Annotated in this window: 55 protein-coding genes (2 of these 55 running past the window's edge); 37 read left to right on the forward strand and 18 right to left on the reverse strand. The window is 70.0% G+C overall.

From position 1 onward, the window contains the following. The 3 genes from E5N76_RS13470 to E5N76_RS13480 form a co-directional block, all read left to right on the forward strand. On the forward strand, positions 1-676 hold the 3' portion of the coding sequence (locus E5N76_RS13470; RefSeq protein WP_149537820.1) for a universal stress protein. The gene continues 167 nt to the left of window position 1, outside the view; only the last 676 of its 843 coding nucleotides appear in the window; its start codon lies beyond the left edge, outside the window; the stop codon is at positions 674-676. Positions 677-752: 76 nt separating this feature from the next. After that, the gene (locus tag E5N76_RS13475; RefSeq protein WP_149537821.1) at positions 753-1133 is read left to right on the forward strand and encodes a hypothetical protein; all 381 of its coding nucleotides are present in this window, start codon (positions 753-755) and stop codon (positions 1131-1133) included. A gap of 112 nt (positions 1134-1245) precedes the next feature. Further along, a complete protein-coding gene (locus tag E5N76_RS13480) occupies positions 1246-2406 on the forward strand; it encodes a YncE family protein (RefSeq protein WP_149537822.1) in 1161 nt (386 codons plus the stop codon). 45 nt (positions 2407-2451) lie between these two features. Here E5N76_RS13480 and E5N76_RS13485 read toward each other — a convergent pair whose 3' ends face one another. Then, positions 2452-2679, reverse strand: coding sequence for a hypothetical protein (locus E5N76_RS13485; protein ID WP_149537823.1), 228 nt, complete (start codon positions 2677-2679; stop codon positions 2452-2454). A gap of 178 nt (positions 2680-2857) precedes the next feature. Here E5N76_RS13485 and E5N76_RS13490 point away from each other — a divergent pair, with 178 nt between their 5' ends. Beyond that, positions 2858-4054: an LLM class flavin-dependent oxidoreductase gene (locus E5N76_RS13490; RefSeq protein ID WP_149537824.1), complete on the forward strand. Its 1197-nt coding sequence runs from the start codon at positions 2858-2860 to the stop codon at positions 4052-4054. Positions 4055-4138: 84 nt separating this feature from the next. Then, the gene (locus E5N76_RS13495; protein WP_149537825.1) at positions 4139-5704 is read left to right on the forward strand and encodes an ABC transporter substrate-binding protein; all 1566 of its coding nucleotides are present in this window, start codon (positions 4139-4141) and stop codon (positions 5702-5704) included. Here E5N76_RS13495 and E5N76_RS13500 read toward each other — a convergent pair. After that, positions 5696-7024, reverse strand: a complete 1329-nt coding sequence (locus E5N76_RS13500; RefSeq protein WP_149537826.1) for an LLM class flavin-dependent oxidoreductase — start codon at positions 7022-7024, stop codon at positions 5696-5698. The genes E5N76_RS13495 and E5N76_RS13500 overlap by 9 nt on opposite strands. Positions 7025-7095: 71 nt before the next feature. On the opposite strand from E5N76_RS13500, the gene E5N76_RS13505 reads away from it, so the two are divergent. The 4 genes from E5N76_RS13505 to E5N76_RS13520 all read left to right on the forward strand — a co-directional run bounded on the left by E5N76_RS13505 (position 7096) and on the right by E5N76_RS13520 (position 11972). Continuing rightward, on the forward strand, positions 7096-7899 hold the full coding sequence (locus E5N76_RS13505; protein ID WP_149537827.1) for a creatininase family protein: 804 nt from the start codon (positions 7096-7098) through the stop codon (positions 7897-7899). Between the two features lie 74 nt (positions 7900-7973). Next, positions 7974-8258 carry a hypothetical protein gene (locus tag E5N76_RS13510; protein ID WP_149537828.1) on the forward strand — a complete coding sequence of 95 codons (285 nt, stop codon included), beginning with the start codon at positions 7974-7976 and terminating at the stop codon, positions 8256-8258. 11 nt (positions 8259-8269) lie between these two features. Continuing rightward, the gene (locus E5N76_RS13515; RefSeq protein WP_149537829.1) at positions 8270-9433 is read left to right on the forward strand and encodes an NAD(P)/FAD-dependent oxidoreductase; all 1164 of its coding nucleotides are present in this window, start codon (positions 8270-8272) and stop codon (positions 9431-9433) included. Positions 9434-9584: 151 nt separating this feature from the next. Beyond that, entirely contained in the window at positions 9585-11972 is a 2388-nt protein-coding gene (locus E5N76_RS13520; RefSeq protein ID WP_149537830.1) for a glycerophosphodiester phosphodiesterase family protein, read from the forward strand. A 92-nt stretch (positions 11973-12064) separates the two neighbouring features. Here the strand turns inward: E5N76_RS13520 and E5N76_RS13525 are convergent, their stop codons facing one another. Then, entirely contained in the window at positions 12065-12766 is a 702-nt protein-coding gene (locus tag E5N76_RS13525; RefSeq protein WP_187830150.1) for a GntR family transcriptional regulator, read from the reverse strand. Positions 12767-12896: 130 nt separating this feature from the next. Here E5N76_RS13525 and E5N76_RS13530 point away from each other — a divergent pair, with 130 nt between their 5' ends. Next, complete coding sequence (locus tag E5N76_RS13530; protein WP_149537832.1) at positions 12897-14468, forward strand: ABC transporter substrate-binding protein; 1572 nt, start codon at positions 12897-12899, stop codon at positions 14466-14468. A gap of 190 nt (positions 14469-14658) precedes the next feature. Next, on the forward strand, positions 14659-15822 hold the full coding sequence (locus E5N76_RS13535) for an FAD-dependent oxidoreductase (RefSeq protein WP_149537833.1): 1164 nt from the start codon (positions 14659-14661) through the stop codon (positions 15820-15822). Here the strand turns inward: E5N76_RS13535 and E5N76_RS13540 are convergent. Beyond that, positions 15804-16277, reverse strand: a complete 474-nt coding sequence (locus tag E5N76_RS13540) for an Lrp/AsnC family transcriptional regulator (RefSeq protein WP_149537834.1) — start codon at positions 16275-16277, stop codon at positions 15804-15806. The genes E5N76_RS13535 and E5N76_RS13540 overlap by 19 nt on opposite strands. A 234-nt stretch (positions 16278-16511) precedes the next feature. Here E5N76_RS13540 and E5N76_RS13545 point away from each other — a divergent pair, with 234 nt between their 5' ends. Beyond that, a complete protein-coding gene (locus E5N76_RS13545; RefSeq protein ID WP_149537835.1) occupies positions 16512-17033 on the forward strand; it encodes a cysteine dioxygenase family protein in 522 nt (173 codons plus the stop codon). 106 nt (positions 17034-17139) lie between these two features. Here the strand turns inward: E5N76_RS13545 and E5N76_RS13550 are convergent, their stop codons facing one another. The 3 genes from E5N76_RS13550 to serB all read right to left on the reverse strand — a co-directional run bounded on the left by E5N76_RS13550 (position 17140) and on the right by serB (position 20894). Further along, positions 17140-18912, reverse strand: a complete 1773-nt coding sequence (locus tag E5N76_RS13550) for an adenylate/guanylate cyclase domain-containing protein (protein ID WP_149537836.1) — start codon at positions 18910-18912, stop codon at positions 17140-17142. 118 nt (positions 18913-19030) lie between these two features. Continuing rightward, positions 19031-19813 carry an enoyl-CoA hydratase/isomerase family protein gene (locus E5N76_RS13555; protein WP_149537837.1) on the reverse strand — a complete coding sequence of 261 codons (783 nt, stop codon included), beginning with the start codon at positions 19811-19813 and terminating at the stop codon, positions 19031-19033. A gap of 187 nt (positions 19814-20000) precedes the next feature. After that, on the reverse strand, positions 20001-20894 hold the full coding sequence (serB, locus tag E5N76_RS13560; RefSeq protein WP_149537838.1) for a phosphoserine phosphatase SerB: 894 nt from the start codon (positions 20892-20894) through the stop codon (positions 20001-20003). A 29-nt stretch (positions 20895-20923) separates the two neighbouring features. Here serB and miaA point away from each other — a divergent pair, with 29 nt between their 5' ends. From miaA to E5N76_RS13600, 8 genes are all read left to right on the forward strand, one after another. Then, entirely contained in the window at positions 20924-21865 is a 942-nt protein-coding gene (gene miaA, locus E5N76_RS13565; protein ID WP_149537839.1) for a tRNA (adenosine(37)-N6)-dimethylallyltransferase MiaA, read from the forward strand. Positions 21866-21950: 85 nt separating this feature from the next. Next, positions 21951-23744 carry an acetolactate synthase 3 large subunit gene (locus tag E5N76_RS13570; RefSeq protein WP_149537840.1) on the forward strand — a complete coding sequence of 598 codons (1794 nt, stop codon included), beginning with the start codon at positions 21951-21953 and terminating at the stop codon, positions 23742-23744. 141 nt (positions 23745-23885) lie between these two features. Next, the gene (gene ilvN, locus E5N76_RS13575) at positions 23886-24404 is read left to right on the forward strand and encodes an acetolactate synthase small subunit (RefSeq protein WP_149537841.1); all 519 of its coding nucleotides are present in this window, start codon (positions 23886-23888) and stop codon (positions 24402-24404) included. A 594-nt stretch (positions 24405-24998) separates the two neighbouring features. Next, entirely contained in the window at positions 24999-26015 is a 1017-nt protein-coding gene (ilvC, locus tag E5N76_RS13580; protein WP_149537842.1) for a ketol-acid reductoisomerase, read from the forward strand. A gap of 173 nt (positions 26016-26188) precedes the next feature. After that, a complete protein-coding gene (locus tag E5N76_RS13585) occupies positions 26189-26524 on the forward strand; it encodes a GNAT family N-acetyltransferase (protein ID WP_187830151.1) in 336 nt (111 codons plus the stop codon). 35 nt (positions 26525-26559) lie between these two features. Continuing rightward, entirely contained in the window at positions 26560-27489 is a 930-nt protein-coding gene (puuE, locus tag E5N76_RS13590; RefSeq protein ID WP_149537844.1) for an allantoinase PuuE, read from the forward strand. Positions 27490-27610: 121 nt separating this feature from the next. Beyond that, positions 27611-28600: a tripartite tricarboxylate transporter substrate binding protein gene (locus E5N76_RS13595; protein ID WP_187830152.1), complete on the forward strand. Its 990-nt coding sequence runs from the start codon at positions 27611-27613 to the stop codon at positions 28598-28600. A 275-nt stretch (positions 28601-28875) separates the two neighbouring features. Next, complete coding sequence (locus tag E5N76_RS13600; protein ID WP_149537846.1) at positions 28876-30468, forward strand: 2-isopropylmalate synthase; 1593 nt, start codon at positions 28876-28878, stop codon at positions 30466-30468. A 30-nt stretch (positions 30469-30498) separates the two neighbouring features. Here the strand turns inward: E5N76_RS13600 and E5N76_RS13605 are convergent, their stop codons facing one another. The 3 genes from E5N76_RS13605 to E5N76_RS13615 form a co-directional block, all read right to left on the reverse strand. Then, on the reverse strand, positions 30499-30708 hold the full coding sequence (locus E5N76_RS13605; protein ID WP_149537847.1) for a NepR family anti-sigma factor: 210 nt from the start codon (positions 30706-30708) through the stop codon (positions 30499-30501). Positions 30709-30890: 182 nt separating this feature from the next. Beyond that, on the reverse strand, positions 30891-31487 hold the full coding sequence (locus E5N76_RS13610) for a sigma-70 family RNA polymerase sigma factor (protein ID WP_149537848.1): 597 nt from the start codon (positions 31485-31487) through the stop codon (positions 30891-30893). A 77-nt stretch (positions 31488-31564) separates the two neighbouring features. Next, on the reverse strand, positions 31565-32080 hold the full coding sequence (locus E5N76_RS13615) for a sigma-70 family RNA polymerase sigma factor (RefSeq protein WP_235907700.1): 516 nt from the start codon (positions 32078-32080) through the stop codon (positions 31565-31567). 158 nt (positions 32081-32238) lie between these two features. Between E5N76_RS13615 and E5N76_RS13620 the strand changes: the two genes are divergently transcribed. Then, the gene (locus tag E5N76_RS13620; RefSeq protein ID WP_149537850.1) at positions 32239-32994 is read left to right on the forward strand and encodes a PhyR family response regulator anti-anti-sigma factor; all 756 of its coding nucleotides are present in this window, start codon (positions 32239-32241) and stop codon (positions 32992-32994) included. A 62-nt stretch (positions 32995-33056) separates the two neighbouring features. Further along, positions 33057-33221, forward strand: a complete 165-nt coding sequence (locus E5N76_RS13625; protein WP_149537851.1) for a DUF1328 domain-containing protein — start codon at positions 33057-33059, stop codon at positions 33219-33221. Positions 33222-33394: 173 nt separating this feature from the next. Here E5N76_RS13625 and E5N76_RS13630 read toward each other — a convergent pair whose 3' ends face one another. From E5N76_RS13630 to E5N76_RS31040, 3 genes are read right to left on the reverse strand one after another with little or no spacing between them, the layout of a single operon-like run. Further along, positions 33395-33880 (reverse strand): CinA family protein, encoded by a 486-nt coding sequence (locus tag E5N76_RS13630; RefSeq protein WP_149537852.1) that lies wholly within the window; start codon positions 33878-33880, stop codon positions 33395-33397. Beyond that, complete coding sequence (locus E5N76_RS13635) at positions 33880-34344, reverse strand: phosphatidylglycerophosphatase A (protein WP_149537853.1); 465 nt, start codon at positions 34342-34344, stop codon at positions 33880-33882. The genes E5N76_RS13630 and E5N76_RS13635 overlap by 1 nt, the downstream gene beginning before the upstream one ends. Further along, the gene (locus E5N76_RS31040; protein WP_149537854.1) at positions 34341-36296 is read right to left on the reverse strand and encodes a lytic transglycosylase domain-containing protein; all 1956 of its coding nucleotides are present in this window, start codon (positions 36294-36296) and stop codon (positions 34341-34343) included. The genes E5N76_RS13635 and E5N76_RS31040 overlap by 4 nt, the downstream gene beginning before the upstream one ends. Before the next feature lie 221 nt (positions 36297-36517). Between E5N76_RS31040 and dapA the strand changes: the two genes are divergently transcribed. Then, positions 36518-37396, forward strand: coding sequence for a 4-hydroxy-tetrahydrodipicolinate synthase (gene dapA, locus E5N76_RS13645; RefSeq protein WP_149537855.1), 879 nt, complete (start codon positions 36518-36520; stop codon positions 37394-37396). A gap of 20 nt (positions 37397-37416) precedes the next feature. Continuing rightward, positions 37417-37902: an SsrA-binding protein SmpB gene (gene smpB, locus E5N76_RS13650; RefSeq protein ID WP_149537856.1), complete on the forward strand. Its 486-nt coding sequence runs from the start codon at positions 37417-37419 to the stop codon at positions 37900-37902. A 185-nt stretch (positions 37903-38087) separates the two neighbouring features. Here the strand turns inward: smpB and E5N76_RS13655 are convergent, their stop codons facing one another. Further along, complete coding sequence (locus tag E5N76_RS13655; protein ID WP_149537857.1) at positions 38088-38627, reverse strand: NUDIX domain-containing protein; 540 nt, start codon at positions 38625-38627, stop codon at positions 38088-38090. Positions 38628-38706: 79 nt separating this feature from the next. On the opposite strand from E5N76_RS13655, the gene E5N76_RS13660 reads away from it, so the two are divergent. The 6 genes from E5N76_RS13660 (at position 38707) to E5N76_RS13685 (ending at position 43770) form a co-directional block, all read left to right on the forward strand. Beyond that, entirely contained in the window at positions 38707-39393 is a 687-nt protein-coding gene (locus tag E5N76_RS13660; protein WP_149537858.1) for a sulfite oxidase-like oxidoreductase, read from the forward strand. Then, positions 39386-39934 (forward strand): glutathione peroxidase, encoded by a 549-nt coding sequence (locus E5N76_RS13665; RefSeq protein WP_149537859.1) that lies wholly within the window; start codon positions 39386-39388, stop codon positions 39932-39934. Before E5N76_RS13660 ends, E5N76_RS13665 begins: the two co-directional genes overlap by 8 nt. 97 nt (positions 39935-40031) lie before the next feature. Then, positions 40032-41069 carry an ABC transporter ATP-binding protein gene (locus tag E5N76_RS13670; RefSeq protein ID WP_149537860.1) on the forward strand — a complete coding sequence of 346 codons (1038 nt, stop codon included), beginning with the start codon at positions 40032-40034 and terminating at the stop codon, positions 41067-41069. Continuing rightward, positions 41066-41878, forward strand: a complete 813-nt coding sequence (locus tag E5N76_RS13675) for an ABC transporter permease (RefSeq protein ID WP_149537861.1) — start codon at positions 41066-41068, stop codon at positions 41876-41878. The genes E5N76_RS13670 and E5N76_RS13675 overlap by 4 nt, the downstream gene beginning before the upstream one ends. Further along, complete coding sequence (locus E5N76_RS13680) at positions 41878-42690, forward strand: ABC transporter permease (RefSeq protein WP_149537862.1); 813 nt, start codon at positions 41878-41880, stop codon at positions 42688-42690. Before E5N76_RS13675 ends, E5N76_RS13680 begins: the two co-directional genes overlap by 1 nt. Positions 42691-42711: 21 nt before the next feature. Further along, complete coding sequence (locus E5N76_RS13685) at positions 42712-43770, forward strand: extracellular solute-binding protein (RefSeq protein ID WP_149537863.1); 1059 nt, start codon at positions 42712-42714, stop codon at positions 43768-43770. Between the two features lie 151 nt (positions 43771-43921). On the opposite strand, the gene E5N76_RS13690 is transcribed toward E5N76_RS13685, so the two are convergent. After that, a complete protein-coding gene (locus E5N76_RS13690; RefSeq protein ID WP_207791971.1) occupies positions 43922-44512 on the reverse strand; it encodes a helix-turn-helix domain-containing protein in 591 nt (196 codons plus the stop codon). A gap of 102 nt (positions 44513-44614) precedes the next feature. On the opposite strand from E5N76_RS13690, the gene E5N76_RS13695 reads away from it, so the two are divergent. From E5N76_RS13695 to E5N76_RS13725, 7 genes are all read left to right on the forward strand, one after another. Then, complete coding sequence (locus E5N76_RS13695; protein ID WP_187830153.1) at positions 44615-45559, forward strand: alpha/beta hydrolase; 945 nt, start codon at positions 44615-44617, stop codon at positions 45557-45559. Beyond that, positions 45556-47577, forward strand: a complete 2022-nt coding sequence (locus tag E5N76_RS13700; RefSeq protein ID WP_149537865.1) for a hydantoinase/oxoprolinase family protein — start codon at positions 45556-45558, stop codon at positions 47575-47577. Before E5N76_RS13695 ends, E5N76_RS13700 begins: the two co-directional genes overlap by 4 nt. Then, the gene (locus E5N76_RS13705) at positions 47574-49220 is read left to right on the forward strand and encodes a hydantoinase B/oxoprolinase family protein (protein ID WP_149537866.1); all 1647 of its coding nucleotides are present in this window, start codon (positions 47574-47576) and stop codon (positions 49218-49220) included. The genes E5N76_RS13700 and E5N76_RS13705 overlap by 4 nt, the downstream gene beginning before the upstream one ends. Positions 49221-49657: 437 nt before the next feature. Then, positions 49658-49900, forward strand: coding sequence for a hypothetical protein (locus tag E5N76_RS13710; protein WP_149537867.1), 243 nt, complete (start codon positions 49658-49660; stop codon positions 49898-49900). Between the two features lie 71 nt (positions 49901-49971). Beyond that, positions 49972-50712, forward strand: coding sequence for an SDR family NAD(P)-dependent oxidoreductase (locus tag E5N76_RS13715; RefSeq protein ID WP_207791972.1), 741 nt, complete (start codon positions 49972-49974; stop codon positions 50710-50712). Next, the gene (locus E5N76_RS13720; RefSeq protein WP_149537869.1) at positions 50712-51578 is read left to right on the forward strand and encodes a polysaccharide deacetylase family protein; all 867 of its coding nucleotides are present in this window, start codon (positions 50712-50714) and stop codon (positions 51576-51578) included. The genes E5N76_RS13715 and E5N76_RS13720 overlap by 1 nt, the downstream gene beginning before the upstream one ends. A 12-nt stretch (positions 51579-51590) precedes the next feature. Then, positions 51591-52529, forward strand: a complete 939-nt coding sequence (locus tag E5N76_RS13725) for a polysaccharide deacetylase family protein (RefSeq protein WP_149537870.1) — start codon at positions 51591-51593, stop codon at positions 52527-52529. Between the two features lie 64 nt (positions 52530-52593). Here E5N76_RS13725 and E5N76_RS13730 read toward each other — a convergent pair whose 3' ends face one another. The 3 genes from E5N76_RS13730 to E5N76_RS13740 all read right to left on the reverse strand — a co-directional run. Beyond that, positions 52594-53556 carry an NAD-dependent epimerase/dehydratase family protein gene (locus E5N76_RS13730; protein WP_149537871.1) on the reverse strand — a complete coding sequence of 321 codons (963 nt, stop codon included), beginning with the start codon at positions 53554-53556 and terminating at the stop codon, positions 52594-52596. 7 nt (positions 53557-53563) lie between these two features. Then, positions 53564-54103: a molybdenum cofactor biosynthesis protein B gene (gene moaB / locus E5N76_RS13735; protein WP_149537872.1), complete on the reverse strand. Its 540-nt coding sequence runs from the start codon at positions 54101-54103 to the stop codon at positions 53564-53566. A 152-nt stretch (positions 54104-54255) separates the two neighbouring features. Next, positions 54256-55282: the 3' portion of a lytic transglycosylase domain-containing protein gene (locus tag E5N76_RS13740; RefSeq protein ID WP_235907701.1), read on the reverse strand. The gene runs 638 nt beyond the window's last position; the window shows 1027 of its 1665 coding nt (coding positions 639-1665); its start codon lies beyond the right edge, outside the window; its stop codon occupies positions 54256-54258.

Consider the following 55282-nt stretch of genomic DNA (forward strand, 5'->3'; position numbering starts at 1 on the left):
GGCGGCGGCGCTGATCGACACGCTGCGGAGCGAGGAGCTGGCAGCGGCGGCAAAGGCCGAAGCCGCCTTCCGCGAATGCCTGCGGCGGGAGGACCTGCCGGGCGAGTGGCGCCAGGCGGAGGGCAGCACGGCTGAGGTGGTGACCTGCCATGCCCGCTATGCCGATCTCACCATCCTCGGCCAGGAAAGCCCGGATGGCGTGCCCCCGGGCGCCGGCGTGGTGATCGAGCAGGTGCTGTTCGGCGCCGGTCGGCCGGTCCTCGTCGTGCCCTATGCCGGGCGGTTCGAAAGCTGCGGCCGGCGCATCCTGCTGGGCTGGAATGCCAGCCGGGAAGCGGCCCGGGCGGTGCAGGATGCGCTGCCCTTCCTGGCCAAGGCCGCCAGCGCCACCGTGCTGGTGGTGAACCCGGAGGACTCGCCGGGCAGCCATGGCGAGGAGCCGGGCGCCGACATCGCGCGCTACCTCTCGCGCCACGGCGTGACGGTGGAGGTGGAGCGCATCGCCGGCGCCGATATCTCGGTGGGCGACATCCTGCTGAACCGGATGGCGGAGCTGGATGTCGATCTGCTGGTCATCGGCGGCTACGGCCATTCGCGGCTGCGCGAATGGGCGCTGGGCGGGGTGACCCGCCAATTGCTGGGGGCGATGACGCTGCCCGTGCTGCTTTCCCACTGAAGCCTGCCCCCTGAAGGCCGCCGGCGCCGCCGGCCGGGCAGCCCGGTCCACCAACGAAGAGAGGAGAACCAGATCCATGAGCGCATCCGCATCCGGCACGCCTCCCACCCCGCCCCGGGCCGTGGCCGCCCCGCAGGTTGCCCCCCCGCAGGTCGTCCCCTCGCCACCCTCCTCCCCCGCAGCGAAGGCGGCGCGGCATGAGGCGGCGGAGACGGCCGCCGCCTGGCCCTTCCTGCCGCCCTTCGCCGGCGTCGGCCGCGCCACGGCGCAGCCCTTCATGGACCTCTCCGCCCTGATGGTGCGGGAGACGGAGCGGCTGGTGGAGCAGCAGCTCCAGCTCTGCCGCAGCAGCTATGATGGCTGGCTGCGCCAAATGCGGGCCATGAACGATTCCGCGCTGCACCAATGGGCCAGCGCGGCACAGCATCTGGCCTCGGCGCTGCACGGACCGCGCTGAGCCGGACGGCCGGCCAGGGCGGGGCCTGCGGGACCGCCCAGGCCGGGCCTGCGATCCCCTCGACAGGCGGCGCGCCGCGGCGGAGACTTCCCGCAGGGAGGAACCCCGCACAATGAACATGCTGCCATGCGCCGCCGCGCTTGCCTTCGCCCTGGGGCTCGCCGACCCGGCGGCGGCCCAGCTTGCGCTGTCTGCCAATGACGGCAAGTCCACGCTGGAGAACGGCGTCGCCCGCACCTTGCGGGAGGGGCCGCCGGATACGGTCGCGGTCATCGACCTCTCCGCCTCCCCGCCCGTCCTTCGCGGCGAGGTGAATGTGCCGACCAGCGTGGTCGGCCCGCCGCTTTCCGTCGCCATCACCCCAGATGAGCGCCTGGCCCTCGTCACCGCCAACCAGGTGCGGGACCCGGCGGACCCCGGCAAGCTGGTGCCCGGCAACGCGCTTTCGGTGCTGGACCTTACCGCGACGCCGCCGCGGCTCGTGGCCACGCTGCCGACCGGCCTGGCCCCCGCCGGCCTTTCCATCAACCGTGCCGGCACCATGGCGCTGGTGGCGAACCGGGCGGAAGGGACGGTCAGCATCTACCGCATCGCCAACGGCCAGGTGACGCCGGCCGGCAAGGTGGAGATCGGGCCGGTCTCCGCCGAGGTCTCCCATGTGCAGTTCACCGTGGATGGCCGCCACGCGCTGGTGACGCGCTACGGCGACCATTCGCTGAACGTGCTGCAGATCGACGGCGATCGGGTGGTGAAGCTGGACCGGGAGATCACCACCGGCGTCCGCCCCTATGGCGTGACGGTGACGGCGGATGGGCAATGGGCGGCGGTGGCGAACATCGGCCGCGGCACCGGGGATGCGGATACGGTCAGCCTGGTGGATCTGCGCCACCTGCCCTTCCGCATCGTCGATACCGTCAGCGTCGGCCAGACGCCGGAGGGCATCATGGCGAGTCCCGATGGCCGCTTCATCGCGGTGACGGTGATGAACGGGTCCAACAAGCCGGCGGATTCGCCCTTCCACGGCCCGGGGCTGGTGAAGCTGCTGCGGGTGGAGAATGGCCGGCTCGCGGTGGTCTCCGAGGCCAGGGTCGGCACCTGGGCGCAGGGCGCGGCCTTTTCCGCCGATGGCCGCACCCTGCTGGTGGGCAATATGGTGGAGCGGGACGTCTCCGTCCTCCGCATCGCCGAGGACGGGGCGCTGAGCGAGGCCGGGCCGCATCTGCGGTTGAGCGGCGGCTCCGCCGCGCTGCGGATCGCCGACCGGCCGCGCTGATGTCCCCGGCGGTTCGCGGGGTACAGCCTGCCCTGGGCGGCACCCTCAGCGTGAGAGGCGCAGTACGCCGAAGCCGGGGGCGATGATCAGCAGCCGCCTTTCCCAGCCCGGCTCCGCCGCCGGGCCCGGCCCAGGCCGCCGATGCTCGGCCGCGATCCGCCGCAGGATGGCGGCGCTCTGCCGCCGCAGCCACCACCAGCGCAGCCGGCGGAGCAGGCCGCGCTGCCGTGGGCTGCGGTGGAGGGGCAAGGCGGTGGTCTCGGGAGCGGGCATGGCGGTCTCTCCGGGCGATGGCAGCAAAATGGCGGGCGGCCCTTTGCCTCGCCGTGCCCTGCGTCACCGTCCCGTGCCGGGCGGCCGGGGGTGTGACCGGTCGTTCGTCCAAAGGTTGACCTCGGCCCCGGTGGCTTCCTAGCCTTCCGGGCTGAACATCCAGAAAGGCACGCACCCCATGGCCCATCGCGGCTTGCGCTTCGGCATCTTCCTGGCGCCGTTCCACCGGGTGGGCGACAATCCGACCCTCGCCCTCGGCCGCGATCTCGAGCTCATCCAATGGCTGGACACGCTGGGCTATGACGAGGCCTGGATCGGCGAGCATCATTCGGCCGGCTGGGAGATCATCGCCTCGCCGGAGATCTTCATCGGCGCGGCGGCGGAGCGGACGAAGCATATCATGCTCGGCTCCGGCGTCACCTCGCTGCCCTATCACCACCCGCTGCTGGTGGCGCAGCGCTTCGTCCAGCTCGACCACATGACGCGCGGCCGCGCCATGCTGGGCTGCGGCCCGGGCGCGCTGGTCTCCGACGCCTATATGATGGGCATCAAGGCGGAGGAGCAGCGGCGCATGATGGATGAGAGCCTCGGCGCCATCATGCGGCTGCTGGCCTGCGAGGAGCCGGTGACGATCAAGACCGACTGGTTCGAGCTGAACCAGGCGCGGCTGCACCTGGCGCCCTATACCTATCCGCACTTCCCCATCGCCGTCGCCAGCGCCACCACCCCCTCCGGCGCGATCACGGCTGGGAAATATGGCGTCGGGCTGCTCTCCCTCGGCGCCGGCCTGCCAGGCGGGCCGCAGAAGCTGGCGGAGTCCTGGCGCCAGGGCGAGGCGGAGGCGGAGAAGCACGGCAAGAAGATGGACCGCGCCGGCTGGCGCCTCGTCGTCAACATGCATTGCGCCGAGGAGGATGAGCGGGCCTTCCGCGACGTGGCGCATGGCGAGAAGCTGGAGACCCTGACCTATTTCAGCGAAACGCTGGGCCGCCCGCCGATGCGCAGCGAGAACCCGCTGGCCGATGGGCTGAAGGCCGGCACCACGCTGGTGGGCAGCCCGGACACGGTGGCGGCGGGCATCGCAAGGCTGCTGGAATTCACCGAGGGCGGCGCCGGCGGCGTGCTGTTCCGCGCCCATGAATGGGCGAACCGGGAGGACACGCTGCGCAGCTATGAGCTGTTCGCCCGCTGGGTGATGCCGCGCTTCCAGGGCAGCCTGGCCATGCCGCAGCAATCGCGCGACTGGTGCAGCGAGAACCGCAGCGGCATCTTCGGCCCCAGCATGAGCGCGCTGCGCAAGGCCTTCACCGATGCGGGGCAGGAGGTGCCGGACCATATGCGGCTGAAGCTGCATACCGGGAAGGTGGATCTCTAAGCAGGCGGTTTGCGGCCGGCGGGTTTCGGCTTAACCTGCCGGCCAAACGCCGGATGCACGGGCCAGACGCCGAAGGGAATTCGGATGCGCCTGCTTGCCCTGTGTCTTCTCGCTGCCCTGCTGCCCGCCGCGGCGTCGGCGCAGAACGTGCTGCGCGTCACGCCCGGCGCCGACCTCACCACCCTCGACCCGCAGGGCCCCTCCGGCACCACCGCCTATATCCACGGCATGATGGTGTATGACACGCTCTACGCCCAGGATGAGGATCTCGGCATCCATCCGCAGATGGCGGCGGGCGACGAGGTTTCGGCGGACAGCCTGACCTGGCGCATCACCCTGCGGGACGGGCTGCGCTTCCATGATGGCAGCCCGGTGACGGCGGCCGATGTCGTCGCCTCGCTGCGCCGCTGGATGGGGCTGGACACGGTCGGCCGCACCATGGCGCAGGATGTGGCGGGGCTGGAGGCGGCCGATCCCCGCACCCTCGTCATCACCCTGCGCCGCCCCTTTCCGGTGCGGCAGGCGCTGGCGAACAGCGGCAGCGGCCTGCCGGTCATCCTGCGCGAGCGGGAGGCGACCGCCGGCGCCTTCACCCGGCAGACCGAGATCATCGGCTCCGGCCCCTTCCGCTTCGCCGCCAATGAATGGCTGCCCGGTGGCCGAATCGTCTATCCGCGCTTCGAGGGCTATGTGCCGCGCCCCGAGCCGGCCAATGGCTTCGCCGGCGGCAAGGTGGTGAAGGTGGACCGCGTCGAGTTCATCGTCATGCCCGACGCCGCCACCAAGGCTGCGGCGCTGCAGGCCGGCGAGATCGACCTGATCGACCAGATGCCCTTCGACCAGGCGGAGGCGCTGATGGGCCGCCGCGGCATCACGGTGGCGTCGCTGTCCAAGATCTACAATCCGTTCTTCATGCGGCCCAACCACCTGTTCCCGCCCTTCGACAACGTCGATGCAAGGCGGGCCCTGGCGCTGGCGATCCATCAGCCGGACTACATGGCGGTGGCCTTCGTCCGGCCGGAATGGGGGCAGCCCTGCCTCTCCTACTTCGTCTGCGGCAGTCCCAACGGCATCACCACGGGCTCCGAGCCCTATGCCAGGCAGAACCTCGTCGAGGCCCGGCGCCTGCTGGCGCAAAGCGGCTATCGTGGCGAGCCGGTGGTGCTGCTGAACTCGCGGGAGACGCTGTTCGTCGGCATGGCCGGCGACCTGGCGGTGCAGAATTTGCGGGAGGCGGGCTTCAACATCGTCGCCGCGGAAAGCGACTGGGGCACGCTGATGGCTCGGCGCAACAGCCGCAACCCGCCGGAGCGTGGCGGCTGGAACCTCTTCATCACCAGCGTCTCCGGCAGCGGCATCTATTCGCCGCTGAGCAATTCCATCGCCGACACCACCTGCGGCGGGCGGAATTTCGCCGGCTGGGCCTGCGACGAGGAGGCCTCCCGCCTGCGCGACCAGTACATCCACGAAGCCGACCCGGCGAAGCAGCGGGAGATCCTGGAGCAGCTCAGCCGGAGACTGTGGGAGGTGGTGCCGACCGTCATCCTCGGCCAGCGCGCCCAGCTCTATGCCTGGCGCAACAGCATCAGCGGCTTCCTCCGCTCGCCCTCCCTCATCACCATCCTCTGGAACATCAGCAAGTCACGCTGAGTAGCGGTTGGGCGGCTCCGGCACGCCGAGGTTTTCGCGGAAGGTGCGGCCCTCATACTCGTGGCGGAAGCGGCCGCGCCGGCGCAGCTCCGGCAGCACCAGGGCGACGAAATCCTCAAGGCCGCCGGGCAGATGTGTCGGGATGATGTTGAAGCCGTCCGCGGCGCCGGCTTCCACCCAATCCTCCATGGCGTCGGCGATATCCGCCGGCGTGCCGATGATGGTGCGGTGCCCGCGGCCGGAGGCGATGGCGAGGCAGAGCTCCCGGATCGAATAGCCCTTCTCCCGCGCCAGGTTGAACATGACGGCGGCGCGGCTCTTCAGCTTCGGGTCCTTCGGCTCCGGCACGGGCCCGTCTAGCGGGTAGCCGGAGAGATCGCCGAAATTGCCCCAGATGTAGGAGAGGCCGACCAGCGGGTCGATCAGCTCCTGCAGCATCCGGTGCTTCGCCTCCGCCTCCGCCCGGGTGGTGCCGACGATGGGCACGATGCCCGGCAGCATCAGCAGGCTGCCCGGCAGGCGGCCATGCTGCGCCAGGCGGTCCTTGATGGCGCGGGCATAGGCGATGGCGGCGTCGCGATTCTGCTCGGCGGAGAACACCACATCCGCGTAGGCCGCGGCGATGTCCCGCCCCTGTTCGGAGGCGCCGGCCTGCACGATGACCGGCCGCCCCTGCGGGCTGCGCGCCACGGAAAGCGGCCCACGCACCGAGAAATGCTTGCCCCGGTGGTTCAGCGTGTGCAGCCGGGCCGGGTCGTAGAACACGCCCGATCCCTTGTCCTGCACGAAGGCATCCGCCTCCCAACTGTCCCACAGCCCGCAGGCCACCGCGGCGAATTCCGCGGCGCGCTCATAGCGGTCGGCATAGGCCATCTGGTGCTCGCGGCCGAAATTGAAGGCCTCCGCATCGGACCAGGAGGTGACGAGGTTCCACCCCGCCCGGCCGCGGCTGATATGGTCCAGCGAGGCGAATTTCCGCGCCAGATGGTAGGGCTCGTTATAGGTGGTGCTGGCGGTCGCCACCAACCCGATATGCCGGGTGCAGGCCGCCAGCGCCGAAAGCAGGGTCAGCGGCTCCAGCTCGGCATTCTGGTTGGAGCGGCAGAGCGAGCCGGGCGGCTCGTCATTCTGCCGGATGCCGATGCCGTCGGCGAGGAAGACCATGTCGAGCTTCGCTTCCTCCGCGATCCGGGCCACCTTGAGGAAGTGGTCGAACTCCATCGCGCCATTCGCCGGCACCTCCGGATGCCGCCAGCCCCCGGCATGGTAGCCGAGGCCGCGGATGGAAACGCCGAGCCGCATCTGTCCTTGCCCCGCCATGCCTGCCATCCTGCGATTTGAGACGCGTGAAGCTTAAGCCGGCCAGGCCGCCGGCGTGAAGGAGGGCGAAGATGGGCAAGCATCGGCTGGAGGAGATGACCTTCCTCGAATTCCGCGAGCGCATGGCGGAGGACCCCGTCATCCTCCTGCCGCTGGGCAGCGTGGAGGTGCAGGGCCCCTGCAACCCGATGGGCGACTACCTGCTGGCCGGCGTGCTGGCGGACCGGGTGGCGCAGCAATCCGGCGCCATCGTCGCGCCTACCCTGCCTTTCGGCTGCGCGGATTACTTCCGCGACATCCCGGGCGGCATGCAGCTCTCCGCCCCCGCCTTCCGCGCCGTGCTGCGGGACATGCTGACCGGCTTCCTGGACCACAAGCTGGAAAGGCTGGTGATCTTCAACGGCCATACCGGCAACAACGCGCTGATCGACGAGGTGACGCGCCAGCTCCGGCGGGAGCGCGGCGTCATCATCCCCTGGCTGAACATCTGGCCCATGGTGCCGATGGCGCTGAAGGAGAAGGCACATGGGGCGGCGGCGCCGCGCGTCACCGGCCATGGCTCGGACCCGATCGGCTCGGTCTATGAGTACCTGTTCCCGCAACTGACCCGGCGGGAGGAGGCGAAGCGCCCGGAGCCGAAGCTCACCTTGCTTGGCCTGCCGACCGGCGGGCTGGCCACGGTGAAATTCGGCGCGGTCGATGTCGGCGTGCCGGTCAACATGATCGATCATTGCGACGCGACGGTGGGCGGCGACCCTTCGCTGGCCAATGCCGAGGCGGGGAAGTTGTTCGCCGATTTCATCGTCGAGACCGGCGTGGGGCTGGTGAAGCATATGCAGACGGCGCCGGTGCGGGACGGGCGGGCGGCGTTCTGAGCTCCGCCGCAGGCGCTGCGCCGCTGCGCGGGCCTCGGACGCGCTCAGGGACGGACATGGCAAGGAAGCACAGGATGACGCTGATCGGGACGGCCTGCTACGCCCCCGCCGCTCAGGGCCGCCGCCTGCTGGCCGGCGCCGCCGGCTGTATCGCGGACGAATTGCCAGCATGGCCGGAGGCAGAGCGCGGTTTCAACCTGATCTGCAATGACCCCCCTGGCTCCTTGCAGGGCTTCGCCGAGATGGCGATGCCGGCATTGCCGTGGCGCGGCCTGTTCCGCCCTGCTTATCAGGGGCGGGGGTTGCGAGGGGACCCGGGCCTGCGCGTCCCGCCCAGCCGGCGCCGTATGACAGCGTGAGGGCGCAGCGCATGGCACGCATCCTCATCATCGGCGGCGGTATCATGGGCTCCGCTATCGCCTATCACCTGGCCTGCGCCGGCGCCGCGGCGGATGTGGTGGTGGTGGAACCGGACCCCACCTATGAATTCGCCGCCACGCCGCGTGCCGTGGGCGGCATCCGCCTGCAGCACGCCATCCGCGAGAACGTGCTGATGTCCCTTTACGGCGACACGGTCTATGCGGACTTCGCCGCGCATGTCACCGGCGGCAAGGTGAGCTTCGACCCGCAATTCCGTCGCCTCGGCTACCTCTTCCTCGTCGAGGGCGCGGCAGCGGTGGCCGCGCTGGAAGAGAATGCCCAAATGCAGGCCGCCTGCGGTGTCGAGGTGGAGGTGCTGGGCGCGGCGGAGCTGCGCCGGCGCTACCCGGAATTCGCCTTCCCGCATGTCGATGCCGGCGCGCTGACGCCGGCCGATGGCCAGATCGACCCCAACGCCGCGCTGATGGGCTATCGCCGCGCCGCGGAGGGTCGCGGCATCGCCTATCTCAGGGACCGCGTGGTGGGGCTGGAGCTGCGCGGCAACCGCGTCGTCTCCGCGAGCCTGGGATCGGGTGGCACGCTGCCGGTGGAGATCGTGGTGAACGCCGCCAATTGCTGGGCGGCGGAGATCTCCGCCATGATCGGCATGCGCATCCCCATCGAGCCGATGCGCCGCCAGCAATTCCACTTCACCGCGCAGCAGGAGCTGCAGCCCTTCCCCTGCATCCGGCATCTGCACGGCCTCGCCGTGCGGCGGCATGCGGGCGTCTACCTCTCCGGCTTCACCCGCTTCAACGAAGCCGGAGGCTTCAACTGGGCGCTGGAGCACGAGGTGTTCGAGAGCTTTCTTTGGCCGCAACTCGCGGAACTCAGCCCTGCCTTCGAGGCGATCAGGCCGCGCGGCGGCTGGGTGGGGCATTACGACATGAACCGGCTGGACGGGAACCCGTTGATCGACTGGTACGACCGGGTGCCGAATTTCCTGCTCTGCGCCGGCTTCTCCGGCCATGGGCTGCAGCATGCGCCGGCGGTGGGGCGGGGGGTGGCGGAGCTGATCCTGCAGGGCGGCTTCCGCAGCCTCGACCTCTCCCTTTTCTCCTGGCGCCGCGTGGTGGAGAATCGGCCGATTCCGGATGACGGGCCGACGGCCTGACAGCGCTGCTCCGCGCACGGCTCAGCGCGGCGTGATAGGCCCGCAACGTCACGGCAATGTCCGCATTGTAAGAAAGTATACGAAATCTTTCGGCCTGTAACTTCCGCGCCGCAACCGCGGGCCATTCCGGCCAGGACGCGGAGGAGGATGCATGCCGACACACGCCACCCCAGGCGCGGGCTTTCGCGTCGCGACCTTCAACGCCTCGCTCAACCGCGCAGCCTCGGGCGAGCTGCTCACCGATCTGGCGACGCCGGATGACGCCCAGGCCGCGACCGTCGCCGAGATCATCCAGCGCGCCGAGCCCGACCTGCTGCTGGTGAACGAGTTCGACTACGCGCCCTACGGCATCAATGCCGATCTGTTCCGGCTGAACTATCTGGCGCGGCCGCAGAACACGCTGGATCTGGCGGAAGGTCCCGCGGCGGCGCAGGACTATGTCGATGCCTTCGTCGCCCCCTCCAATACCGGCATCGCCTCCGGCTTCGACCTGAACAATGACGGCCAGGTGGTGACCACACCGGGCGCGGCCGGCTATGGCGATGACGCGCTGGGCTTCGGCGCCTTTCCCGGCCAGTACGGCATGGCGTTCTTTTCCAAATACCCCATCCTCCACGACCAGGTGCGGACCTTCCAGACCTTCCTGTGGAAGGACATGCCGGGCGCCCTGCTGCCGGACGATCCCAACACGGCGGCGCCGGCGGATTGGTACTCCGAGGAGGAGCTGGCGAATTTCCGCCTCGCCTCGAAGAGCTTCTGGGACATCCCGGTGCTGGTGGATGGCGAGGTGGTGCATATCATCGCCGGCCATCCGACCCCGCCCACCTTCGACGGTCCGGAAGACCGCAACGGGTTGCGCAACCATGACGAGATCCGCTTCCTGGCGGATTACGTGACCCCCGGCCATGGCGGCTACATCTATGACGATGCCGGCGTCTATGGCGGGCTCAAGGACGGCGAGCGCTTCGTCGTGCTGGGCGACATGAACGCCGATCCGCGCGACGGCGACAGCGTGGATGCGGCGATCCAGCAATTGCTGGACAGCGACGCGGTGGATGCCTCGCTGCGCCCGGCCAGCGCCGGCGGCATGGAGCAGGCCGCGGAACAGGGCGGCGCCAATGATAGCCACACCGGCGATCCGGGTTTCGACACGGCGGATTTCGCCGATACCGCGCCGGGCAACCTCCGCGCCGACTACGTCCTGCCTTCGAAGGACGGGCTGGCGCCGCGCGCCGCCGGCGTGTTCTGGCCGCAGAGCGACGACCCGCTCTTCCCGCTGGTCGGCGAATACGACCCCAGCCTGCCGGGCGGCTTCCCCAGCTCCGACCACCGGCTGGTCTGGGCCGATCTGGTGGTGACGCCGGATGCGGCGCCGGGCTTCAACACGCTGGATGGCGAGGCGCCCACCGTCTTCGGCCATCGTGGCGCCAGCGCCTACCGGCCGGAGCACACCCTGGCCTCCTACAAATTGGCCATCGAGCAGGGCGCCGATTTCATCGAGCCCGACCTGGTGGTGACCAAGGATGGCGTGCTGATCGCGCGGCATGAGCCGGAGATCGGCGGCACCACCGATGTGGCGGACCATCCGGAATTCGCCGATCGCCGTGCCACCAAGATGCTGGACGGCGTGCCGGTGACGGGCTGGTGGGCGGAGGATTTCACCCTCGCCGAGATCAAGACCCTGCATGCGCGGGAGCGCATTCCCGAGATTCGCCCTGACAATGCGGAGTATAACGACCTCTACCGCATCCCGACCTTCGCCGAGGTGATCGACCTGGTGAAGGAGGTGGAGTTCGAGACCGGCCGGAAGATCGGCATCGTCCCGGAGACCAAGCACCCCACCTATTTCGAGTATGAGGGGGAGCACCTGGACGGCACCAAGATCGCCCAGGACACCAGCAAGATGCTGGTCGATACGCTGGTGGCGAATGACTTCACCGACCCGTCCCGCGTCATCATCCAGTCCTTCGAGCTGGCGAACCTGATCGAGCTGCAGAAGGAGATCATGCCGGAGGCGGGCATCGACATCCCGCTGCTGCAGCTCATGAACGAGGGCGGCTACGACATCGCCTTCAACCTGGACCCGGCGCGCGGCGACAACCCGGAGGCCTATGCCGGCTTCGGCTTCGACCTCAGCCTGGACAGCGCGGTGAACGGCGACCTCTACACGCCGGAGGCGCTGCAGGCGATGAAGGCGCTCTTTGCCGAGGCGATCGGTCCGTACAAGGACGATATCCTGCCGACCCGCCCCGTCTCCCCGCCGGTGGATGGCGATGGCGACGGAGAGGCGCAGATCGCCACCCAGGTCACCGGCCAGGTGATCAGCCTGCTGGATGATGCGCATGCGGCGGGGCTGGAGGTGGTGATCTACACCCTGCGCGACGAGGAAGCCTTCCAGGCGCTGAACCCGGATGGCTCCGCGCGGTCGCCGGAGGATGAGTACCGGACCTTCATCGAGCTGGGCGTGGACGGCTTCTTCACCGACTCGCCCATCTCCGGCCGCGTCGCGGTGGAACGCGCGATCGACGAGCTGCTCTGAGGCAAACTCGGACCGGGGTCCGGGGGGTGGTCCACCCCCCGGCGGGGTGCAGGGGCAGAGCCCCTGCCGGGGTCCGGGGCAGCGCCCCGACCCTACCCCCCCGCATAGCCGATCGGCCGGCGCGCTATGTCCTCATGCGCCAGCAGCGCCTCCATCACCCTCTCGCGCGCGAATTCCACCTGGCGGCGGGCTTCCGCCTCCGCCGCCGCGGCGCGGTCCTCCAGGATGGCGGCACGCAGCGCCCGGTAGCCCCGGAGCATCTCCTGGCTGCGATCCCAGGTCATCAGGGTGAGGGAGATGTACCTCTCCGACTCATCCACCAGCCCGGCGACGATCTCCACCAGCCGCGCATTCCCCGCCGCGCCGGTGACCAGCAGGCGGAAGCCGCGGTTGGCGGCAAGGAAGGCGGCGACGGTCGGCGCTTCCTCCCGCCGGTAGCCGGCGTCGAAGGCGGCATCCAGCGGCGCGAAATCCACCTTCCGCAGCCTGCCGGCGGCGAGCGCCGCGGCGGGCGGCTCCAGCATCCGGCGTAGCTCGAAGACGTCGCGCGCATCCTGCAGGGTCAGCGGGCTCACCCGGTAGCCGCGGCGGGGTATCGGCTGCACCAGCTTTTCCTGCGCCAGGCGCAGCAGCGCCGCCCGCACCCCGGCGCGGTTCTGGCCGAGCATCAGGCACAGCTCCGGCTCGCTGATCTCCCGCCCCGGGGCCAGGCGGCACTCGATGATGAGGCGCCTGATGGTGGCGTAGGCCTGGTCGCTGAGCCGGGGGCCGGGGCTGGGAGTTTGCATTGACATGCCACTATCCATCGGTAACATACCACGAAGAAGCTGAGATCAGCCAGTGCGGCCGGCGCCTTGCCACTATCGGCGCCCGGCCGCGCCCAGGGAATGCCGCGGCGCAACCGAGGGATTTCGAGGAGGCAGCATGCCCCGCTGGCTGCGCATCGCCCTTCTGCTGGCCATGGCGGCCCTGGCGCCGCTGCCGGGCTGGGGCAGGGAATTCCGCTTCGCCTTCCAGTCGGATGTCGCCAGCCTCGATCCGCATTTCTTCGACCACGCCTTCACCACCGGCTTCCTCGGCAATGTGTATGAGGGGCTGACGCGCTGGGACGACCAGTTGCAGGTGGAACCGGCGCTGGCCACCGCATGGGAACAGGAAAGCCCGCTGAGCTGGCGCTTCACCCTGCGCCGCGGCGTCACCTTCCATGAGGGCCAGGAATTCACCGCGGATGACGTGGTGTTCTCCGTCCGCCGCGCCACCGGCCCGGAATCGGGCTTCGCCGGGCTGGCGGCGGCGATCGCGGAGGCGGAGGCGCTGGACCCCTACACCGTGCGCATCGCGACGAAGCAGCCCTACGTCATCCTGCCCCGGATGCTGACCAATTTGCTGATCCTCAGCCGCGGCTGGGCGGAGGCAAACGGTGCCGCCACCTCCTCCAACATGCGGACCGGGCAGCGGAATTACGCCGCGGACCATGCCAATGGCACCGGCCCCTTCCGGGTGACGCGGCATGAGCCGGACAGCATCACCCAGCTTGCCGTCTTTCCCGGCTGGTGGGACCGGCCGACGCATAACCTGACCGTCGCGACCTTCCGCCCGATCAAGAGCCCGCCGACACGCGTCGCCGCACTGCTCTCCCGCCAGGTGGACATGATCTGGCCGGTGCCGCTGGCGGATATCCCGCGGCTGCAGGGCACGCCCGGCTTCAAGGTGGCAAACCGGCCTTCCGAATGGGCCATCATGCTGCGGCTGAACCAGGGGGTGGAGCGGCTGAGCGGCGGCGATCAGGCCGGCAACCCGTTCCGCGACGTGCGGGTGCGGGAAGCGGTGCACCGCGCCATCGACACGGAGGCGATCCGCCGCACCATCATGCGCGGGTTGTCCACCACCACCGCCCTGCCGCTGGCGCCGACCACCAATGGCTATACGGAGTCGCTGCAGCGGCCTTCGGTCTTCGATCCGGAACGGGCGAAGGCGCTGCTGGTGGCGGCGGGCTACCCGAACGGCTTTGCCTTCACGCTGGATTGCCCCAATGACCGCTTCATCAATGACGAGGCGATCTGCCGCGCCATCGTGCCGATGCTGGCGCGGATCGGGCTGAATGCCTCGCTGGCGGTGCGCAGCACGACGCCGCATTTCACCCATATCGGGCGGCGGGTCTCGGATGCCTTCCTGGTCGGCTGGGCCTCGGCGGGGGTGAAGGATGCGCACAACCTGCTGAGCCAGTTGTTCGCCACCACCTCCGGCAGCCTGGGCGCGGTGAATTATGCCGGCTATTCGGATGCGGAGCTGGATGGGCTGATCCAGGCGATCGGCGGCGAGAGCGACGCGGCGAAGCGGGCGGAGATGTTCGCCCGCGCGCTGGCGATCTTGCAGCGCGATTGGGCGGTGATCCCCGTGCATCTCCAGCCCAGCGTGTGGGGCTTCACCGCCGAGGTCACGACGCTGCAATTGCCGGACGACAACATGCGGCTGTGGCGGACTAGATTGCGGTAGGGGCTGTCCGAGGGGGACGCTGTCCCCCTCGGGCTCCCCCTGCCAAAGGCCGAAGGGCCTTTGGAAACCATGAGTTTCAGACCCGACGGTTAGAACAGCTAACTCAAGGGTTCAAAGGGCCTTTCGGCCCTTTGCGGGTGGAGTTTGAGGAGGGCAGAGCCCTCCTCAACACCGAGTTGGGATCGCGCAGATGGCCACAGGACATGCAGAGATAGCAGGCGCCGGCGTTGCCGGCCTGATCGCCGCCACGGCGCTCGGCCAGCGCGGCTGGAGCGTCACGGTCCATGAACGCGCCCCGGATCTGCGCAACTTCGGCGCCGGCATTTCCTGCTGGTACAATTTCGTGAAGGTGCTGCGCGCCGTCGGCGCCTTCGAGGAAGCTGCCGCCCGCTGCCGTCCCTTCTACATCCGGGAGACGCGCGACCAGCATGACCGCGTCCTCTACACCATCCGCGCCAGCGAGAAGCCGGCCGAGCGCACCTTCAGCCTGACCCGCCGCGACCTGATCGGCGCCCTGGCCAATGCCGCGCGGCGCGCCGGCGTGGAGATCCTCACCTCCTCCCGTGTCGTCGGCGCCGCCCCCGAAGGCGCGCTGCTGCTGGAGGATGGCACCCGCCGCAGCGCGGACCTGGTGATCGGCGCCGACGGGGTGAATTCCCCGGTGCGGGAGAGCCTCGGCCTGCTGCGCCGCCGCCTGCCGCTGAACAATGGCGCGGTCCGCATGCTCATCCCGCGCACCGAGGAGGAGCGGCAGTCCGAGCGCGGCAAGAAGGGCATCGAATACTGGTCCGGCCCGCGCCGGCTCTACTACACCGCCTGCAACGAGGACGACATCTACCTGGCCTTCATGCTCTCCCCGCAGGACGAGGAGGGCATCGCGGTGCCGATCCGCAAGGATACCTGGATCCGCTCCTTCCCCCTGTTGAAGCCGCTGATCGAGAGGGTGGGAAATGAGGGGCGCTGGGACCAGTTCGAGCAGATCGAGCTGCATCGCTGGTCTGCCGGCCGCGCCGCCGTGGTGGGGGATGCGGCGCATGCCATGGCGCCGAATATCGGCCAGGGCGGCGGCATGGCGGCAGTGAATGCGCTGGCGCTGGCGGTCTGGGTCAGCGAGGCGCGCACGGTGGAGGAAGGGCTGGTGACCTGGGAGGCGAAGGAGCGGCCGCTGACCGACTACACCCAGCGCGTTTCCTACTGGTATGGCCGGATCAACGACGTGCCGTCCTTCATGCGCGCGCCGCTGATGATCGCCTGCGGCAAGTCGAAATGGATCGTCGGGCTGCGGCAGAAGCCGGCAAACCATATCCCCACCGGCTATGTGCCGGAGGCGCTGCCTCAGGGCTCCTCGGCATAGTCCAGCGGCAGGGCGGTGGTGGATTTCATCCGCTCCATGGCGAACATGGAGGTGACGTCGGCCAGCTCGATGCGGGCGATCAGCCGCTGGTAGAGATCGTCATAGGCGCGGATGCTCGGCACCACGGCGCGGATCAGGTAGTCGATCTCGCCGCTCATCCGGTAGAAATCCAGCACTTCCGGCAGATCCGCCACGGCGCGGCGCAGCCGGTCCAGCCAGTCCAGATTGTGCTGGTTGGTGCGGATGGCGATGAAGACCGTGACGCCGAGATTGAGCTTCTCCGGGTCCAGCAGGGCGACGCGGCGGCGGATGATGCCGACCTGTTCCAGCTTCTGCACCCGCCGCCAGCAGGGGGTGGGGGAGAGGCCCACCTGCTCGGCCAGGGCGGCGATCGGGAGGGTCGCGTCTTCCTGCAGCAATTGCAGGATGCGGCGATCGAAGCGATCGAGCTTCATGCCGGGACAGGGGCGGTAGGCTGGAAGGGCATGGTGCGGGGCTGCGGTCCTGGCAGATAGCTGCAATGAGGATGAGATACCCGGAATGTAGCGAGAATCGGAATTCCATTCCTATTCAACTCAGGGCCTGGGGATGAAAAGCAAAAAACCTTCGCGCCCTCGCCGCTAGCATCCCATTCCGGCGGCCGGATCCGGTCGCGCGCTCTTCCGCCAGATTGGATGTGATTTCCCGACATGCTGACCACCCGCTGTCCCGGCCTGCGTGACCGCCTGATCGACCGGGTGGCGGAGGCCGCGCGGGCCCCGATGGCGGAGCGGCCGGCCGCGGTGGCCGAGGCCCTGGCCGAGGCGGCGACGGCGCCCACCCTGCTGGACGGGCTGGAATGCCCGGAGGACCCGGCGTGCTATTGCCGGCACCTGCTGCATGCCGATCCGGCGGGTGCCTATGCCATCGTCGCCCTGGTCTGGCGGCCGGGGCAGATGAGCCCGGTGCACGCCCATCGCACCTGGTGCGCGCTGGCGGTGCATCAGGGGCTGCTGACCGAGACCTTCTACCGCGCCCCGGAGGCGGGCAGCGAGCCGGAGACGCTGGCTGCGCTGCTGCGCCGCCCCGGCGAGGGCAGCCATGGCCCGGCCGACCCGGCGAAGCTGCATCGCATCGCCAATCTCGGCTGCCGCACCGCGGTGTCCATCCATGTCTATGGCGCGCGCTATGAGCGCTTCGGCCAGGATGTGAACCTGGTCTACGCCGCCTGAGGCGCTGGGGCGGGATGCGTCACAGCCGTGCACGCATCCCGCTCCGGCTCTTCGTCCGGCCGCGCGATCCACGCTTCCGGTTGATTCAGCCTCGAGCGATCGCGCGCTAATCCGGCAGGCCGGCCGCCCGCAGCAGCGTCAGGAAGCGTTCCAGGATCGGGCCGCTCAGCGCCGAATGCGCGGCGAAGACGGAAAGGCGGAAGCCCGGCTCCTGCCGCAGCAGCCGGGCCGCGCGCTCGCGTGCCTCGTCTTCCTCGCCCAGCGCCACCAGCGCCGCCATCAGCGCCCGCTGGTTCGAGACGCAGGTGGGGTTGCGGCGCTCCGTCCGGCGGCCCCACTCCACGGCCTCGGCATATTGCCCGCCGATCAGGTAGGTCAGGGTGATCGCATGCTCATAGAGGCTGGCGAGGCGGGCATGCGGGGAAAGCCGCAGCGCCTTGTGTCCCGCCTCCACCCCCATGCGCCAATCGCCGCGGCAGGCGCGGATGAAGCCGGCAATGCCCCAGGCGAGGGCGCAATTCGGCCCCGCCGCCGTGGCGCGGTCGATCAGCAGCTTCGCCGTCTCGTAATCCCGCTTGGCGAAGCAGAGCATCAGCGCCTGGATGGCCAGCGCCACCGCGTCATGCGGGTCCCGCTCCAGCGCCGAGGCGGCGAGCTGCGCCACCTCCGGGAATTCGGCATAGGGGTTGGGCGACCAGCCCTGGTTGATGCGCACCATGTGCCACAGCGCGGCGTGGGAGCGCGGCTTGGCCCAGTCCGGCGCGGCGGCGATGGCCTGTTGCAGCAGCCCGCGGGCGGCATCGAAGCTGTCGCGCTCGACGCGGTGCATCACGTCCAGCGCCTGCAGCAGGTAGTCATAGCCCGTCATGCTGTCGGGCGCCTTGCGCATGGCCTGGCGCAGCTCCCGCTCCTGCACGCTCGGCGCCAGCAGGGCGACCAGCTCGGTCGCGATGCGGTCCTGCATGTCGAACAGGTCGCGCGCCGCGCCGTCATGCCGGTCGGCACGCAGCACCGCGCCGGTGGCGGCGTCGCACAGCTCCGTGGTGATGCGCAGCTTCTCGCCGGCCCGCCAGGCGCTGCCGGTCAGCACATAGCGCACGCCGAGATCCTGGGCGACCTGACGCGGATCCACCACGCGCCCGGCATAGGCATGGGTGGCGGCGGTGGCGATGACGAACAGCGCCTCGATGCCGGAGAGCACGCTGACGATGCCCTCGATCAGGCCCTCGGCAAACCAGGCATCCTCCGGATCGGCACCGGGCGGCAGGCGGAAGGGCAGCACGGCGATGGAGGGCAGCGCCGGCAGTTCCGGCTCCTCCGCCGGCGGGGCGGGGCGGCGGCCGAGGGCGAAGGCGCGGGCGGGGCGGCGGATATGCTTCAGGCTGATCTCGCCGAGGTCGAGCAGCGGCAGCGGCGCGTTCGCGCCAAGCTGTTCCGCCACCTCGGCCGAGACGATCACGCCGCCGGGTTCCGCCAGGGCCTGCAGCCGCGCGGCGAGGTTGACCCCCTCGCCGAAGACGTCATGCGGCTCCACGATGATGTCGGCGTAGTTCAGCCCCATGCGGAAGGCGATCGCCGGGCCGCTCTCATGCGCCGCGGCGCCGGCGATGCGGTCCTGGATCTGCAGCGCGCATTCCGTCGCCTGCAGCGCGCTCTCGAAGGTGGCAAGGAAGCCGTCGCCGGTGTTCTTCACGATGCGCCCGCCGCGGGCGGCGAGCAGCGGGCGGACGATGCCGTCCATCAGCGCGGTGAAGCGCAGATGCGTCGCTTCCTCGCCATTCTCCATCAGCCGCGTATAGCCGGCGATGTCGGCCGCCAGCACCGCCAGGAACTGGCGCTTGCTGGCGAGGTTTGTGGCCAGGGGAAAGGTGGCTGACATGGGGTCCCACTGCCTTGCAGCATGGCGGGGCGGGAGGTTCGCGCGAACCCGCCCGCTTGTGCATCATCTTTTGCTAACAATCGCGTGAAGTCCAGGGCCGATGGCGGCCCGGCGCGGCTCAGCGGCCGCGGAAGACCGGTGGGCGCTTCTCCAGGAAGGCCCGCATCGCCTCCCGGCTGTCTTCGTAGGTAGAGAGCTGCGCCGTCATCTCCTGTTCGAAGCGATAGCCGTCGCGCAGGCTGGACCATTCGATGGTGTTGGCCGTGTGCTTGGCCAGGCGCGTGGCGATGGGGCTCTTCGAGGCGATGTCGCGGGCCATGGCCAGCGCCGTCGGCAGCAGCTCCGCGGGCGGCAGCACGGCCTCGACGATGCCGAGGCGGTAGAGCTCCGCGGCCGGGACGCGGTAGCCGGTGAACATCATGCGCCGCAGGGTGGAATGGCCGAAGAGCCGCATGGCATGGCGCCCGCCGCCCATCAGCCCGACATCGATTTCCGGCAGGCCGAGCACCGCGGTCTCGGAGGCGAAGAGGATGTCGCAGGAGGCGACCAGGGCCAGACCGGCGCCGAGTGCGGCGCCATTCACTGCGCCGATCACCGGCTTCCGGCACTCATAGACCGAATTATAGCATTCCCGCGCCCGGCGCAGGTGCTGCAACCCGTCCCCCGGCTGGCGGGTGGCGGCACCGGCGGCGCGGTCCTTCAGATCGGCGCCGGCGGAGAAGACGCGGCCAGCGCCGGTCAGCACGGCGCAACGTATGTCGTCCCGTTCGCCGATGCGGTCGAAGGCCAGGGCCATCTCCTCGTTGAACTGCCTCCCCTGGGCGTTCACCGGCGGGGCATCCATGGTGACGAGGGCGACGTGGTCCTCCACCGTCACCTTGATGAGCTGCAGGTCGTCCATGGCGTTTCTCCTCTTCCGGCGGTGCGGCCTGTGTCCCGCCCGCGAAGTTCGCCGCCAGCGGCGGCCAACGGAGCGGACCGGCAGGCCGCTGAAAATAGAGCTGGTGGTCCGAGCCGAAGGGCGCCGCGGAGGCGGCGAACTGCGGAAGCGGGACACTAGCGATGGGCGGCGCCACGTCGAGAGGGGATCAGCCCGGTAGGATCTCCGTCGCGCGGTAGCCCTGGAAGAACAGCAGGGTGCGCAGATCCGTATGGTCCACCCGCGCCCGGGCGGCGGCGGCAACCACCGGCTTGGCCCGGAAGGCGACGCCAAGGCCGGCGGCCTGGATCATCGCCAGGTCGTTGGCCCCATCGCCCACCGTCAGGGCGGCGGAAAGCGGCAGCCGCAGCTCCGCCGCCAGCCGCTTCAGCGTCGCCAGCTTGGCGTCGCGGTCGAGGATCGGCTCCGCCACCTTGCCGGTCAGCTTGCCATCCGCCACCAGCAGGGTGTTGGAGTAATGCGCATGGAAGCCGAGCTTTTCCGCCACGCGGCCGGTGAAGAAGGTGAAGCCGCCGGAGACGATGGCGCAATGCGCGCCATGCGCCCGCATGGTCGCGACCAGGGCGGCGGCGCCGGGGGTGATGCGGGTCTCGGCCCAGGTGCGGTCCAGCGCCTCGGTGCCGAGGCCCTGCAGCATGCCGACGCGCTCGATCAGCGCCTGGCGGAAATCCAGCTCGCCATTCATGGAGCGGCGGGTGATCTCGGCGATCTTTTCCTTCAGCCCGGCATAGGCGGCCAGCTCGTCCAGCGTCTCGCTGGCGACGATGGTGCTGTCCATATCGGCCAGCAGCAGGGATTTGCGGCGGCCCTCGGCGGGCTGGGCGTAGAGGTCGATGGCGGCGCCGGCGAGGGCGTGGCGCGCGGCCTCCATCGCCTGGTCGGCGGCGAGGCCGGTGAAGGGCAGGTCCGCCGCCTCTCCCGGCGCCAGCCAGTCCGGCGTGCCGGGCACGGCGCCCAGCGCCTCCAGCGCGCTGCGGAGGCGGGCGAGGTCCGGCGCGGCGAGGCCGCCCGGGGGGGCGGCGAGGGTGAGGATCTGGGACATGGCGCGGCGGATATGCCGGGGGGGCGGGCGTGACGCAACCGCTGGCCCTGCTGGTGGCGGGCCCGACCGCCAGCGGCAAGTCGGCCTTGGCCCTGGCGCTGGCCGAGCGCTTCGGCGGCACCATCATCAATGCGGATTCCATGCAGCTCTACCGGGAGCTGCGACTGCTGACGGCGCGGCCGACCCCGGAGGAGGAGGCGAGGGTGCCGCATCGCCTCTATGGCGTGCGGCCGGCGGCGGCGGCGGCGAGCGCCGCCTGGTGGCGGGAGCAGGCGCTGGCGGCGATGGCGGCGGCGCGCTTTCCCATCCTGTGCGGCGGCACCGGCCTCTATTTCGCCGCGCTCCGCCAGGGGCTTGCGGCCATTCCGCCGGTGCCGGGCTGGGCGCGGGAAGAGGCGCGCAGCCTGCTGGCGGCGGAAGGCCCGGCGGCGCTGCATGCCAGGCTGGACGCGGAGACCGCCGCCACGCTGCGGCCGAGCGACAGCCAGCGCATTGCCCGCGCCTATGAGGTGTGGCGTGGCACCAGGCGCGGCCTGGTGGCCTGGCAGGAGGTGGCGCCCAACGCGCCGCCGGCGCCCTATCGCTTCGCCGCCATCCTGCTGGATCCGCCGCGGGAGGCGTTGCGGGCGGCGATCATCCGCCGCTTCGATGCCATGCTGGCGGGCGGCGCGATCGAGGAAGTGCGGGCATTGGTGGCGTTGGGCCTCGACCCCGCCCTGCCGGCGATGCGCGCGCATGGGGTGCCGGAGCTGGCGGCCTACCTCACCGGGGGGATGAGCCTGGAGGCGGCGCGGGAGCGGGCGGTGCTGAACACCGGCCAGTACACCAAGCGCCAGGCCACCTGGTTCCGCCACCATCCTTTGGCCGATACGCAGGACACGCATATCATCCATGCGCGTATCGGGGGCTTGGCGCAATTTCCGGAAAGAGAAATAGAGAAAATCTTCGCATTTGTTGAGGGGCGGCGTTGACGTGCTGCGGCGCGGGGGCTAACCACCTTAACCTCGCCGCGGCCGGGCTCTCCCGGCGCGGCGAATTGTTTCAGGGAAACCGCCCATGTCCACCAACGCCCAGACGAAGACCGAGGCCCGCACCATGACCGGTGCGGAGATCGTCCTCCAGGCGCTGAAGGATAATGGCGTAGAGGTCATCTTCGGCTATCCGGGCGGCGCGGTACTTCCGCTCTACGACGCGATCTTCCAGCAGAACGCCATCCGCCACATCCTGGTGCGGCATGAGCAGGCGGCGGTGCATGCCGCGGAGGGCTATGCCCGCTCCACCGGCAAGGTGGGGGTGGTGCTGGTCACCTCCGGCCCCGGCGCGACCAATGCCGTGACCGGGCTGGTGGATGCGCTGATGGACAGCATCCCGGTGATCTGCCTGACCGGCCAGGTGCCGACGCACCTCATCGGCAACGACGCCTTCCAGGAGGCGGACACCACCGGCATCACCCGGCCCGCGACCAAGCACAACTACCTGGTGAAGGACATCACGAAGCTGGCCGGCACGGTGCACGAGGCCTTCTACGTGGCGAAATCCGGCCGGCCGGGCCCGGTGGTGATCGACCTGCCGAAGGACATCCTGATCGGCAAGGGGCCGTACACGGAGGCGCCGCAGACCGAGCACCGCAGCTACCGGCCGCAGACCGAGCCGGACCCGGCGCAGATCAAGGCCGCCGTAGCGCTGCTGAAGGGGGCGAAGCGGCCGGTGCTGTACAGCGGCGGCGGCGTCATCAACGCCGGGCCGGAGGCATCGCGGCTGCTGACGGAATTCGTCCGCGCCACCGGCATGCCCTGCACCAACACGCTGATGGGCCTCGGCGCCTTCCCGGCGAGCGACCCGCATTTTCTCGGCATGCTGGGCATGCACGGGACCTATGAGGCGAACCTCGCCATGCATGGCTGCGACGTCATGCTGAATATCGGCGCGCGCTTCGATGACCGGGTGACGGGACGGCTGAACGCCTTCTCGCCGAACTCGAAGAAGATCCACGCCGATATCGACCCCTCCTCCATCAACAAGAACGTCAAGGTGGATGTGTCGATCGTCGGCGATGCCGGCGCGGTGCTGCGGGCGCTGCTGGAATGCTGGCAGGCGGATGCGCAGCCGCAGGACCGCACGGCGCTGGCTGAGTGGTGGCGGCAGATCGATGCGTGGCGCGCCACCAACTGCCTGCAGTACCGGCAGGCGAGCAGCATCATCAAGCCGCAGCACGCGGTGAAGCGGCTGTACGAGATCACGCGGGAGATGGGGCGCGACACCTTCATCACCACGGAAGTCGGCCAGCACCAGATGTGGGCCGCGCAGTATTTCGGCTTCGAGAAGCCGAACCGCTGGATGACCAGCGGCGGGCTGGGAACGATGGGCTACGGCCTGCCGGCCGCGATGGGCGTGCAGATCGCGCATCCGGACGCGCTGGTGATCGACATCGCCGGCGAGGCCTCCATCCTGATGAACATCCAGGAGATGGGCACGCTGGCGCAGTACCGGCTGCCGGTGAAGATCTTCATCCTCAACAACGAATATATGGGCATGGTGCGGCAGTGGCAGGAGCTGCTGCATGGCAGCCGCTACTCCGAAAGCTACTCCGCCGCGCTGCCGGATTTCGTGAAGCTGGCGGAGAGCTTCCATGCGCGCGGGCTGCGGGTGACGCGGGCCGAGGACCTCGATGCCGGCATCCGCGAGATGCTGGCCATCCCGGGCCCGGTCATTGCCGACATCGCCGTGGCGAAGGACGAGAATTGCTTCCCGATGATCCCCTCCGGCGCGGCGCATAACGAGATGATCCTCGGCGCCGGGCAGAGCGGCGGCGTCGCGGGCGTGACGGATGAGGGGAAGGTATTGGTCTAGCGACGCGGCCCGACCGCCGGAGCACCCCCACCCCAACCCTCCCCCGCAAGGCGGGGGAGGGAGGGGCCCGCGCCCGGAGGGCGTGGGAGGGTGGGGGTGGACCAACGCCGACACCCACCCTCTCGCCTGAAGAACGACCCCATGTCCGACCCCAGCTACCGCAACGCCACCATCGCCGTGCTCGTCGAGAACGAGGCGGGCATCCTCGCCCGCGTCGTCGGCTTGTTCAGCGGCCGCGGCTACAACATCGAAAGCCTGACCGTCGCGCCGGTGGACGAGGCCCGCCGCCTCTCCCGCATCACCATCGTCACCTCCGGCACCGACATGGTGATCGAGCAGATCAAGGCGCAGCTCGACCGGCTGGTGCCGGTGCACAAGGTGAGCGACCTGACGCTAGAAGGCCCGCATCTCGCGCGGGAGCTCATGCTCATCAAGGTGGTGGGCAAGGGCGAGAACCGGATGGAGGCGCTGCGCCTCGCCGATGCCTTCCGCGCCCGCGTGGTGGACGCCACCACCGAAAGCCTGGTGTTCGAGATGACGGGGGCCGGCGACAAGCTGGACGCCTTCATCGAGCTGATGCGGCCGATCGGCCTCGCCGAGGTCACCCGCACCGGCGTGGTCGCCATCGCGCGCGGCCCACGCAGCCTCTCAGGAATATAGCCCATGGGCGAGGCAGAGGCTCCTGATCCCAAAATCCGAGCCGATATGCTCAAATCGCTGCACGAGGATAATAAGAATTTCGTTCGGCACTATGAGCTGGCTCGATACCAGATTACATCGGCGCATATCGCTGCACTGGCTGCCTTTTGCGCCTGGGCGTCGCCTCAGAGGTACCAAACGACGCACCCTGTTGCTGGAACTGCTCGCGAGACACTGCCGGCATGTGAGATCGCGTTCTTGGTTGGGCTTGTCATGTTGGCGCTCATCGTTTTTGTGGAGCGGGCGCGGAAAAAGCATCTCAGTGTCGCTGGTCCCATTCGATCTGAAATCGGAAGACTAATAGGTAAGATTGGAGAAGACCAAATCGAGGTAAATGCGCTCTACCAGAGAAGATTTGGAGGATCCCCAGATAGAATATCTTTAGCATTTTTCTACATCAATCTAGCTTCGACTGCCCTTGCTTGTACTTATCTTTGTTGGATAGGGCAGACTCTTTCTTGGCGGTGGTTGGGTAGAATTTTTTTGGTGAGTAATTTCCTCTGCGCTGACTTCCGTCAGTGCGGAAACGCGAGTGCAGGAAGGAGAACTAGAACGATGCGCGTGTATTACGACCGCGATGCGGATGTGAACTTGATCAAGGCGAAGAAGGTCGCGATCATCGGCTTCGGCAGCCAGGGCCACGCCCATGCCATGAACCTGCGCGATTCCGGCTGCGCCGATGTCGCGATCGGCGTGCGCCAGGGCGGCTCCTGGAAGAAGGCGGAGGCCGCCGGCTTCAAGGTGATGATTCCGGCCGAGGCGGCGAAGTGGGCCGATGTGGTGATGGTCCTCACCCCCGACGAGCTGCAGGGCGACCTGTACCGCGAGGCGCTCGGCCTGAACATGAAGGATGGCGCCGCGCTGGCTTTCGCCCATGGCCTGAACGTGCATTTCAACCTGCTCGATCCGCGCCCTGATCTCGACGTCTTCATGATCGCGCCGAAGGGGCCGGGCCACACCGTGCGCTCCGAATACCAGCGCGGCGGCGGCGTGCCCTGCCTGGTCGCGGTGGCGCAGAACCCCTCGGGCAATGCGCTGGAGATCGCGCTTTCCTACGCCTCGGCCATCGGCGGCGGCCGCGCCGGTGTCATCGAGACCACCTTCAAGGAGGAATGCGAGACCGACCTGTTCGGCGAGCAGACCGTCCTCTGCGGCGGGCTGGTCGAGCTGATCAAGGCCGGCTTCGAGACGCTGGTCGAGGCCGGCTACGCGCCGGAGATGGCGTATTTCGAGTGCCTGCACGAGGTGAAGCTGATCGTCGACCTCATCTATGAGGGCGGCATCGCCAACATGAACTACTCCATCTCCAACACCGCCGAGTTCGGCGAATACGTCACCGGCCCGCGCATCATCACCGCCGAGACCAAGGCGGAGATGAAGAAGGTGCTCGACGACATCCAGTCCGGCCGCTTCGCCCGCGACTGGATGCTGGAGAACCGGGTGAACCAGGCCAGCTTCAAGGCGACGCGCCGCCGCCTGGCGGAGCATCCGATCGAGGAAGTGGGCGAGAAGCTTCGCGCCATGATGCCCTGGATCAAGCAGAACGCCCTGGTCGACAAGGCGAAGAACTGAGGGGTACCCATGGCGGCGGGCCGCTCCATCCTGGTCCGCCCCGTGGGGCCTGAGGATCGCGCCGCGGTGCTGGAACACACCGCGGCGCTGAATGCGCTGGAACAGGGCCTCGCCGGCGACCGAACCTGGCGTCGGACGGGGCGGAGGCGGCGCTGGACCACATTCTCGGCCGCGTGGCCCTGACCGGCGGCAGGTGCTGGGTGGCGAAATGGGGTGGCCAGGTGGTCGGCCATCTCTGCCTGTTGCTGGACCGGCTGCCCGCCCATATCGCTGCGGAGCATCGTGCCGTCGGCTATGTCAGCGACGCCTATGTGCAGGAGGGAATGCGCGGCCGCGGCATCTTCCGCGCCCTGCTGGCGGAGGCTGAGCGCTTCGCCCTGACAGCGGACGCGACGCGGCTGTTGGTGGGCGTGCTGGCCGGCAATGCGCGGGCGGAGCGGGCCTGGCGCTTCGCCGGCTTCCGCCCCTATGCGCTGGATCTGGTGAAGGAGCTGAAGCGCTCCGCTTGACCCGGCGGGCGCGGGCGGGGGAGGCTGCGGGCGCCATGACCCAGCCCCCGCATATCCTCGCCGGCGAGACCGAGCATCCCCGCGATTTCCGCGGCTATGGCGCCAATCCGCCGGATCCGCGCTGGCCGGCCGGGGCGCGGCTGGCTCTCTCCTTCGTGCTGAATTACGAGGAGGGCGCGGAGAACACCGTGCTGAACGGCGATGCCGGCAGCGAGCTCTATTTGCATGAGGTCCCGGGCGGCACGCCGCGGCCGGAGCGTGACCTCTCCACCGAAAGCCAGTTCGACTACGGCGCCCGGGCCGGCGTCTGGCGGGTGCTGCGGCTGTTCGCGGAGCGGAACCTGCCGCTGACCATCTACGCCGTCGGTCGGGCGCTGGAGCTGAACCCGGACGTGGGCGCCGCCTTCGCCGCGGCGGGGCATGAGGTAGCAAGCCATGGCTGGCGCTGGATCGACTACCGGCAGGTGCCCGAGCATATCGAGCGCGCCGGGATCGCCCGCTGCGTGGAGGTGATCCGGCGCGTCACCGGCCAGGCTCCGGTCGGCTGGTACACCGGCCGCATCAGCCTGCGCACCCGCCGCCTGGTCGCCGAGCATGGCGGCTTCCTCTACGAGAGCGACAGCTACGCCGACGACCTGCCCTATTACGTGCAGGCGGCGGGCAGGCCGCTGCTGGTGGTGCCCTACACCCTCGACAACAACGACATGAAATTCGCCGTACCACCCGGCTTCACCGCCCCGGATGGTTTCGCCCAGTACCTGACCGATGCCTTCGACACGCTGTACCGCGAGGGCGGGCGGATGATGTCGGTGGGGTTGCATTGCCGGCTGGTCGGCCGCCCCGGCCGCGCCGCGGCCCTGGCCCGCTTCCTCGACCATGTGGCGCAGCACCCGGATGTCTGGGTCTGCCGCCGCGCCGAGATCGCCCGGCACTGGCTGGCGACGCATCCGCCGCCGAAATCCTGACCGGTCCTGTTTCGCCCTTCGGCGGCACGGCCGTAGAATGACCGCCGCGCGGCGAGAGAACATGCCGCGCCGCCGGGAACATGGCCTGTCCGCGTCTGATCTGCCGCGAAAGGGCCGAAGCATGAGGAATCACCGCGCCACCGCCAGGGGGTTGCGCCGCCGGGGACTGCTCGGCTTGCCACTGGCCGGCCTCGCCGCCCCGGCACGCGCCCAGCAGGGCCGCACGCTGGAGCTGATCGTCCCTTATCCGCCCGGGGGCGGCAACGACATCGGCGCCCGGGCCCTCGCGCCGCTGCTGGAGCGCGAGCTCGGGGCACCCGTGGTGGTGCTGAACCGCGCCGGTGCCGCCAGCCAGATCGGCATGACCCAGGTCGCCCGTGCCCGCCCGGACGGGTTGACCATCGGCTACGGCCTCTGGCCGCAGACCACCACGCTCTATCTCGACCCTGCGCGCCAGGCGACGTTCGACCGGTCGAGCTTCACCCCGCTTGCGCTCCATGTGATCGACCCCGGCGCCGTCGTGGTGCGTGCCGACAGCCCGCTGCAGAGCCTCGCCGACATGGTCGGGACGGCGAAGGCGCGGCCGGATGATCTCCGCATATCGGATAACGGGCTGCTGGGGCATGAGCATCTTGCTTCCATCCAGCTGCAGCGGATGGCCGGTGTCGCGTTCAACCAGGTACATTTCAACGGCGCCGGCCCGGCGCTGACCGCGCTGCTCGGCGGCCAGATCGAGGCGGGCATCTTCGCGGTCGGCACGGCAAGCGTGCAGACGCGCCAGGGCGCGGTGCGCGCGCTCGCCGTGCTGGCGCCGCAGGAGAGCCCCTTCCTGCCCGGCGTGCCGACGGCGCAGGCGCAGGGCTACGACATCATCGCCGGCTCCACCCGCGCCTTCGTCGCCCCGGCCGGGCTGCCGCCGGAGATCCGGGACCGCCTGGCCGGCGCGCTGGAACGCGCCATTGCGACGCCGGAGCACGTGGAGAAGATGCGCCAGCTCAACATCCCCATCACCTTCCAGGGCCCCGCCGGCTTCGCGGCGTATTGGGAGGAGGAGGAACGCACCCTGCGCCCGCTCATCGCCGAGCTGACGCGGGAAGGGCGGACGCAGTAGCGCCTCCGCACGGCGGCGCAGGACCGGATCCCCGCTTGCACCCGGGGCCCGGGCCGGTCTAGGGTGCCGCCTGCATGACCACGCGCGCCTTCCCTGCCGGCCTTCTCCGCGGCGTTGCCGCCGGGGCCCCCGCGCGCCTGCCGTCCGGCCTCCTTCTCCTTCGACTTAGCCGCCCCTGGGCGTGACGCCCGGCTGACCGGCCGGACTTCGCTCAGGGGAACCCTGGGGCGCCGTGCGCGCCGCCCATTCGGCACCGTCAACGAAGGAACGTCACCATGGCGATCAACCACCCCAGCTTCGGCACGCTGGACGACAACCGCATCATCTTCTTCGACACCACGCTGCGCGACGGCGAGCAATCCCCCGGCTTCTCCATGAACATCGAGGAGAAGCTGCGCATGGCGGAGGCGCTGGCCGAACTCGGCGTCGACGTCATCGAGGCGGGCTTCGCCATCGCCTCCCCCGGCGACTTCGAGAGCGTGCAGTCCATCGCCCGCAAATTTGCCAAGGACGGCCCGGTGGTGGCCAGCCTGTCGCGCGCCAACGCCGCCGACATCAACGCCTCCGGCGAGGCGCTGAAGGGCGCCGCGCGCAAGCGCGTGCACATCGTGCTGGCGACCAGCGACCTGCACATGCGGGTGAAGCTGCGGATGAGCCGGGACGAGGTGCTGGAGGCGATTGAACGCAGCGTGACGCTCGGCCGCAGCCATTCCGACGACGTCGAATGGTCCGCCGAGGATGGCAGCCGCACCGATCCGGACTTCCTCTGCCGCTGCGTCGAGACCGCGATCAAGGCCGGCGCCACCACCATCAACATCCCCGACACGGTCGGCTATTCGATGCCGGAGGACATGGCGCGGATCTTCCGCGACCTGCGCAACCGGGTGCCGGGCATCGAGAAGATCGTGCTCTCGGCGCACAACCACAACGACCTCGGCATGGCGGTGGCGAACACCGTGGCCGCCATTCAGGCCGGGGTGCGGCAGATCGAGAGCACGATCAACGGCATCGGCGAGCGGGCGGGCAATGCCAGCCTGGAGGAGGTGGCGATGGCGCTGCGCACGCGCCATGACGCGCTGCCCTTCCGCACCGGCATCACCACCCAGCGCATCCTGAAGACCAGCAAGCTGCTGGCGACCATCACCGGCTTCGACGTGCAGCCCAACAAGGCGATCGTCGGCCGCAACGCCTTCGCGCATGAAAGCGGCATCCACCAAGACGGCGTGCTGAAGGATGCCTCCACCTACGAGATCATGACGCCGGAGAGCGTCGGCTGGTCCACCAACTCCCTGGTGCTGGGCAAGCATTCCGGCCGGGCGGCGTTCCGCGACAAGCTGAAGGCGCTGGGCTATGGCGACCTCGGCGACAACGCGGTGAACGACGCCTTCCGCCGCTTCAAGGAACTCGCCGACCGCAAGAAGGTCGTCTATGACGAGGATGTCGCGGCGCTGGTGGATGACGAAGTCGTCCGCGGCAATGACCGGGTGAAGCTGGTCGGGCTGACGGTGGCGACCGGCCTCGGCGTGCGGCCGATGGCGACGCTGGCGCTGGAGGTGGATGGCGAAAGGCGGGACGGCATGGCGACCGGCGACGGCGCGGTGGACGCCACCTTCATCGCCATCCGCCAGGCCTTCCCGCACGACGTCACGCTGAAGCTCTTCGCGGTGCAGAGCGTGACCGGCGGCACGGATGCGCAGGCGCGTGTCACGGTGCGGCTGGAGGAAGGCGGCAAGCTGGTGGACGGCCAGGGCGCCGATACCGACACCATCGTCGCCTCCGCTCGCGCCTATGTGCATGCGCTGAACAAGCTGCTGGCGAAGCGGGAACGGACGGCACCGCCGGAATTCCAGAAGGCGCTTTCTGCCTGAGGTCACGGCCCCGCGGCAGGCGCCGCGGGGTTATTCCTTGGCCGCCCTCTCCCGCGCCGCACGGTCCTCCTCGATGAGCTTCAGCAGCGCATCGGGGATGGGCTCGTTCGCGACATTGTCATATAGCTGGTGCAGCCCGCGCTGCAGCCACAGGTCAAAGGCCTGTTCCACGCCCTGCTCCTGCCGGCCGCCGGGTCTTTCGCCTGGCTCGCCCGGCCGCTTCTGCTCTGCCTTGCTCATCGGCCTACCTGCCGGGCCCTTTCGCTGCGGGACGCGCTGGCGATTGCGTGCCCCATTCTTGCAACCTAGAACAAGAATTCTTCCGGCGGAATCGCCCGCTGGGAGGTCCCGTTCCGGCAAAAAAGCCAAGCACTCAAGCGGCCCGGACCCGGCCGGGCGAGGCCACCCGGCCGGGTGTGGCATTAGACATTGGCACGATCCGCGCCAATGCCCGGCGTAACAATATCGGGAAGGCGGCGGTCCCGGTCGGGCCGCGGCGCCGGCCGCTCCTCGCCCTCCAGCCAGGCCTGAAGCTGGCGGCGGGCGCGGAAGACCCGGCTCTTCGCCGTGCCCACGGCGCAGCCCGTGGCTTCCGCCACTTCCTCATAGGAAAGGCCCTGCAACACCACCATGAACAGCGCCTCCCGCTGATCCGCCGGCAGGCGGCCCAGCGCGCGGCTCAGCTCCTTCAGCACCAGCCTGTCGTCATGCGCGGCGCCCACCGCGAAGAGCGACATCGGCAGGTCCTCGATATCCGTCGTCTCCCGCTGCCGGCGCAGCGTGCTGATGAAACGGTTACGCAGGATGCGGTGCATCCAGGCGGCGAAATTGGTGCCGGGGGTAAAGCTGTCCTGCGCCGCCAGCGCATTCGCCACCGCATCCTGCACCAGATCCTCGGCGGCAGCGCGGTTCCGCGTCAGCGCCAGCGCCTGGACCCGGAGCTTCGGCAGCAGGGCGACGAGCTGGCCATGGAACTCGCCGCGCCCGGCCTTGGCCTTCTCGGGCTGGATGCTGGTCATGCCGTCCATTGTGCTGCTCCCTTGCCTCATGCCCTGAAAGATGATCGGCAGGGGCGCAGAGTTGCATCGCGGCGCGGTTACTCGATCACGGCTCCGAGAGTGGCGGCGAGGAGGCGGCGGCCGCGGGTGACGCGCGCCTTCATCGTGCCGACCGGCACGCCGCAGATTGCCGCCGCATCCGCATAGGCCATGCCCTGCGCGCCCACCAGAATTACCGCTTCCCGCAACAGCGGCGGCAATTCGGCCAGCGCCCGGGCGAGATCCCGCAACCTGCCCGGTTCCTCCTGCCGCGGCGCCGTCGCCTGTTCCGTGGCGGTGGAATCCGGCAGGGCCGATTCGCGTCGGCGGCGACGAAGCTGTTCATGGAAGGCGTTCCGGATGACGGCGAGGCACCAGGGGCGCAACTCGATTCGGCCGTCGGCGAATTCCGCCTCATGTTCCTCGAGCTTGCGCAGCGTGCGCAGCACGGCTTCCTGCACCAGATCGTCGGCTTCGGCAGGATTGCCGCAGAGGTAGCGTGCAAAGGCCCGAAGTTCCGGCAACAATGCCGCGAGGCGGTCCCGCTGCGGCAGGGGCGTCCCTTGTTCCGTCACCGGCGGACCAATATCAACGGAACGTGGCGAGGGCGAGCATGCGGGGCTGGTATAAAGGATGACATCCTGGGGAGCGAGCACGGCACGATGCCTTGGGCAGCAGTAACATTCGGGCCCGGACCCTGGCGTCCGGCCGCTACGCCGATGAGGGTGTGCGCATGAGCGCGACGGATCGCACCGCGGTGATCCGCGCCCTGCCTTATGCCCGCCGCTATGCGCGGGCGCTGCTGGGCAGCCAGCCGCGCGGCGACACGGCCGTGGCGGAGGCATTGCGCCAGGTGCTGGTCGGGGACGCCGCCGCGCTGCAGGATGATGCCGCGGCGCGCGCCGCGCTCTATGCCGCGATCGGCGATACGGTGCGCCAGGCGGAAGCGGAGAGCGGGCTGGACCTGCACGACATTTCCCTGCTGCAGCGCATGCTGCTGCTGCTGACCGCGCTGGAGGAACAGCCCCTGAGCGAGGCCGCCGCCGCCTGCCGCATCACCCCGGCGGCGGCGGAGCTGGAATTGCGCCTGGCGCGGGACGGGCTGCGCAGCGCCGCCGCCGCGCGCGTGCTGATCATCGAGGATGAGCCGATCATCGCGCTCGATATCCAGGAGCTGGTGGAGCGCAGCGGCCATAGCGTGGTCGGCATCGCGGCGACCGAGGCGGACGCGGTGGCGATCGCCATGGCGGAGCGGCCGACGCTGGTGCTGGCGGACATCAACCTCGGCTCCGGCGGCGATGGCACCGCGGCGGTGGCGCGCATCCTGCGCGATGTCGCCGTGCCGGTGATCTTCGTCACCGCCTTCCCGGAACGGCTGCTGACGGGCGAGGCAGTGGAGCCCGCCTTCGTCATCACCAAGCCCTTCGACCCCACCACCCTGGCGGTGGCCACCTACCAGGCGGTGACGCGCGGCGTGCGGCCGCTGTAGCGGCGGCGCAACCAGGGTGCTTGCCTCGCGTTCTCCCGGCGCATCCGCCTCGGGAGACCGCCATGCTTTACTGGACCCTGATCTTCCTCGTCGTCGCGCTGGTGGCCGGGCTATTCGGCTTCGGCGGCATTGCCTCCGCTTCGGCGGGAATCGCGAAGGTGCTGTTCGCCATCTTCATCGTGCTGTTCCTGGTTTCGCTGATCTTCGGCGCGGTGCGCGGAGCATAGGGAGCGGATGGGGGCTCTGCCTCCATGCTCCCAGCCTCTCGGTGCGAGTCGGCAGATTGAACCAGCAGACTCGGACCGGGGTCCGGGGCCAGGACCTGGCCCCGGCGGGAGTGCAGAGGGCAGCGCCCTCTGCCGGGGGCATGGGGGCGGAGCCCCCAATTTCCTGAAGCGCGCTATCCCAGCGCCCGCGCCAGCCCCAGCGCCTCCGCCACCGTCGCTGCCCGGACCGAATCGCGCCCCCCGGGAAAGACCCGCCGCAGCACCCGCGTCTCTCCATCCGCCCGCGCCGCGCCGATGAAGACCAGCCCCACCGGCTTCCCCGGCGTTGCCCCGCCCGGGCCGGCGATGCCGGTGCAGCTCACCGCCAGCCGCGCGCCGCTGCGCCGCAGCGCGCCTTCCGCCATGCGCCGCGCCACGCTTTCGCTGACCGCGCCGTAACCTTCCAGCACGCCCCAGGGCACGCCCAGCACGTCGCGCTTCGCCTCATTGGAATAGGTGACGAAGCCATGCGTCACCACGGCGGAGCTGCCGGGAATCGCCGTCAGCGCCGCGGCGATCAGCCCGCCGGTGCAGCTTTCCGCCGTCGCCAGGGTGGCGCCCCGGGTTTCCAGGAATTCCAACAGGGCCCGTGCCTGCTCCAAGGTCTCTGGCGGCAGCATCACAGCGGCATCTCCGGAAAGGCGGCGCGCAGCGCTAGCAGCAGCAGCGCCGCGATGGCGCCGGCCAGCACATCATCCAGCATGACGCCGAGCGCGCCATGCCGGCGTTCCGCCCAGCCCACCGGGCCGGGCTTCAGGATATCCAGCAGGCGGAACAGCAGGAAGGCCAGCGCCGCGCCCAGCAGCCCGGCCCCGGCCGGCAGGGCGGCGAGTGCCAGGGCCTGCCCCGCCCCCTCATCCACCACCACCCAGCCGGGATCGGCGGTGCGGTCCTCGCCCAGGATGCGGTCGATCGCCCAGAGCCCCGCCAGCGCCAGCGCCAGGCCAAGGCCGAGGCAGGCCAGCGGCCCCAGCAGCATGGCCGGCAGCACCAGGGCGGAGCCCCAGCTTCCTGGTGCCGGCCGCAGCCTTCCGATGCCACCCATCGTCGCCACCGCCATGGCGAGGCCGAAGCCAGGGCTCATCCGCCGTCCCGCAGCCAGGCCGTCATCGGATGGTCCAGCCCGGCGGTGGCGGGGGATTGAGCGCGATAGATCGCCAGATTCTCCAGCACGCGCTGCACGTAATTGCGGGTTTCTGAGAATGGGATCTGCTCCATCCAGTCCAGCATGGTCGGCCCGTCCATTCGCGGGTCGCCATAGCTGCCCAGCCATTCATCCACCCGGCCCGGCCCGGCATTGTAGCCGGCGACGGCGAAAGGCAGGGCGCCACTGAAGCGCAGCAGCAACTCGTCCAGGTAGGCGGCGCCGAGGCGGAGATTGTGCGCCGGGTTGGCCGTCAGCATCGCCGTCGCATGCCGCAGGCCGAGCCGCCTGGCGACCGCCTGGGCGGTGCTGGGCAGCAGCTGCATCAGCCCGCGGGCATTGGAGGAGGAGACGGCCTCCGGGTCGAAATTGCTCTCCTGCCGGGCGATGGCCTGGACCAGGGCGGGCTCGGGCGCTTCGGGCGGGGCGGGGTAAGGGCTGGGCCAGCCTTCCCGCGGCAGCATCAGCCCGGCGGCCCCGGCGCGGCGCGCTACCCACACGGCATGGTCCGGCCGGCCGATGCGGTGGGCGAAGCGCACCACCTCCGCCTTCGCCGCCGGCTCCACCGCCAGCTCCTCCAGCCGCAGCAGGAAGATGCGGGCGCGGCGGGCCTCGCCCAGCTCCGCCAGCACGCGGCAGAGCTGGGCCAGCTCATGCGCCTCGATCCCGGGCGCCATGCCGGGCTGCGGCAGGGCGGCGAGGCGGCGGGCGAGGCGGGCGCCGTTCTCCCCCAGCGCCAGGGCGGCGAGCTGGCCATAGAAGGCGGTGGGGAATTCCGCCGCGGCGGCGAAGCGTTGCCGGGCCCGCGCCTGCTGCCCCTGGGCCAGGGCGGCGCGGCCCTGCCAGTAGAAGCTGCGGGCGCGGGTGATGGCGCTACGGCTATCCTCCCCCAGCAGGGCGAAATGCCGCTCCGCCACCACCGGCTCCCCCAGCTTGCGCAAGGCGAGGAAGCCGGCGAGGAATTCCGCCTCCTGCCGCGGCTCGCCGGCCGCCTGGATGCCGTGCCGGGCGCAGATGGCATAGGCGGCGCGCGGGTCGCCCAGGCGCAGCAGCTTGCGGGCGAGGATCTGGCGTTCCGGCCAGGAAGCGCGGGCGGCGGCTTCGTTGGGAGGCGCGCGGAGGGCGGCCCAGCAGGCGGCGGCCTCGGCATCCTGGTCGCGGCGGCGCAGCCAGCGGGCGCGCTCGGCGGTCAGCGCGGCATCCCCCGGCGCGGCGCCGGCCAGGGCGGGCTGGTCGGCATCCGGTCGGTCCGCGGCATAGGCCAGGCGGGCGGCGGCGAGTCCCTGGCGCTCCGGCGCCAGCAGGGGCAGCACCCGGGCGGCGCCGCTGAAATCCCGCGCCAGGGCCAGGCGGTCGAAGCGGCGCCAATGCTGCTCCGGCTGCAGCAGCCCGGCGGCGCGGTCGCGGTAGGCAGGCTCGGCGGCCAGGTCGCCGGGGGTTTCGGCCCAGCCGGTGCGCAGCACCTCGGCGGCCTCGGTGGGCTTGCCGGCGCGGGCCAGCGCTTCCGCCAGGCGCTGGAAACCGTCCAGGCTGCGCGGGGCACGGGCCGCGAACCATTGGGCGACGAGGCCGTCATCCGGTTCCAGCAGGAGGGCTTCCTCGGCACGGCGGCCCAGCGCCTCCTGCGCCGGCCAATCCGGGTTGCCGAGGGCGAAAGCGGTGATCTCCGCCGCTGCGGCGCCGCTGCTGCGGGATTGCAGCTTCAGCCAGGCGATGTACTTGGCCAGCAGCGGATCGGCGCCGGCGGCGGTGGCCTCGGCTTCCGGCCAGCGCTGGGCATTGGCCAGGGCGATGGCCTGGCGGCCGGCGGCGCGCATGGCCTCCGTCTGCGCACGGGCGGGGCGGGGCAGGGCCGCGGCAAGCGGCAGGGCGAGAAGGGCGCGGCGGCGCATCCCCGGCTTCTATCGCAGATCGGGGAGAGACGGGAGCGGGGATGCTTGCCAGGGGCTCTGCCCTCTGCCCCCCCCCGCCGGGACTTGCCGGCACTGCCGGCAATGCTCCCCTCCCCCAGGACCCCGCCCCGAGTTGGCGCGCGGATTTCCGCAAGCGGGCAGTTTCGCAGGGTGGCGATCTGCCCTATTTTCCGCGGTCCCGCCCACGGAGGACCGCCAGGATGTTCCAAGGATCGATGGTCGCGCTGATCACGCCGATGCGCCAGGACGGGTCCGTGGACGAGAAAGCCTTCCAGGACCTGGTCGAGTGGCAGATTGCCGAAGGTACCGAGGGGCTGATCCCCGTCGGCACCACCGGCGAAAGCCCGACCCTGTCCCATGCCGAGCACAAGCGGGTGGTGGAGCTCTGCGTCGAGGCCGCGAAGGGCCGCGTGCCGGTCATCGCCGGCGCCGGTAGCAACAGCACGGAGGAGGCGATCGACTTCGCCCGCCATGCGAAGAAGGCCGGCGCCGACGCCACGCTGGTGGTGACGCCCTACTACAACAAGCCGACGCAGGAAGGGATGTTCCTGCACTTCCAGGCCATCGCCGAGGCGGTGGACCTCCCGATGTTCATCTACAACATCCCGCCGCGCAGCGTGGTGGACATGTCCGTGGAGACCATGGCGCGGCTGGCGAAGCACAAGAACATCGTGGGCGTGAAGGACGCGACGGCGAACCTAACGCGGCCGCTGCACACCAAGCGGGCCTGCGGCGAGGATTTCATCCAGCTTTCCGGCGAGGACCACACCGCGCTGGCCTTCAACGCCGCGGGCGGGGTGGGCTGCATCAGCGTGACGGCCAATGTGGCGCCGCGGCTCTGCGCCGAGATGCAGAAGGCCTGGCGCGAAGGCAGGCTGGGCGAGGCGATGGCGATTCAGGAGCGGCTGGTGCCGCTGCATGACAGCCTCTTCGCCGAGACCTCCCCGGCGCCGGTGAAGTACGCCGCCAGCCTGCTGGGCAAGGGGACCGACAAGTGCCGCCTGCCGCTCGCCCCGGTCTCCGAGCCGGTGCGCAAGCGGGTGCGGGAGGCGATGGTCTCCGCCGGCCTGCTGAACTGAAGGATTAGACGTCGCCCGTCATGGCGCAGCCGCGCAAGAAGGAGATGATCAGCCACGGCGTGGCCTCCACCAACCGCCGCGCCCGCTACGACTACAAGATCGGCGAGACCATCGAGGCCGGGCTGATCCTGGTGGGGCCGGAGGTGAAATCCCTGCGCGCCGGGCGGGCTACCTTGTCCGAGGCCTGGGCCGGGGAGCGGGATGGCGAGCTGTGGCTGTTCAACTGCACCATCCCGGAATGGCAGGCCGGCAGCAAGGTGGCGCATTTCGAGCCGCGCCGGCCGCGCAAGCTGCTGCTGCACCGGAAGCAGGTCCGGGAGCTGATCGGCAGCATCACCCGCGAGGGGACGACGCTGGTGCCGATGCAGATCCACTTCAACGACAAGGGCCGGGCGAAAGTGCTGCTGGGCCTGGCTGAGGGCAAGAAGAAGCACGACAAGCGCGCGGCGATCGCGGAGCGGGATTGGCAGCGGGACAAGGCGCGGTTGATGCGGCAGAGGGGGTGATTGGGGGCGCGGCCCCCGGCAGGGGGCTCTGCCCCCTGCACCCCCGTCGGGGACCGGACCGGTCCCCGGACCCCGGTGTGAGTTTCAGACCCGGGGGTTGAGCCGCAAACCCATGGCTTCCAAAGGCCCTTCGGCCTTTGGCGGGGAGAGTTTGAGAGGGGCGCGGCACTGCCGCGGCGCCCCTCTCAAATCAGCCCCTTCACCCGCAGCAACCCGAAGGCCGCCACCGTCGTCGCGTCGCGGATCGTCCCATCCCGGAGCATCGCCTCGAATTCCGCCAGGGCGAAATCCCGCGTGATCAGCCCCTGCTCCTCGCTTTCCAGCGCTGCCGGCCCGGGGCTGAGGCCGGTGGCGAGCACGATGCTGTAGGCCTGGGTGCAGAAGCCGGCGGCCAGCAGCAGGGAGCCTGCCTCCACCAGCCGCGCCGCCTGCAACCCGGTTTCCTCCAGCAGCTCCCGCCGGGCGCAGGCGACCAGGTCGGCGTCGCCCGGGTCGCTCATCCCCTGCGGGAATTCCCAGGCGCGGGTGCCGATGGGGTAGCGGTACTGCTCGACCAAATGGATGCGGCCCGCCTCCACCGGCACCACCACGGCGAAATCCGCCTTCTCCACCACGCTGTAGAGGCCGGGGCTGCCATCCGCCCGGCGGATCCTGTCCTCCCGCAGCCGGAGCCAGGGATTTTCATAGATCAGGCGGGATTCGACGGTGGTGATCTCGGCGGGCATCCGGCAATGCTTCCCTGTTCCTGCGCGCCCTTGCATATGCCGCCGCGCATGACACGTAACGGGGACGGAGGAGGTTCCGATGGCCGAGGATGACAGCGTCCCCCCGAACAATGTCCCCTTGGCCGGGAAGCTGCGGCAGAAGCTGGTCGAGAGCAAGGAGGCCTGGGCGCGCGAGGGCCGCCTGCTGACCGGCCAGCACGGCGACCCCATGCGGGACCGGCTGCCCCCCGGCCAGACCCTGGTGAAGGATTGGCCGGTGCTCGACCTCGGCGTGCAGCCGGATGTGGCGCCGGATCGCTGGCGCCTCAGGGTGGAAGGGCTGGTACAGGCGCCGGTGCGTCTGACCCTGCCGGAATTCATGGCCCTGCCACAGACGGACCTCACCAACGACATCCACTGCGTCACCCAATGGAGCCGGTACGACAATCGCTGGCAGGGTGTGCTGGCGCGCGACCTCATCGCCATGTCCCGGCCCAAGGACGAGGCGCGCTTCGTCTCCTTCACGTCCTATGACGGCTACACCACCAATGTGCCGCTGGAAGAATTCACCCGCGACGAGGTGCTGTTGGCGCATAGCTGGGAAGGCAGGCCGCTCACCCGCCAGCATGGCGGGCCGGTGCGTGTGGTGATCCCCCGCCTGTATTTCTGGAAGAGCCCGAAATGGGTGACCCGGATCGAACTGCTGCGCGACGACCGGCCCGGCTTCTGGGAGGTGCGCGGCTATCATAATTTCGGCGATCCTTGGCAGGAGCAGCGCTATGGCTAGCTGGACGCGGCGCGCGGCGCTGGCGATGGGGGGCATGCTGATGGCGGGCGAGGCGCTGGCGGAGGACGCCTTCGGCTTCCGGCTGGAGGCGATCGAAGGCGGGCCGCTCGATCTCGGCCAATGGCGCGGCAGGCCGATGCTGGTGGTGAACACCGCCAGCTTCTGCGGCTTCACCCCGCAATATGCCGGGCTGCAGAAGCTGTACGAGACCTACCGCCCGCGTGGCCTGGTGGTGCTCGGCGTCCCCTCCCAGGATTTCAACCAGGAGAGCGCCGACAACGCGACGGTCAAGGCCTTCTGCGACGCCACCTACCAGGTGGAATTCCCGATGACCGGGCTGATGCATGTGCGCGGGCCGGAAACCCACCCCTTCTTCCGCTTCCTGTCCGACCGTGGGGGCGGGCCGCCGCGCTGGAATTTCCACAAATACCTGGTGGCGCGGGATGGCCGCACCGTGCACGGCTTCCGCAGCCAGGTGGGGCCGGACACGCCCGCCCTGGTCCAGGCCATCGAGACGGCGCTGGCAGCGGCCGCGAGCTGAGCCCTCCCGCGATCATGTCCGTGAAATGCGGGCGTGATTTTTCCCAATGTGAAAATTCTGCCTTGCCATTTCGGTAGGCAGCGGTGAAAATTCGGGCATGGCAAGCCCGGGACCCAAAGGCCGGCTGCGGCTGCAAGGCATCACCAAATCCTTCGGCCGGCTGCGCGCGGTGGATGGCGTGGACCTCGCGGTCGAGGCTGGCGAATTCCTCGCCTTTCTCGGCCCCAGCGGCTGCGGCAAGACCACCCTGTTGCGCATCGTCGCGGGGTTCGAGCGCGAGGATGCCGGCACTGTCGCGCTGGATGGTGTGACGCTCGGCGGCTTGCCGCCGAACCGGCGGGATGTCGGGCTGGTGTTCCAGAATCTGGCGCTCTTCCCGCATCTCAGCGTTGGCGAGAACATCGCTTTCGGCCTCGCGCTCCGCGGCCATGGCAAGGGCGACATCGCGCGGGAGGTGGAGCGGGCCCTGGCGCTGGTGGAGCTCGGCGGCTTTGCCGAGCGCCGGATCCAGCAGCTTTCCGGCGGCCAGCGGCAGCGCGTGGCGCTGGCCCGCGCTTTGGTGCTGCAACCCGCCGTGCTGCTGCTGGATGAGCCGCTTTCCGCGCTGGACCTGAAGCTGCGCCGGCAATTGCAGCAGGAGCTGAAGGCGCTGCAGCGCCGCACCGGCACCACCTTCATCTTCGTCACGCATGACCAGGAGGAAGCGCTCTCCATGGCCGACCGCGTGGCGGTGTTCAACCACGGCCGGCTGGAGCAATGCGGCGCGCCGCGGGAGCTCTACCGCCAGCCGGCCACGCGCTTCGTCGCCGACTTCGTGGGGGAGGCGAATATCCGCGACGCGGCCCAGCTCGCCCCCTTCGGCATCGCGCCGCCGGCAGCACAGCTTCTGGTGATCCGGCCGGAGGATTGCGCCATCGGCGCCGCGGCGGAGGCGCTGCCGGTCTGCCGCGACGGGGTGGTGGAGACGATCGACTATATCGGTCCGCATGCGCGGCTGCGCATTGGCGTGGCGGGCGTGGCGGAGCCCTGGCTGGCGCTCTGCCATGGCGCGGCGGCGGAGGGGCTGGCGCCGGGCGTCGCCACCAAATTGGGCTTCGATCCTGCCCGCGCCGCCAGCGTGCCGGCAGCGGCATGAGCGGCGGGCGGCTGCTGCTCCTCGCGCCCATGGCGGCGCTGCTGGCCGCCTTCCTGCTGGCCATCGGCGGGCTGATCTGGGGCTCCCTGGTCCGCGGCGGGCTGGGCTTCTATGCGGAGCTGCTGACTGACCCCATCGTGCTGCGCGTGCTGTGGCGCACGGTGTGGATCGCCGCGGCGACGACCCTGCTCTGCGTGCTGCTCGGCTATCCGCTGGCGCTGTTCCTGGCGCGCAGCCGGCATCGGAATCTGTGGCTGATCCTGGTGATCTCGCCCTGGCTGGTCTCTATCGTGGTGCGCACCTTCGGCTGGATGGTGCTGCTGGGGAATCGCGGCGTGCTGAACACCACGCTGCGCGACCTTGGCCTGATCGACGCGCCGATCCGCCTGCTCTTCACCCCGACCGCGGTGCTGATCGGGTTGACCCATGTCTTCCTGCCCTTCCTCGTCATCGCCGTGCTCTCCTCCCTGCTGCAGCAGGACCGGAGGCTGGAGGAGGCGGGGCGCATCCTGGGCGGTACGCGCTGGCAGGTGTTCCGCCGCGTCACCCTGCCGCTCTCCCTGCCGGGCGTGATCGGCGGCGCCTCCCTGGCGCTGCTGATGGCGACGGGGGCCATCGTCACGCCGCTGCTGCTGGGCGGGCTGCGGGACCGGATGCTGGGCACCCAGATCTACACGGAGATCTTCCAGGTCTTCAATTTCGAGCGGGCCACGGCCATGGCGGTGATCCTGCTGGTGGTGGCGCTGCTGCTGGTGGCGCCGCTGCGCCTGCTGGAAGCCCGCATCCGCCGGGCGCAGGAGGCGGCGTGATGGGCCTGTCCCCCGTCACCCGCCTGATCGCCGTGCTGCTGCTGGTGCTGCTGCCGGCGCCTTTGCTCATCGTCATCGGCGCCTCCTTCTCGCCGCGTGCGGTGCTGAGCTTTCCGCCCAACGGCTTCTCCTGGCGCTGGTATGCGGAATTCCTCGGCAGCGCCGCCTGGGTGACCGCCTTTGGCCGCAGCGCGCTGATCGCCGTGCTGGCGGCAGTGCTGACGACGCTCATCTCGCTGGCCGCTGCCCTGGCGCTGGACCGCGCCCCGGCGCGGCTGCGCGGCGCGGTGGAGACGGCGATCCTGGCGCCGCTGCTCTTCCCCCATGCCGCCATCGGCATCGCCTTCCTCGGCTGGCTGGCGCTGCTGCATCTGAATGGCGGCTTCGCCGGCGTGCTGCTGGCGCATCTCATCCTCTGCGCGCCCTTCGCCTACCGGCCCATCGCGGTCTCCCTGCGGCAGATCGACCGCTCCCTGACGGAGGCCGCCACCATCCTCGGTGCCACGCCGCCGCAAGCCGTGCGGCTGGTGGTGCTACCGCTGCTGCGGCCGGGCATCGCCGCCGCGCTGCTCTTCAGCTTCATCATCAGCTTCGACGAGGTGACGGTCACCATGTTCCTCGTCGGGCCGGAATTCACCACTCTGCCGGTCTCCATCTATGCCCATATCCATGACAGCGCAGACCCGGTGGTGGCGGCCATTTCCTCAATCCTCATCCTGCTGACGGCGCTGCTGGTGCTGCTGATCGACCGGCTGGTGGGGCTGCGCATCTTCATCGACATCGAGGAGGAGGGCCGCCACGCCCCCGCCTGACCCCCGGGAAGGAGAGTGCCCATGACCCTGTTCCGCAGATCGGTGCTGGCCGGCGCCGCCACGCTGCTGCCGGCGCCCCTGCTGCTGCGCGCGGCCCGCGCGGCGGATGGCAAGGTGGTGATGGCAAGCTGGGGCGGCGGCGGCGCCCGCATGTGGCGGGAGGTCTTCGCCGTGCCCTTTCAGAAGGAAAGCGGCGTCGAGACCAGCGTGGTGGAGGTACCGGACCCCGCCGCGGCGGTGGCGGCGGCGCAGGGGCGGCCGCAGCACAACGCCATCGTCGCCGCCTCCTACCAGGCGGCGAACCTGGCGCGGCGCGGCTTGATCGAGGAATTCGACGAGGCCGACCTGCCCGCCATCCAGCACATCCCGGAGCAGTACCGCATCCGCAACACGGCGGGAAAGCTGCTGGGGATGCCGATCTACTTCATCTACTACGGCATCGCCTTCAACAGCACCCTCGCCCGCGCTGCGGACTTTGCGAGCTGGCACGCGCTGAAGGACCGCAAATGGCGCGACCAGCTCTCCATCACAAGGCCGCTCTTCCTCGGCCCCTATGACCTCACGCTCTACGCCAAGCTGAATGGTGGCGACGAGGCCAATATCCAGCCCGGCGTGCCGATGCTGGAAGCGGTCGCGAAGAACGCCATCAGCGTCTACACCTCCATGGCCTCGCTGCAGCAGCAGCTCTCGCGCGGGGAGGTGACGGCGGCGCCCTTCTATTCCGGCCAGATCCAGATGCTACGGCGTGAGGGCCAGAAGGAGGTGAACATCACCCTGCCGCGCGAGGGCGGGCTGGTGCTCTCCTACATCCTCTCTGTCCCGAAGGGGGCGCAGGACAAGGCGGCGGCGCTGCGCTACCTGAATGCCTGCATCGCGCCGGAGAAGCAGGTGGGTGCGGCGCAGAGCGGCTACCTGCCGCTGGCGGCGAATGCCTCCCTGCCTGCGGCGCTCGAGGCCGAGCTGGGCATGACCATGGCCGAGGTGCGGGAGAAGAATTGGTCGCCCAATTGGTACACCATCGCCGCGGATCTGGAGCAGCGGATCCGGTTGACGGAGCAGATCATCGACCGGGCGCGCTGACTCCAGGAGGGGCTTTGCCCCTCCCGGACCCACCCCACCAAAGGCCGAAAGGCCTTTGGAAACCCTGAGTCTTGGACCCGTCGGTCGAGATGCAAACCTCAAGGGTTCCAATGGGGTTTGGGGGAGGGCAGAGCCCTCCCTCAACAGCCCGTCACCCGACCGGCGCGGTATTCACCCACAGCACGCGCGTCACCATGGCGGAGGCGTTGGAGAAGCGATGCGGCCGGTCGCTGCGGAAACGGAAGCTGTCGCCCTCCTGCAGCAGATGATCCGTCGTCTCCACCGTCAGCAGCAGCCGGCCTTGCAGCACCAGCCCGGCCTCCTCGCCGGCATGGCTGTACAGCTCCTCCCCGGTGCGGCCGGCGGGCTCGATGGTGATGAGGTAGAGGCGCAGCGCGGCGTCGCCATGCGGCGTCAGCAATTGCTTGGTGATGCCCTCATGGAAGGCCACCTCCTGCCGCTGCGCCGGGCGGGTCACCAGCCCCTCGCCCTGCGGCGGCGTGCCGCCGGCGCCCTCGAACAGCATGCCGAGATCCGCCTCCAGCGCCGCCGCCACCCGGATCAGGTCGCGCAGCGAGGGCGAGGACAGGCCGCGCTCGATCTGGCTGAGGAAGCCGACCGAAAGCTCCGCCCGCTGCGCCACCTGTTGCAGGGAGAGTTCCCGGTGACGGCGGAGCTGGCGCACACGCTCGCCCACCGTGGCGTCGATCGGGTTGATGGCGCTTCTTGCCGGTGATTCCATGGGCGTGAATGTCCTCCGAATTATTCATATCAGTGAAATTCAGCCTTGAACAACCGCCGATCCCGTGACCCACTGCCGCAGCCAGCGAGGAGCACGATGCCGATGCGGGACGAGAGCGAAATCCACCCCGATATGAAGCCGCTGCTCGCCGCCCGCGTGCTGATGGCGCCGGCGAAGACGCCCGCGGAAAAGCGCGCCAATTGGACGCGCTACACCAACGCCATCGCCATCCCGCGGCCTGCCCATATCCGCACCGAGGATCGCCACATCCCGACGCCCGCCTACGAGGTGCCGGTGCGCCTCTACCGCCACGCGGAGCAGGCGGCGGGTGCGCCGGTGGTGGTCTATCTGCATGGCGGCGGCTTCATGCTCGGGGATCTGGACTCCTCGGACAGCAATGCCTGGGGCCTCTGCGACCAGGCGGGCACGGTGGTCGTCAGCGTCGATTACCGCCTGACGCCGGAGCACCCCTATCCGGCGGCCTTCGAGGATTGCTATGGCGTGCTCACCTGGCTCGCCGCGCACGGCGCCGAGATCGGCGTCGATGGCAGCCGCATTGCGCTCTGCGGCGACAGCGCCGGCGGCAGCCTGGGCGCCGCCTGCTGCCTCGCGGCGCGGGATCGTGGCGGGCCGGCCGTCGCGGCGCAGGCGCTGGTCTATCCGACCCTCGGTGCCGACCCCATCCTGCCCTCCTATGTCGAGAGCAAGGATGGGCCGTCGCTGACTACCGAGGGCATGATCTATTACAACGACATCTACTTCTCCGGCTTCCGCTACGCCGCCGACCCCTATGCCGCGCCGCTGAAGGCGCCGGATCTCGCCGGCCTGCCGCCCGCCTTCATCCACACCGCGGAATTCGACCCGATCCGCGACGATGGCCGCGCCTTCGCCTCGCGCTTGGCCGCGGCGGGCGTCTGGGTCACCTATCGGGAGGCGCGCCGCATGCTGCATGGCTTCCTGCGCATGCGGGAGGCCGGCGCCCAGGCGCGTGCGGAGTTCGCCGCGCTCTGCGCCTTCCTCCGGTACCACCTGGAGCCGGTGGCATGAAGGTCGGGGTGGAGATCGGCGGCACCTTCACCGATCTGGTTTGTATCGAAGAGAGCGGCATCCGCCTGACCAAGGTGCCGAGCACGCCGCGCCAGCCCGATCGTGGCGTGTTCCATGCGCTGGAAGCCGCGGCGATTCCGCTGGACGCGATGGCCGATCTCGCCCATGGCTCCACCGTCGCCACCAATGCGGTGCTGGAGCGCAAGGGTGCCCGCCTCGCTTTGCTGGTGACGGAAGGCTTCCGCGACGTCTTGCAGCTCCGCCGGCAGGACCGCGAGCAGCTCTTCGACATCTTCTACCGCAAGCCGGACCCGCTGGTGCCGCGCTATGACACGCTGGAAGTGCCGGAGCGCGTCGTCAGCGATGGCGGCGTGGTGCGGGCGCTGGACATGGCGGCGTTCGGCCCGGTGCTCGACCGCTTCCTCGCGGAAGGCGGGCACGGGGCGGTCGCCATCTGCCTGCTGAACGCCTTCGCCAACCCGGCGCATGAGCGCGCTGTCGCCGAATGGCTGGCGGCGCATCGGCCCGGCCTGCCGGTCACCTGCTCCGTCGATGTCACCCGCGAATTCCGCGAATACGAGCGCACCAGCACCACGACGCTCGCCGCCTATGTGCAGCCGGTGCTGGACGCCTATCTTAGCCGCATCGAGGAGCGGCTGGCGCAGGGCGGCTTCGCCGGCCGCTTCTCCATCATGCAGTCCAATGGCGGTCGGGTGCCGGCCACCGCCATCCGCCGCAACGCCGTCAGCGCGCTGCTCTCCGGGCCGGCGGCGGGCGTCACCGGCGCCATCCGCCAGGCCTCGCTCTCCGGCCACCGCGACATCATCACCCTCGATATCGGCGGCACCTCCGCCGATGTCTGCCTGGTGCAGGACGGCCGGCCGGAGCTGACGCGGGAAGCGCGGGTGGACACGCTGCCGGTGCTGATGCCGATGGTGGACATCACCACCATCGGTGCCGGCGGCGGCTCCCTCGTCTGGGTGGATGATGGCGGGCTGCTCCGCGTCGGCCCGCGCAGCGCCGGCGCCGATCCCGGCCCCGCCTGCTATGGCCGCGGCGGCACCCAGCCGACCCTGACCGACGCGCATGTCATCTGCGGCCGCCTGCCGGCGGATGCCCGCCTCGCCGGCTCGATGAAGCTGGACGCCGCAGCGGCGCGGGCGGCGTTCGCGCCGCTGGCGGCGCAGCTCGGCCTCAGCGTGGAGGCGCTGGCCGACAGCGCCATCCAGATCGCGGTGGCGAACATCGTCTCCGCCATCCGGCTGGTCAGCACCAGCCGCGGCCGCGACCCGCGTGACTATGCGTTGGTGCCCTTCGGCGGCGCCGGACCGTTGCACGCGGCGGCGGTGGCGGAGGCGCTGGCGATCGGCACGGTGGTGGTGCCGCCCAATGCCGGCGTGATTTCCGCCTATGGGCTGCTCGCCGCCGATTACAGCCTCTATGACAGCCTGACGCGCCGCACCCGGCTCGACGCCGATGCGCCGGCCGCGGTGCGCGGCGTGCTGGCGGAGATGCTGGGCGGCTTGCAGGCCCGCGCCGACGCCATTGGCCTCGGCGAGGCGCGACGCGCCGAGGCGGTGCTGGAAATGCGCTATGTTGGCCAGGCCTTCGAGATTCCCGTGCCGCTCGACCTCGCCGCGCTGGAAGGCCTGACCACCGAATCGCTGTTGGATGCCTTCGCCGTGGAGCATCGCCGCATCTACCGCCTGGGCGCCGCGGGGCAGGCGCGGCCGGTGGAGATCGTCTCCTACCGCGTCGGCCTGCATGTGCCGCATGGCAGCGTGCCGAGCCTGGCCGAGATCGCCGGCCCACCGCTGACCGTGCCGGACCGCGCGACCACCATCTTCGATGGTGGCCGGGCACGGGCGGCACGGCGCATGGGCCGCGCCGCGATCGGCGCCGTGCCGGTCGCCGGGCCGCTCACCCTCGATGACCTGACGGCGGCAGTCTATGTGCCGGAGGGCTGGACGGCCGCCACCGATCCCAGCGGCAACCTCATCCTGCGGAGGGGCGCATGAGCGACGAGACGCGGCTCAACCCCGTCGACCAGGCGGTGATCAGCCAGGCGCTGCTCTCCGCGGCGCGGGAGATGGGCATCAAGCTCTACCGCTCCGCCTATTCCTCCGTCGTGCGCGACGGCAAGGACGCCTCCACCGGCATCCTCGACGCCGAGGGCAATGCGGTGGCGCAGAGCGACGAGCTGATCCCGATGCTGGTCGGCTCCCTCTCCATCACGTTTCGCAGTTGCGCCGCCCTCTACCCGGTGGCGACGCTGAAGGAGGGCGATTTCTATATCTGCAACCACCCCTATCACGGGGCGCATCACCTGCAGGACATATTGATCTTCGTCCCCATCTTCTACCGGGGCGAGATCATCGGCTTCAGCGCCGCCGTCGCGCATCATCTGGATATCGGCGGCGGCGCGCCGGGCCTCAATTCCTCGGCGACGGATTTCTACCAGGAAGGGCTGGTCATCCCGCCCAGCAAGTACAACCTCGCCGCCGATTGGGAGAATGAGGGCCCGCTGCGCCGCTTCATCGGCGCCAATATCCGGGTGCCGGAGCAGACCCTCGGCGATATCGATTCCCAGCTCGCCGCCTGCGCCGTCGGCGCCGCCCGCGTGACGGAGATGTGCGACAAGTACTCCGCTGCCACGGTGCGCCGCGCCATGGCGGAGATGATCGCCTATACGGAACGCCGGGTCCGCGCCGCCATCGCCGCCATCCCGGACGGCACCTATCACGGCGAGGATGCCGTCGATGATGACGGGCTGAGCGACGCGCCGCTGCCGATCCGGGTCGCCGTGACCGTCCAGGGCGACAGGATGGACGTGGACTTCACCGGCACCTGTCCGCAGGTGAAGACGCATCTGAACGCACCCTTCGCCTCCACCGTCTCCGCGACGCTGGCCTGCGTCAAGGCAGTGCTGACCGGCGGCGACGTGCCCTTCAACGAAGGGGCCAGCCGCGCCGTCACCATCACCGCGCCCAAGGGCAGCCTGCTGAATCCCAACCCGCCGGCGCCGGTGCGGGCGCGCATGGAGGCCAGCTTCCGCGCCTATGACGTGATGCTGAAGGCGCTGGGCCAGGCCATGCCCCAGCACGCCGTGGCGCCGGGCTATGACTGCACCACCGGCTTCTGCCTCAGCCACCTGAAAGATGGCCGCTATCGCGTCTTCATCGAGTTGCGCGACGGCGGCTATGGCGCCTCTCCGCGCCAGGATGGCTGCGATGCGGTGGCCGGGCCACTCTCCAACTGCACCAATACGCCAGTGGAGCAGATCGACGCGGATTACGATTTCTTCCGCATCGAGACCTATGCACTGCGGCCGGACAGTGGCGGACGCGGGCAGTATCGCGGCGGGCTCGGCTCGGTGCGCGCCTATCGCATCCTGGACGATGGGGTGCGGCTGGCGATCTATGCCGACCGCTTCCGCATCCCGGCCGCCGGCATGGCAGGCGGCGAGGCCGGGGCCTGCGGAAGCTGCCTCATCCAGCGCGGCAACGAGACCATCGCCGTGCGCTCCAAGGATGATGTGGCGCTGCGGAAGGGCGACCTCATCCTGCTCGCCTCCGGCGGTGGCGGCGGCTACGGCCCGCCGGAACGCCGGGATCCGGCAGATCTCGCGCGCGACCGGCAGCTCGGGCTGATGCGCGGCTAGAGCGTGATCGGTTGAGGTCGAATCGACCGAAACCGTGAATCACGCGACCGAACAATGAGCTAGAGCGGGGTGGGTCAGCTCAGCTCAACCGATCCCGCTCCAGTGTCATGCCCGCGAAACTCGCCGAACTCCGGCGGAATTCGCGGACAGGCAGGCCGCCGCTGAAGACGCAGGCCAGTGCCCGAGAACGAAGTCCGCAGGACTTTGGAGGAGGACGCTAGAGCAGATCGCCGGAGGGCGGCATCGCCCGGAGGCGTGAATCTGCTCTACAATCCATAAGCTAGAGCGGCTTCGCGCTGCACAGTCAGCGTGAAACCGCTCTAGCGGCGGCATCGGCAGGTGCGGCCGGCGGCCATGGCCGCCCGACCCTGGAGCTTTTCGGGGAACCGTCCCGCGCGGGCGCCGTTGCGCCCAGGCACAGCAACAAGGACGGATCGATGCCAAGAACAATTCTAGCCGGGCTGGCGCTCGTCCTCAGCCTCGCCGCCTGCGACCAGGGCAGCAGCCGGCGCTCCAGCATCTCGGGCGGGGAGCCGATGCGGCCTTCCGCCGGCGCCCCGACCGGGCAGGCCTATACGCCCTCCACCGGCGCCGGCACGCCGACGCCGATCCAGCCCGGCGGCGCCGGCGGCGTCGGCAGCGGCAACCAGCCGGGGCTGAGCGGCACTTCCCAACGTTGATGGCCTGACCGCCGCCGCAACCCGTGCCATCCTGCACCGCGTCGCAGGAGGGGAGAGGGGATATGGGGCGGATGCAGGACAGGCTGGTCGTCGTCACGGGCGCGGCCAATGGCCTGGGCGAGGCGATCGCGCGCCGCCTGAAGGCGGAGGGCGCGCGCCTCGCCCTGTTCGACATCGACGCGGCGGGCCTCGCCAAGGTGGCGGAGGAGCTGGGCGCGCTGGCGCTGCCCGGCGACGTCACCGAGGAAGCCGTGGTGCAGCAGGGCTTCGCCCGCATCGCGGCGGAGCTCGGCGCCATCGATGTGCTGGTGAACAATGTCGGCGGCAGCCGCAATCAGAAGATCTGGGACATGTCGGTGGAGGCCTGGGACTTCACCCTGGGCCTCAATTTGCGCTCCACCTTCCTCTGTACCCGCGCCGTGCTGTCGGGGATGATGGAGCGGCGGCGCGGCGCCATCATCTGCATGTCCTCCGGCGCCAAGGAAGGCACGCCCTGGTCGGCCGAGCATAGCGGCGCCGCGGCCTATTCCACGGCGAAGGCCGGCATCCATGGCTTCATCCGCGACGTGGCGCTGGAAATGGCGCCTTACGGCATCCGCATCAACGCAGTGGCGCCGGGGCCCATTGCCACGCCGCGCACCTCCCCGCTCTTCGCCGAGATGGAGAAGACGCTGCTCCACCCGCCTTCCCGCATGGTGCCGATGGCGCGGATCGGCGAGCCGGTGGATATCGCCAATGCCGTGCTCTACCTGGCCTCCGACGAGGCAGCCTATGTCACTGGCGTCACGCTCGACGTGGCGGGCGGACGCTGATGCCGGCCGAGCTGGAGGCGCTGCGCGTGGCGGCGGCGAGCACCGCTGCGCGGCACCAGGTGATCGAAAAGGTCGCCTGGCCGGAAGGGGCGCGCATCGCGGTGAACGTCACCGCGGATTTCGACGCCATGCTGCTGCGCCGGCTGCTGGGGGAGCCGCCGATGCAGCTTGCCAAGGGGGAATTCGGCGGGCGCGTCGGCATCTGGCGGCTGCTGGAGCTGTTCGGCAGCCACGGCATCCAGGCCACCATCTTCACCCCCGGCCGGATCTGCGAGCTGTATCCCGAAGCGATGCGCGAAGCGGCCCAGGCCGGCCATGAGGTGGCGGACCATATGTGGGAACACCGCGTGCCGAAGGAGCCGGAAGTGGAGCGGGCGCATCTACGCCGCGCCTGCGACGCGCTGGAACGGCTGACCGGCCGCCGCCCGATCGGCACGCGAAGCTGGCACACCTCGGCGCTGCTGCGGGAGGAGGGCTTCCTCTACAATTCGCACGAGGTGCCCGATCACCGGCCGCACTACGTCTTCGAGCAGGACGGCACCGGCCCGCTGCTGAACCTGCCCTTCCACTACGCCATCGACGACGCCATGTTCTTCAACTTCGCCTGGCTGAACAGCGAGAATGCCGCGCAGCGCATCACCGACCCGGACCGGGTGGAGGCGATGTGGTGGGACGCCTTCCTGCAGCAATATGAGGTGGGGGGCTACCTGAATATCTGCCTGCACCCCTTCGTCTCCGGCCGCGCCCTGCGCATTGCGATGCTGGACCGGCTGTTCGCGCGGATGAAGCGGTTGCCGGGCGTGTGGTTCCCGAGCTGCGAAGCGGTGGCGCGGCATTGCCTCGCCGCCTGTCCGCCGCGCCAGTAGGGGAGGGGGAAGATGCCCTGGAAGGATCGCTACACCATCTCCGATGAGCGGAGCCTGGCGGATGCGGAGGTGAGCTGGCCGGAGGGTGCGCAGCTCTGCATGACCTTGACGGTGGATCTCTCGCCGCCCTGCGGGCCGGAAGGGATCAAGCCGGCCGATCTGACGACGCCGGATGCGCAATACGGGATGCATGGCGGGCTGGATGCGCTGCTCGGCGTGCTGGCGAAGCATGGCGTGCGCGCAACCTTCGCCGTGCCGGGCGCGATGGCGGCCATCCATGCGCCGCGGGTGAAGGCGCTGGCCGAAGCGGGGCATGAGATTGCCGCGCATGGCTGGCTGCATGAGGATGTCAGCGCGCTTTCGCCGGAGGAGGAGAAGGCGCGGCTGGACCGCACCACCGAGGCCATCACGGCGGCCTGCGGGGCGCGGCCGCTCGGCTGGTATTCCCTGGCACGGCCGGGCGACAAATTCGCCGGCGGCGCGATCAGCGGCGCGACCATGTCGCTGCTGCGGGAGGCCGGCTATGCCTATATGGGCAACGGCATGGCGGATGACGTGCCGCATTGGTGGGTGACGGATTTTGCCGCGCGCCGGGCGACGCTGGTGCTGCCCTACTACTATCACTTCGACGACCAGTTCTTCCTGCTGTTCCCCGCCAAGGGCACCGGGCTGGAGCATGCGGATGATTATTTCCGCAATTGCCGCGCGGAATTCGCCGCGCAGTACAGGCGCGGCCGGCAGTTCAGCATGGTGGTGCATCCGCATGCGATCGGCTTTCCGCATCGTTTGCGCATGCTGGATGCCTTCCTGGCGGAGGTGCGGGCCTATCCGGGCCTTTGGCTGACGACGGCGGGCGCCTGTGCCGCGCATTGGCGCGCGAAGTATCCGGCCGGGACGGCGTTGCGGCTGGAGCCCAGCATCTGGCGGGACTACGAGGACAGTCTGAGCTGACTCATGGTTTCCGAAGGCCTTCGGCCTTTGGCGTGGGGAGTTTGAGGGGAAGCAGGGCTCCCCCTCAAGCGCTCCTCCAGGCGAGCAGGTCCTTTGCCGCCGTGTCCAGGTCGAACCGCGCCTGCCACCCCGTGGCGGATTTGATGCGTTGCAGCGCCATGCCGGGCCGCCTCGGCATGTGGGTGGTGACGTTGAAGGCCTCCCCCGGCGCCGCCATGCGCCAGCGGAATTCCGGCGAGGCCTTGGCCAGGGCGCGGCAGATATCGGCAGCGTCGGTGATGGTGCCGCGGCCGATGTTGAACACGCCCTGCGCCGGGGTGGCGAGCAGGCCGGCCAGGGCTTCGGCCACGTCGCGGCTGTACACATGATCCACGGCGTTGACCGGCCCCAGCACGGCCTCGCCGTCGCACGCGAAGGCGTCCAGCGCCTGGAGGGCGGGGGAGAGGGTATCGCGCACCCCCGTCGCCCATTCCCAGGGCCCGAAGACGGAGCCGAGTCGCGCCACCGCGGCGGAGAGCCCTTCCAGCGCCGCCAGCCGCAGCACCGCCTGTTCCGCCGCCAGCTTGGTGATGCCGTAGAGCGCCAGGGGCCGCGGCCAGGTGGTCGCCTCGTCATAGGGGCCGCCATCGGCAGGCGGCTCGCCATAGACGGAGCCGGAGGAGATGTAGAGGAAGCGCCGCACCCCATGCCGCAGCGCCGCCCGCAGCACGGCGATGGCGCCGCCGACATTCACCTCGGCAATGCGCTCCGGCGCGCTGCGCTCCCGCTCGGTGCCGGCGGTGATGACCGCGGCGTGGATCACGGCGGTGACGGGCGCGGCGGCGAAGGCGGTGTCCAGCGCCGACTCCTCGCCGATATCGCCCTGCACCATGGTCAGGCGGCCGGGCCGCTCGGCGAATTCCCGCGCCGCGCGGGGCGGCAGGGGCAGGGTGTCGAAGCCCACCACCGGCTCGCCGCCGCGCGACAGCAGCGTGTCCAGCAGGTTCAGCCCGACGAAACCGGCGGCGCCGGTGACGAGAATCGCCATCTCCCCGTCAGGCCGCCCGCAGATGTTCCTGCAGCCGCGGCATCAGCTCCACCAGGTTGCAGGGGCGGAAGCGGGCATCGAGCTGATGCACCAGGATATCGTCCCAGGCATCCTTGCAGGCGCCGGTGGAGCCGGGCAGGGCGAACAGGTAGGTGCCGCCGGCGACGCCGCCCAGGGCGCGGGACTGCATGGTGGAGGTGCCGATCTTCTGGTAGCTCAGCATGCGGAACAGCTCGCCGAAGCCTTCGATCTTCTTCTCCAGCACGCGCTCGAAGGCTTCCGGCGTCACGTCCCGGCCGGTGATGCCGGTGCCGCCGGTGGTGATGCCGCAATCGACCGTCGGATCGGCGATCCAGCGGCGCAGCACCGCCTCGATGGCGTCGGCCTCGTCCTTCACGATCTCGCGGGCGACGCAGCGATGGCCGGCGGCCTCGATCCGCTCCTGCAGGGTCTGGCCGGAGCGGTCCGTGGCCAGGTCGCGCGTATCGGAAACCGTGAGGACGGCGATATTGACCGGGACGAAGGCGCGGCTCTCGTCGATGGGCATGGCGGGGCTCCCTGCGGCTCCTCCCGATAATGGGGAGCCACCGGCCCGGCGCGAAGCCCTGCTGGAGCAGGACGTATGTGCGTCCTGCTCGAGCCCCATATCTGGCCGCGTAATTCACGCTTTCCGCAGAAGACGCCTCAGGCGATCACGCGCTACCGCCGCGCCCGCCCCTGCCGCAGCATGGCCACCACCTCCTCCGGCGGGCTGAATTTCGGGAAACTGCCGGCGGCGAGCTGGTCGAGGCTCGGCGCCGGGAGGCCGAGGCGGGAGGCGTAGATCCAGCTATAGGCCAGCACCCGCTGCACGAAGCCGCGGGTCTCCTCCAGCGGCAGGCTCTCGATGAACAGGAAGGGGTCGTCCCGATGGCCTGTCGCGGGCAGCCATTTGGCGAGGTTGCCCGGGCCGGCATTATAGGCCGCCAGCAGGCGGATGAGGTTGCCCTCCACCCCCTCCATCCGCACCAGGTGGTGGACGTAGCGCTGGCCGAGCTCCAGGGAGAAGGCCGGGTCATGCAGCCGCTGGATGCTGGCGCCCTGCAGGGAGGGGTCATTGGCGACGAAGCTCGCCGTCGCCGGCATCATCTGCATGATGCCGCGCGCCCCGGCGGGGGAGATGGCATCGGGGTCGAAGCGGCTTTCCTGCAGCGCCAGGGCGTAGAGCAGCGCCGGGTCCATGCGGAACCCGCCCTGCGGCAGCAGCTTCGGCAAAGGGAAGCGGGCGAAGTCGCGCGGCCGCCCATCCTGCCCCTGGCTGGCGGCGGCAAGCTGGGAGGTGAGGCGGGTGAGCCCCGCCTGGCCGGCGACCGCCAGCATGGCGCGGGCGAGGCCGGGATTGCCGCGGGCGCGGCTCCAGAGCAGGCGCAGCTCCGCCTCGGCCCGGTCCGCCTGGCCGATCTGCAGCAGGGCGAGGGCGCGCCAGCCGCCGGCGGTTTCCGCTACCAGCGCGGCCTCGGCTTCGCCGGCCAACTCGCCTTCCCAGGCGAAGGCGGTGGCGAGGCCAAGGGAGCGGCGCGCCACCAGCCCGTAGAAGGTCCGCGGCTCCTGCGCCGCCTGCATCATCCAGGAGACGTAGAGCTGGGGCTGGCGGGCGCGGACGGCGGCGCGGGCGGTCCAGAAGGCGGCGGCGGAGCGCAGCGCCGGGGCGGCCTGGTCGCTGCGCGCCGCCCGCTCGAAATAGGGC

Source organism: Siccirubricoccus phaeus (genome assembly GCF_008360935.1).
Taxonomy (GTDB): domain Bacteria; phylum Pseudomonadota; class Alphaproteobacteria; order Acetobacterales; family Acetobacteraceae; genus Siccirubricoccus; species Siccirubricoccus phaeus.

Coding starts and splice junctions, on each gene's coding strand:
- E5N76_RS13675 (WP_149537861.1), top strand. CDS start 41,066: ATGAGCGGCGGGCGGCTGCTGCTCCTCGCGCCCATGGCGGCGCTGCTG.
- E5N76_RS13495 (WP_149537825.1), top strand. CDS start 4,139: ATGCGCCTGCTTGCCCTGTGTCTTCTCGCTGCCCTGCTGCCCGCCGCG.
- E5N76_RS13710 (WP_149537867.1), top strand. CDS start 49,658: ATGCCAAGAACAATTCTAGCCGGGCTGGCGCTCGTCCTCAGCCTCGCC.
- E5N76_RS13475 (WP_149537821.1), top strand. CDS start 753: ATGAGCGCATCCGCATCCGGCACGCCTCCCACCCCGCCCCGGGCCGTG.
- E5N76_RS13550 (WP_149537836.1), bottom strand. CDS start 18,912: ATGTCAGCCACCTTTCCCCTGGCCACAAACCTCGCCAGCAAGCGCCAG.
- E5N76_RS13505 (WP_149537827.1), top strand. CDS start 7,096: ATGGGCAAGCATCGGCTGGAGGAGATGACCTTCCTCGAATTCCGCGAG.
- E5N76_RS13485 (WP_149537823.1), bottom strand. CDS start 2,679: ATGCCCGCTCCCGAGACCACCGCCTTGCCCCTCCACCGCAGCCCACGG.
- E5N76_RS13525 (WP_187830150.1), bottom strand. CDS start 12,766: ATGTCAATGCAAACTCCCAGCCCCGGCCCCCGGCTCAGCGACCAGGCC.
- E5N76_RS13480 (WP_149537822.1), top strand. CDS start 1,246: ATGAACATGCTGCCATGCGCCGCCGCGCTTGCCTTCGCCCTGGGGCTC.
- E5N76_RS13605 (WP_149537847.1), bottom strand. CDS start 30,708: ATGAGCAAGGCAGAGCAGAAGCGGCCGGGCGAGCCAGGCGAAAGACCC.
- smpB (WP_149537856.1), top strand. CDS start 37,417: ATGGCGCAGCCGCGCAAGAAGGAGATGATCAGCCACGGCGTGGCCTCC.
- E5N76_RS13655 (WP_149537857.1), bottom strand. CDS start 38,627: ATGCCCGCCGAGATCACCACCGTCGAATCCCGCCTGATCTATGAAAAT.
- E5N76_RS31040 (WP_149537854.1), bottom strand. CDS start 36,296: ATGCGCCGCCGCGCCCTTCTCGCCCTGCCGCTTGCCGCGGCCCTGCCC.
- E5N76_RS13705 (WP_149537866.1), top strand. CDS start 47,574: ATGAGCGACGAGACGCGGCTCAACCCCGTCGACCAGGCGGTGATCAGC.
- E5N76_RS13570 (WP_149537840.1), top strand. CDS start 21,951: ATGTCCACCAACGCCCAGACGAAGACCGAGGCCCGCACCATGACCGGT.
- E5N76_RS13600 (WP_149537846.1), top strand. CDS start 28,876: ATGGCGATCAACCACCCCAGCTTCGGCACGCTGGACGACAACCGCATC.
- E5N76_RS13685 (WP_149537863.1), top strand. CDS start 42,712: ATGACCCTGTTCCGCAGATCGGTGCTGGCCGGCGCCGCCACGCTGCTG.
- E5N76_RS13625 (WP_149537851.1), top strand. CDS start 33,057: ATGCTTTACTGGACCCTGATCTTCCTCGTCGTCGCGCTGGTGGCCGGG.
- moaB (WP_149537872.1), bottom strand. CDS start 54,103: ATGCCCATCGACGAGAGCCGCGCCTTCGTCCCGGTCAATATCGCCGTC.
- E5N76_RS13690 (WP_207791971.1), bottom strand. CDS start 44,512: ATGGAATCACCGGCAAGAAGCGCCATCAACCCGATCGACGCCACGGTG.
- E5N76_RS13665 (WP_149537859.1), top strand. CDS start 39,386: ATGGCTAGCTGGACGCGGCGCGCGGCGCTGGCGATGGGGGGCATGCTG.
- ilvC (WP_149537842.1), top strand. CDS start 24,999: ATGCGCGTGTATTACGACCGCGATGCGGATGTGAACTTGATCAAGGCG.
- E5N76_RS13595 (WP_187830152.1), top strand. CDS start 27,611: ATGAGGAATCACCGCGCCACCGCCAGGGGGTTGCGCCGCCGGGGACTG.
- E5N76_RS13510 (WP_149537828.1), top strand. CDS start 7,974: ATGACGCTGATCGGGACGGCCTGCTACGCCCCCGCCGCTCAGGGCCGC.
- dapA (WP_149537855.1), top strand. CDS start 36,518: ATGTTCCAAGGATCGATGGTCGCGCTGATCACGCCGATGCGCCAGGAC.
- E5N76_RS13500 (WP_149537826.1), bottom strand. CDS start 7,024: ATGGCGGGGCAAGGACAGATGCGGCTCGGCGTTTCCATCCGCGGCCTC.
- E5N76_RS13720 (WP_149537869.1), top strand. CDS start 50,712: ATGCCGGCCGAGCTGGAGGCGCTGCGCGTGGCGGCGGCGAGCACCGCT.
- E5N76_RS13545 (WP_149537835.1), top strand. CDS start 16,512: ATGCTGACCACCCGCTGTCCCGGCCTGCGTGACCGCCTGATCGACCGG.
- ilvN (WP_149537841.1), top strand. CDS start 23,886: ATGTCCGACCCCAGCTACCGCAACGCCACCATCGCCGTGCTCGTCGAG.
- E5N76_RS13635 (WP_149537853.1), bottom strand. CDS start 34,344: ATGAGCCCTGGCTTCGGCCTCGCCATGGCGGTGGCGACGATGGGTGGC.
- E5N76_RS13490 (WP_149537824.1), top strand. CDS start 2,858: ATGGCCCATCGCGGCTTGCGCTTCGGCATCTTCCTGGCGCCGTTCCAC.
- E5N76_RS13535 (WP_149537833.1), top strand. CDS start 14,659: ATGGCCACAGGACATGCAGAGATAGCAGGCGCCGGCGTTGCCGGCCTG.
- serB (WP_149537838.1), bottom strand. CDS start 20,894: ATGTCCCAGATCCTCACCCTCGCCGCCCCCCCGGGCGGCCTCGCCGCG.
- E5N76_RS13695 (WP_187830153.1), top strand. CDS start 44,615: ATGCGGGACGAGAGCGAAATCCACCCCGATATGAAGCCGCTGCTCGCC.
- E5N76_RS13620 (WP_149537850.1), top strand. CDS start 32,239: ATGAGCGCGACGGATCGCACCGCGGTGATCCGCGCCCTGCCTTATGCC.
- E5N76_RS13630 (WP_149537852.1), bottom strand. CDS start 33,880: ATGCTGCCGCCAGAGACCTTGGAGCAGGCACGGGCCCTGTTGGAATTC.
- E5N76_RS13680 (WP_149537862.1), top strand. CDS start 41,878: ATGGGCCTGTCCCCCGTCACCCGCCTGATCGCCGTGCTGCTGCTGGTG.
- E5N76_RS13670 (WP_149537860.1), top strand. CDS start 40,032: ATGGCAAGCCCGGGACCCAAAGGCCGGCTGCGGCTGCAAGGCATCACC.
- puuE (WP_149537844.1), top strand. CDS start 26,560: ATGACCCAGCCCCCGCATATCCTCGCCGGCGAGACCGAGCATCCCCGC.
- E5N76_RS13725 (WP_149537870.1), top strand. CDS start 51,591: ATGCCCTGGAAGGATCGCTACACCATCTCCGATGAGCGGAGCCTGGCG.
- E5N76_RS13520 (WP_149537830.1), top strand. CDS start 9,585: ATGCCGACACACGCCACCCCAGGCGCGGGCTTTCGCGTCGCGACCTTC.
- E5N76_RS13730 (WP_149537871.1), bottom strand. CDS start 53,556: ATGGCGATTCTCGTCACCGGCGCCGCCGGTTTCGTCGGGCTGAACCTG.
- E5N76_RS13530 (WP_149537832.1), top strand. CDS start 12,897: ATGCCCCGCTGGCTGCGCATCGCCCTTCTGCTGGCCATGGCGGCCCTG.
- E5N76_RS13555 (WP_149537837.1), bottom strand. CDS start 19,813: ATGGACGACCTGCAGCTCATCAAGGTGACGGTGGAGGACCACGTCGCC.
- E5N76_RS13515 (WP_149537829.1), top strand. CDS start 8,270: ATGGCACGCATCCTCATCATCGGCGGCGGTATCATGGGCTCCGCTATC.
- E5N76_RS13610 (WP_149537848.1), bottom strand. CDS start 31,487: ATGACCAGCATCCAGCCCGAGAAGGCCAAGGCCGGGCGCGGCGAGTTC.
- E5N76_RS13540 (WP_149537834.1), bottom strand. CDS start 16,277: ATGAAGCTCGATCGCTTCGATCGCCGCATCCTGCAATTGCTGCAGGAA.
- E5N76_RS13715 (WP_207791972.1), top strand. CDS start 49,972: ATGCAGGACAGGCTGGTCGTCGTCACGGGCGCGGCCAATGGCCTGGGC.
- E5N76_RS13660 (WP_149537858.1), top strand. CDS start 38,707: ATGGCCGAGGATGACAGCGTCCCCCCGAACAATGTCCCCTTGGCCGGG.
- E5N76_RS13700 (WP_149537865.1), top strand. CDS start 45,556: ATGAAGGTCGGGGTGGAGATCGGCGGCACCTTCACCGATCTGGTTTGT.